The 57671-nt window shown below is 72.0% G+C and carries 48 protein-coding genes and 1 pseudogene (1 of these 49 cut by a window edge); 36 read left to right on the top strand and 13 right to left on the bottom strand.

Features of this window, described 5'->3' with window-relative positions:
• Positions 1-1270, top strand: partial view of a pyroglutamyl peptidase gene (locus ACFC1R_RS09395; protein ID WP_375935243.1) — the 3' portion only. 29 nt of this gene lie to the left of the window's left edge; only the last 1270 of its 1299 coding nucleotides appear in the window; its start codon lies off the left edge, out of view; it ends in the stop codon at positions 1268-1270.
• Here the strand turns inward: ACFC1R_RS09395 and ACFC1R_RS09390 are convergent.
• The gene (locus ACFC1R_RS09390) at positions 1233-2330 is read right to left on the bottom strand and encodes a bile acid:sodium symporter family protein (RefSeq protein ID WP_375935240.1); all 1098 of its coding nucleotides are present in this window, start codon (positions 2328-2330) and stop codon (positions 1233-1235) included. The two genes, ACFC1R_RS09395 and ACFC1R_RS09390, sit on opposite strands and share 38 nt — an antisense overlap.
• 154 nt (positions 2331-2484) lie before the next feature.
• Entirely contained in the window at positions 2485-2688 is a 204-nt protein-coding gene (locus ACFC1R_RS09385) for a cold-shock protein (protein ID WP_045306639.1), read from the bottom strand.
• A 458-nt stretch (positions 2689-3146) separates the two neighbouring features.
• Here ACFC1R_RS09385 and ACFC1R_RS09380 point away from each other — a divergent pair, with 458 nt between their 5' ends.
• From ACFC1R_RS09380 to ACFC1R_RS09350, 7 genes and pseudogenes are all read left to right on the top strand, one after another.
• Positions 3147-4031: a menaquinone biosynthetic enzyme MqnA/MqnD family protein gene (locus tag ACFC1R_RS09380; RefSeq protein ID WP_375935236.1), complete on the top strand. Its 885-nt coding sequence runs from the start codon at positions 3147-3149 to the stop codon at positions 4029-4031.
• A 384-nt stretch (positions 4032-4415) separates the two neighbouring features.
• On the top strand, positions 4416-5606 hold the full coding sequence (gene mqnC / locus ACFC1R_RS09375) for a cyclic dehypoxanthinyl futalosine synthase (protein ID WP_375935233.1): 1191 nt from the start codon (positions 4416-4418) through the stop codon (positions 5604-5606).
• Positions 5607-5662: 56 nt separating this feature from the next.
• The gene (locus ACFC1R_RS09370) at positions 5663-6292 is read left to right on the top strand and encodes a hypothetical protein (protein WP_375935230.1); all 630 of its coding nucleotides are present in this window, start codon (positions 5663-5665) and stop codon (positions 6290-6292) included.
• A gap of 236 nt (positions 6293-6528) precedes the next feature.
• Entirely contained in the window at positions 6529-7134 is a 606-nt protein-coding gene (locus ACFC1R_RS09365; RefSeq protein ID WP_375935227.1) for a hypothetical protein, read from the top strand.
• Positions 7135-7326: 192 nt separating this feature from the next.
• On the top strand, positions 7327-8019 hold the full coding sequence (locus tag ACFC1R_RS09360) for a demethylmenaquinone methyltransferase (protein ID WP_375935224.1): 693 nt from the start codon (positions 7327-7329) through the stop codon (positions 8017-8019).
• A gap of 198 nt (positions 8020-8217) precedes the next feature.
• Positions 8218-9615: pseudogene (locus ACFC1R_RS09355) on the top strand (geranylgeranyl reductase family protein); the annotation flags it as partial.
• Between the two features lie 165 nt (positions 9616-9780).
• Positions 9781-10707 carry a restriction endonuclease gene (locus tag ACFC1R_RS09350; RefSeq protein ID WP_375935221.1) on the top strand — a complete coding sequence of 309 codons (927 nt, stop codon included), beginning with the start codon at positions 9781-9783 and terminating at the stop codon, positions 10705-10707.
• A gap of 46 nt (positions 10708-10753) precedes the next feature.
• Here the strand turns inward: ACFC1R_RS09350 and ACFC1R_RS09345 are convergent, their stop codons facing one another.
• Positions 10754-12295, bottom strand: a complete 1542-nt coding sequence (locus ACFC1R_RS09345) for an MFS transporter (RefSeq protein ID WP_375935218.1) — start codon at positions 12293-12295, stop codon at positions 10754-10756.
• Positions 12296-12450: 155 nt separating this feature from the next.
• Between ACFC1R_RS09345 and ACFC1R_RS09340 the strand changes: the two genes are divergently transcribed.
• A complete protein-coding gene (locus ACFC1R_RS09340; protein ID WP_375935215.1) occupies positions 12451-13485 on the top strand; it encodes an Lrp/AsnC family transcriptional regulator in 1035 nt (344 codons plus the stop codon).
• Positions 13486-13494: 9 nt separating this feature from the next.
• On the opposite strand, the gene ACFC1R_RS09335 is transcribed toward ACFC1R_RS09340, so the two are convergent.
• Complete coding sequence (locus ACFC1R_RS09335) at positions 13495-14163, bottom strand: peptidylprolyl isomerase (RefSeq protein ID WP_375935212.1); 669 nt, start codon at positions 14161-14163, stop codon at positions 13495-13497.
• A gap of 162 nt (positions 14164-14325) precedes the next feature.
• Positions 14326-14922 carry a TetR-like C-terminal domain-containing protein gene (locus tag ACFC1R_RS09330; RefSeq protein WP_375935209.1) on the bottom strand — a complete coding sequence of 199 codons (597 nt, stop codon included), beginning with the start codon at positions 14920-14922 and terminating at the stop codon, positions 14326-14328.
• Positions 14923-15063: 141 nt separating this feature from the next.
• Between ACFC1R_RS09330 and ACFC1R_RS09325 the strand changes: the two genes are divergently transcribed.
• From ACFC1R_RS09325 to ACFC1R_RS09225, 21 genes are all read left to right on the top strand, one after another.
• Positions 15064-15744, top strand: a complete 681-nt coding sequence (locus ACFC1R_RS09325; protein ID WP_375935206.1) for a CatB-related O-acetyltransferase — start codon at positions 15064-15066, stop codon at positions 15742-15744.
• Positions 15741-16649, top strand: a complete 909-nt coding sequence (locus ACFC1R_RS09320; protein WP_375935203.1) for an alpha/beta fold hydrolase — start codon at positions 15741-15743, stop codon at positions 16647-16649. Before ACFC1R_RS09325 ends, ACFC1R_RS09320 begins: the two co-directional genes overlap by 4 nt.
• Before the next feature lie 221 nt (positions 16650-16870).
• The gene (locus ACFC1R_RS09315; RefSeq protein ID WP_375935200.1) at positions 16871-17896 is read left to right on the top strand and encodes a DMT family transporter; all 1026 of its coding nucleotides are present in this window, start codon (positions 16871-16873) and stop codon (positions 17894-17896) included.
• A 636-nt stretch (positions 17897-18532) separates the two neighbouring features.
• Complete coding sequence (locus tag ACFC1R_RS09310; protein WP_014137597.1) at positions 18533-18892, top strand: NADH-quinone oxidoreductase subunit A; 360 nt, start codon at positions 18533-18535, stop codon at positions 18890-18892.
• 62 nt (positions 18893-18954) lie between these two features.
• Complete coding sequence (locus tag ACFC1R_RS09305; protein ID WP_375935197.1) at positions 18955-19509, top strand: NuoB/complex I 20 kDa subunit family protein; 555 nt, start codon at positions 18955-18957, stop codon at positions 19507-19509.
• Positions 19506-20216 (top strand): NADH-quinone oxidoreductase subunit C, encoded by a 711-nt coding sequence (locus ACFC1R_RS09300; RefSeq protein WP_375935194.1) that lies wholly within the window; start codon positions 19506-19508, stop codon positions 20214-20216. The genes ACFC1R_RS09305 and ACFC1R_RS09300 overlap by 4 nt, the downstream gene beginning before the upstream one ends.
• Complete coding sequence (locus ACFC1R_RS09295; RefSeq protein ID WP_375935191.1) at positions 20216-21559, top strand: NADH-quinone oxidoreductase subunit D; 1344 nt, start codon at positions 20216-20218, stop codon at positions 21557-21559. Before ACFC1R_RS09300 ends, ACFC1R_RS09295 begins: the two co-directional genes overlap by 1 nt.
• Complete coding sequence (gene nuoE / locus ACFC1R_RS09290) at positions 21556-22308, top strand: NADH-quinone oxidoreductase subunit NuoE (protein ID WP_375935188.1); 753 nt, start codon at positions 21556-21558, stop codon at positions 22306-22308. The genes ACFC1R_RS09295 and nuoE overlap by 4 nt, the downstream gene beginning before the upstream one ends.
• Entirely contained in the window at positions 22308-23666 is a 1359-nt protein-coding gene (nuoF, locus tag ACFC1R_RS09285; RefSeq protein WP_375935185.1) for an NADH-quinone oxidoreductase subunit NuoF, read from the top strand. Before nuoE ends, nuoF begins: the two co-directional genes overlap by 1 nt.
• Positions 23663-26161 (top strand): NADH-quinone oxidoreductase subunit G, encoded by a 2499-nt coding sequence (locus ACFC1R_RS09280; protein WP_375935182.1) that lies wholly within the window; start codon positions 23663-23665, stop codon positions 26159-26161. The genes nuoF and ACFC1R_RS09280 overlap by 4 nt, the downstream gene beginning before the upstream one ends.
• Positions 26158-27486, top strand: coding sequence for an NADH-quinone oxidoreductase subunit NuoH (gene nuoH / locus ACFC1R_RS09275; RefSeq protein WP_375935179.1), 1329 nt, complete (start codon positions 26158-26160; stop codon positions 27484-27486). The genes ACFC1R_RS09280 and nuoH overlap by 4 nt, the downstream gene beginning before the upstream one ends.
• 6 nt (positions 27487-27492) lie before the next feature.
• Entirely contained in the window at positions 27493-28095 is a 603-nt protein-coding gene (gene nuoI, locus ACFC1R_RS09270; protein ID WP_375935176.1) for an NADH-quinone oxidoreductase subunit NuoI, read from the top strand.
• On the top strand, positions 28092-28952 hold the full coding sequence (locus tag ACFC1R_RS09265) for an NADH-quinone oxidoreductase subunit J (protein ID WP_375935173.1): 861 nt from the start codon (positions 28092-28094) through the stop codon (positions 28950-28952). The genes nuoI and ACFC1R_RS09265 overlap by 4 nt, the downstream gene beginning before the upstream one ends.
• Positions 28949-29248 carry an NADH-quinone oxidoreductase subunit NuoK gene (nuoK, locus tag ACFC1R_RS09260; RefSeq protein ID WP_045304069.1) on the top strand — a complete coding sequence of 100 codons (300 nt, stop codon included), beginning with the start codon at positions 28949-28951 and terminating at the stop codon, positions 29246-29248. The genes ACFC1R_RS09265 and nuoK overlap by 4 nt, the downstream gene beginning before the upstream one ends.
• Positions 29249-29264: 16 nt before the next feature.
• Positions 29265-31163 (top strand): NADH-quinone oxidoreductase subunit L, encoded by a 1899-nt coding sequence (gene nuoL, locus ACFC1R_RS09255; RefSeq protein WP_375935171.1) that lies wholly within the window; start codon positions 29265-29267, stop codon positions 31161-31163.
• Positions 31164-31218: 55 nt separating this feature from the next.
• The gene (locus ACFC1R_RS09250) at positions 31219-32835 is read left to right on the top strand and encodes an NADH-quinone oxidoreductase subunit M (RefSeq protein WP_375935168.1); all 1617 of its coding nucleotides are present in this window, start codon (positions 31219-31221) and stop codon (positions 32833-32835) included.
• Positions 32832-34463: an NADH-quinone oxidoreductase subunit NuoN gene (gene nuoN, locus ACFC1R_RS09245; RefSeq protein WP_375935166.1), complete on the top strand. Its 1632-nt coding sequence runs from the start codon at positions 32832-32834 to the stop codon at positions 34461-34463. Before ACFC1R_RS09250 ends, nuoN begins: the two co-directional genes overlap by 4 nt.
• Positions 34464-34680: 217 nt before the next feature.
• Positions 34681-35694, top strand: a complete 1014-nt coding sequence (locus tag ACFC1R_RS09240; protein WP_375935163.1) for a polyprenyl synthetase family protein — start codon at positions 34681-34683, stop codon at positions 35692-35694.
• A gap of 217 nt (positions 35695-35911) precedes the next feature.
• Positions 35912-36571: a LuxR C-terminal-related transcriptional regulator gene (locus ACFC1R_RS09235; RefSeq protein ID WP_375935346.1), complete on the top strand. Its 660-nt coding sequence runs from the start codon at positions 35912-35914 to the stop codon at positions 36569-36571.
• 234 nt (positions 36572-36805) lie between these two features.
• Positions 36806-38770: a 2-oxoacid:acceptor oxidoreductase subunit alpha gene (locus tag ACFC1R_RS09230; RefSeq protein ID WP_375935161.1), complete on the top strand. Its 1965-nt coding sequence runs from the start codon at positions 36806-36808 to the stop codon at positions 38768-38770.
• Entirely contained in the window at positions 38763-39854 is a 1092-nt protein-coding gene (locus ACFC1R_RS09225; protein ID WP_375935158.1) for a 2-oxoacid:ferredoxin oxidoreductase subunit beta, read from the top strand. The genes ACFC1R_RS09230 and ACFC1R_RS09225 overlap by 8 nt, the downstream gene beginning before the upstream one ends.
• A gap of 156 nt (positions 39855-40010) precedes the next feature.
• Here ACFC1R_RS09225 and ACFC1R_RS09220 read toward each other — a convergent pair whose 3' ends face one another.
• Positions 40011-41531 carry a CehA/McbA family metallohydrolase gene (locus tag ACFC1R_RS09220; RefSeq protein WP_375935343.1) on the bottom strand — a complete coding sequence of 507 codons (1521 nt, stop codon included), beginning with the start codon at positions 41529-41531 and terminating at the stop codon, positions 40011-40013.
• A 252-nt stretch (positions 41532-41783) separates the two neighbouring features.
• On the bottom strand, positions 41784-42173 hold the full coding sequence (locus ACFC1R_RS09215; protein WP_375935155.1) for a winged helix-turn-helix transcriptional regulator: 390 nt from the start codon (positions 42171-42173) through the stop codon (positions 41784-41786).
• Positions 42174-42272: 99 nt separating this feature from the next.
• Between ACFC1R_RS09215 and ACFC1R_RS09210 the strand changes: the two genes are divergently transcribed.
• The 3 genes from ACFC1R_RS09210 (at position 42273) to ACFC1R_RS09200 (ending at position 44962) form a co-directional block, all read left to right on the top strand.
• A complete protein-coding gene (locus ACFC1R_RS09210; RefSeq protein ID WP_375935152.1) occupies positions 42273-43121 on the top strand; it encodes an SDR family oxidoreductase in 849 nt (282 codons plus the stop codon).
• Positions 43122-43274: 153 nt separating this feature from the next.
• Positions 43275-44315 carry an EamA family transporter RarD gene (gene rarD, locus ACFC1R_RS09205; RefSeq protein ID WP_375935149.1) on the top strand — a complete coding sequence of 347 codons (1041 nt, stop codon included), beginning with the start codon at positions 43275-43277 and terminating at the stop codon, positions 44313-44315.
• Positions 44316-44566: 251 nt separating this feature from the next.
• Complete coding sequence (locus ACFC1R_RS09200) at positions 44567-44962, top strand: hypothetical protein (protein ID WP_375935147.1); 396 nt, start codon at positions 44567-44569, stop codon at positions 44960-44962.
• Here the strand turns inward: ACFC1R_RS09200 and ACFC1R_RS09195 are convergent.
• From ACFC1R_RS09195 to ACFC1R_RS09185, 3 genes are read right to left on the bottom strand one after another with little or no spacing between them, the layout of a single operon-like run.
• Positions 44952-45965: an ABC transporter permease gene (locus tag ACFC1R_RS09195; protein ID WP_375935144.1), complete on the bottom strand. Its 1014-nt coding sequence runs from the start codon at positions 45963-45965 to the stop codon at positions 44952-44954. The two genes, ACFC1R_RS09200 and ACFC1R_RS09195, sit on opposite strands and share 11 nt — an antisense overlap.
• Positions 45952-46965, bottom strand: coding sequence for an ABC transporter ATP-binding protein (locus tag ACFC1R_RS09190; RefSeq protein WP_375935141.1), 1014 nt, complete (start codon positions 46963-46965; stop codon positions 45952-45954). Before ACFC1R_RS09190 ends, ACFC1R_RS09195 begins: the two co-directional genes overlap by 14 nt.
• Positions 46965-48242, bottom strand: a complete 1278-nt coding sequence (locus ACFC1R_RS09185; protein ID WP_375935138.1) for an outer membrane lipoprotein carrier protein LolA — start codon at positions 48240-48242, stop codon at positions 46965-46967. Before ACFC1R_RS09185 ends, ACFC1R_RS09190 begins: the two co-directional genes overlap by 1 nt.
• A 149-nt stretch (positions 48243-48391) precedes the next feature.
• Here ACFC1R_RS09185 and ACFC1R_RS09180 point away from each other — a divergent pair, with 149 nt between their 5' ends.
• Together ACFC1R_RS09180 and ACFC1R_RS09175 are read left to right on the top strand one after the other, a co-directional pair.
• A complete protein-coding gene (locus tag ACFC1R_RS09180) occupies positions 48392-50992 on the top strand; it encodes a bifunctional FO biosynthesis protein CofGH (RefSeq protein ID WP_375935135.1) in 2601 nt (866 codons plus the stop codon).
• A gap of 309 nt (positions 50993-51301) precedes the next feature.
• The gene (locus ACFC1R_RS09175) at positions 51302-52423 is read left to right on the top strand and encodes an ADP-ribosylglycohydrolase family protein (RefSeq protein ID WP_375935132.1); all 1122 of its coding nucleotides are present in this window, start codon (positions 51302-51304) and stop codon (positions 52421-52423) included.
• A gap of 67 nt (positions 52424-52490) precedes the next feature.
• On the opposite strand, the gene ACFC1R_RS09170 is transcribed toward ACFC1R_RS09175, so the two are convergent.
• The 3 genes from ACFC1R_RS09170 to ACFC1R_RS09160 form a co-directional block, all read right to left on the bottom strand.
• A complete protein-coding gene (locus ACFC1R_RS09170) occupies positions 52491-52697 on the bottom strand; it encodes a DUF397 domain-containing protein (RefSeq protein WP_375935130.1) in 207 nt (68 codons plus the stop codon).
• Entirely contained in the window at positions 52694-53551 is an 858-nt protein-coding gene (locus ACFC1R_RS09165) for a helix-turn-helix domain-containing protein (RefSeq protein ID WP_375935128.1), read from the bottom strand. The genes ACFC1R_RS09170 and ACFC1R_RS09165 overlap by 4 nt, the downstream gene beginning before the upstream one ends.
• Before the next feature lie 388 nt (positions 53552-53939).
• Entirely contained in the window at positions 53940-54677 is a 738-nt protein-coding gene (locus ACFC1R_RS09160) for a GPP34 family phosphoprotein (RefSeq protein ID WP_375935125.1), read from the bottom strand.
• A gap of 324 nt (positions 54678-55001) precedes the next feature.
• Between ACFC1R_RS09160 and ACFC1R_RS09155 the strand changes: the two genes are divergently transcribed.
• Entirely contained in the window at positions 55002-57533 is a 2532-nt protein-coding gene (locus ACFC1R_RS09155; RefSeq protein WP_375935122.1) for a hypothetical protein, read from the top strand.
• Positions 57534-57671: the final 138 nt, after the last annotated feature.

The raw sequence follows: 57671 nt of genomic DNA, 5'->3' as shown, positions 1-57671 counted from the left end.
CGTGCCGAGGCCGGCCGCGAACGCGGCGCCGCCGGTGGCGCAGGCCCGGTCCACGTCCCCGGCCACGACCACGGCAGGGGCCGTGGCCGTGGCCGGGGTACCGGCCCGGGGCGCGCCGGCGGGGGCGGAGCGGGCACGGCTCGCCGACCCGCGGACCGGGGAGCTGATCCGGCGGGGCGGGTTCGCCCGGTTCGCCGAGCGCTTCCCGGCGACCCTTCACGAGGCTCGCGGCGTACGGGCGGCCGAGCGGCTGGTGGACGCCTGGGGGACGGCGCTGTGGCAGGCGGCCGTGGACCGGGCGCAGGGCCGGTGGCCCGGCGGGGACGGGCCCGGGGACGGCCCGGCCCCCGGGGACGACCGGCCGCTCTACTGGACCCGGCTCGCCATGGCGGACCGGCTGGAGCGTTGGCAGCCGCGGTTCCCGGTGGACCGGGCCGCGCTGCGGACCCGTTTCGAGGACGCCTCGCGCGGGCTGCGGGACAACGGGTTCAGGCCGCGGCCCGGGGTCCGCCGGATCTTCGTCAGCGGCTTCGACCCCTTCAACCTGGACCGGGACGTCCGCACCGCCAACCCGTCCGGCGCGGCCGCCCTCGCCCTCAACGGCCGCCGGATCACGCTGGACGACGGCACCCGGGCCGAGGTCAGGGCCGTCGTCCTGCCGGTCCGCTACGCCGACTTCGACCGGGGGCTGGTGGAACGGGCCTTCGCCCCGAGGATGGCCGCCGGGCCGCGCGCCGCCGACCTGATCACCACCATCAGCCAGGGCTACCCCGACAGGTTCACCCTGGAGGAGTGGGCCGGGCGCGCCCGCTCGGCCGATCCGCACACCGACAACGACGGACTGCTCTCCGGCGGCACCCGGGACCGTCCGGTGACGGCTCCCGGCATGGGGCTCGGGCCGGAGTTCATCCGCAGCACGCTGCCGGCCGGGGCGATGACCGCCGCGGCCGACACCCCGTACCCCGTCCTGCTGAACAGCGCCGTCACCGAGATCCCGGCGGGCGGGACGTCCCCGGCCGACCGGACGGACGGGCCGACGCCGGGCGCCCGCGCGGTGGCCGGGGGAGGCGGCGGCTACCTCTCCAACGAGGTGGCGTACCGCAGCAACCGGCTGCGGCTCGAACTGCGCCCCGGCCTGCCCGGCGGGCACCTGCACACGCCCGTGCTGACCGGTCTGCCGGCGGACGGGACGCTGCTGACCGGGCCGGAGTTCGAGGCCAACCAGGCGGCGATCACCGCCGAGATCCTCGCCGTCCTGAAGGCCTGCTGACCCGGGGGCGGCCGGGGTGGATCCCGCCGCCGCCACTGCTCGCTTCCTCGGTTCCGCGGCGTCCCCAGCGCTGGGCGAGGACGGTGCAGACCATCAGCTGGATCTGGTGGAAGAGCATCAGCGGCAGCACCATCAGTCCGACCGAGGCGGCCGGGAACAGGATGGTGGCCAGCGGGAGGCCGTTGGCCAGGCTCTTCTTGGAGCCGCAGAACTGGATGGTGATCCGGTCGGCGCGGTCGAAGCCCAGGCGGCGGGAGGCCACTGCGGTGAAGGCCAGGACCAGCCCGAGCACGGCCGCGCAGACGGCGACCAGCCAGAGGATCTGGCCGACCGTGACCCGGCTCCAGATGCCCTCCCGGACGCCCTCGCTGAAGGCGCTGTACACGATCAGCAGAATCGAACCCCGGTCCACCACCAGGGTCACCAACCGGTTCCGCTGTATCCACGGGCCGACCCAGCGGCGCAGCAGCTGACCGAGTGCGAACGGCACCAGCAGCTGCAGCACAATGTCCAGAATCTGCCCCCCGCTCACCTGGATCCCGGCCCCGCCGGACAGCAGCCAGGCCGCCAGCAGCGGGGTGAGCACGATGCCCAGCAGGCTGGAGAAGGTGGCGGCGCAGATGGCCGCCGCGACGTTGCCGCGCGCGATCGAGGTGAAGGCGATGGACGACTGGACGGTGGACGACAGCAGCGTGAGGAAGAGCACGCCGGTGGCGAGCCGGGGCGGCAGCACGCTGTCCGGAAGCAGCCGGGCGGCCTCGCCGAGCAGGGGGAAGAGGACGTAGGTGCAGCCGGCGATCAGCAGGTGCAGGCGCCAGTTCCGGGCGCCGGCCAGCGCCTCCTGAGGGGAGAGCCGGGCGCCGTACAGGAAGAAGAGCAGTCCGACCACGACGTTCACCGAGCCGCCGACCACGGTGGCGGCCGGTCCGGTGGCGGGCAGCAGGGTGGCCAGGCCGACCGTGCCGAGCAGCAGCAGGATGAAGGCGTCGATGCCGATCCGGTGCAGGGCGCGGTTCACCGCGGCTAACGCCGCACGAGGCTGGAGCACGGGTGTGGTCATGCTCCTCCCGGTGGCGGACAGAGGCAGGGGGCCCGCCGCGTACGAAACGTGGCGGGCCCCCTTGGTACTGCTCGTCATGCTCTTGGGGGCGACCCTGGCGGCCGCCTTTCGGACCGGTGAAGGTCCCGAGCGATCAGATCATCAGAGGAGATGCTCAGATGACGGAGACGTTCTCCGCCTGCGGGCCCTTCGGGCCCTGGGTGACGTCGAACGTCACCTGCTGGTTCTCCTCCAGCGAGCGGAAACCGTTCGCGTTGATGGCGGAGTAGTGGACGAAGACGTCGGGGCCGCCGCCCTCCTGGGCGATGAAGCCGAAGCCCTTCTCAGCGTTGAACCACTTGACGGTTCCCTGAGCCATGCCGTTCTCCTTGCGAGGGACGTATTGGCTGCCACACCGTGTGGCATCCGGTCCGCTGCGCTGATCGCCCTGCCTCCGGATTGTTCCGGAGTTTTTCGATAATGCTGAAAAACTACAAAAAGCCCGCGGTTACATGCTCCGCAGGCTTCAAGTACTGCAAGGGGAATCAAACTGCAACTGAGTGGAACGGTAGCACGCGAGGGCGGCCTCGACCAGGGGTGACCGAACGCACAACGTCAGGTGTGTCGCACGGATTCAGCCATGTGTCGGCAGCCTGTCGGGGGGCTGTCGGCGCGTCGCCGCCGAGCGTTCGGCAGCCCGCCGCGTCGGCGGTCGGCCGCCGGTCGGAGCCGGCGGCAGCGGGGCGGCGGCATGTCGGAAGGCTGGTGTCCAAGTCGTACGGCGACAGGCATACCCTGCGGAGAGAGTACGAACAGAGCAGCCAGAGGGAGCGTGCGGTGACCGGTCGGGATGCGAGTGGCTCGGTGGCGGTAAGGCCCCGGGTGGGACATATTCAGTTCCTCAACTGTCTCCCCCTCTACTGGGGGCTGGCCCGAACGGGCAATCTGCTCGACCTGGACCTGACCAAGGACACCCCCGAGAAGCTCAGCGACCGGCTGATCGACGGCACGCTCGACATCGGCCCGATCACCTGCGTCGAGTACCTGCGGCACGCGGACGAGCTGGTGGTCCTGCCCGACATCGCGGTCGGCAGCGACGGTCCGGTGATGTCCTGCGTGATCGTCAGCCGACTGCCGCTCGCCGAGCTGGACGGGCGCAGGGTCGCACTCGGCTCCACCAGCCGCACCTCCGTGCGCCTGGCGCGCCTGCTGCTGGAGGAGCGCGAGGGCGTACGCCCCGAGTACTTCAGCTGCCCGCCCGACCTGGACGCGATGCTCGCCGAGGCCGACGCCGCCGTCCTGATCGGCGACCCCGCGCTGCGCGCCTCGCTGGAGCAGGCGCCCCGGCAGGGGCTGGCCGTCCACGACCTGGGCGAGATGTGGAAGGAGTGGACCGGGCTGCCGTTCGTCTTCGCGGTCTGGGCCGCCCGCCGGGAGTACGCGGAGAACCACCCCGACCTGGTCGACGCCGTGCACCGGGCCTTCCTGGAGTCCCGGGACCTCTCGCTGGCCGAGGCCGGCAAGGTCGCCGAGCAGGCGGCTCGCTGGGAGGCGTTCGACGCGCCCGTGCTGGAGCGGTACTTCAGCGAGGCGCTCGACTTCTCGCTCGCCGGGCGGCAACTGGCCGGCATCGCCGAGTTCGCCCGGCGGGTCGGCCACGACAGCGGCTTCGCCCCCGATGTGACGGTCCGCCTGCTGGAGACCGTCCAGTCGGTGGTCTGAGCGCGGGGACGGCTCCGCGAGGACGGCTCCGCGAGGACGGCTCCGCAGGGGGTCGGCCCCGGCCACTGGGGGCTCCGGAGGGCAGGCTGCGGCTGCCGCGGCGGGCTCGTGGCGGGCTCGTGGCGGGCTCGCGGCGGGGGTGCAAAGGGGGCGGAAAGGCGCTGGCGTAGGCTGGTTCGGTCATGTCGGCCGAGCGATCCGTCCCCTGTCCTGCCCGGCCGAGGCGACCCGACGTTGGAGAGAAAGAAGGCCCGCCAGGTGTCCGAGCAGACCCTCCCCCAGCCTTCGGCCGGGGGGACCCCCACCCCGTCTGCGGCGTCCCAGCCTTCGGCCGGGGGGACCCCCACCCCGTCTGCGGCGTCCCAGCCTTCGGCCGGGGCCCCCATGGCCACTGACCTGCAGGCCGTCCTGGACCGTGCGGCCGCCGGGGGCCGGATCACTCCGGAGGAGGCGCTGGAGCTCTACCGCTCCGCGCCGTTGCACGCGCTGGGCTCCGCCGCCGATGCCGTCCGCCGCCGCCGGTACGCCGGGGTCGAGCACATCGCGACGTACATCATCGAGCGGAACATCAACTACACCAACGTCTGCGTGACGGCGTGCAAGTTCTGCGCCTTCTACGTGCCGCCGAAGAGCGGCAAGGGCTGGTCCCGCGACCTCGACGAGATCCTGCGCCGCTGCGCCGAGACCGTCGAGCTGGGCGGCACCCAGATCATGTTCCAGGGCGGGCACCACCCGGACTACGGCGTCGAGTACTACGAGCGCGCCTTCTCCGCGATCAAGGCCGAGTTCCCCCAGCTGGTGATCCACTCGTTGGGAGCCTCCGAGGTCGAGCACATGGCCAGGATCTCCGGCGTCTCGATCGAGGAGGCCATCACCCGGATCCACCGGGCCGGCCTGGACTCCTTCGCGGGCGCCGGTGCCGAGCTGCTGCCGGAGCGTCCGCGCAAGGCCATCGCCCCGCTCAAGGAGTCGGGCGAGCGCTGGCTGGAGATCATGGAGGCCGCGCACGGGCTGGGCGTCGAGTCCACCTCCACCATGCTGATGGGCACCGGCGAGACCAACGCCGAGCGGATCGAGCACCTGCGCATGATCCGTGACGTGCAGGACCGTACGGGCGGCTTCCGGGCCTTCATCCCGTACACCTACCAGCCGCAGAATAACCACCTCAAGGGCTCGACCCAGGCCACCGTCTTCGAGTACCTGCGCATGATCGCCATCGCGCGGCTCTTCCTCGACAACGTCGCCCACATCCAGGGCTCCTGGCTGACCACCGGCAAGGAGGCGGGCCAGCTCTCGCTGCACTACGGTGCCGACGACCTCGGTTCGGTGATGCTGGAGGAGAACGTGGTCTCCGCCGCCGGGGCCAAGCACCGCTCCAACCTGACCGAGCTGATCCACCTGATCCGGGCCGCCGACCGGGTCCCCGCGCAGCGCTCCACCACGTACCAGCACCTGCGGGTGCTGGACGACCCGGCCAACGACCCGGTCGACCCCCGGGTGGCCTCGCACATCGCCTCGACCGCGATCGAGGGCGGCACCGCGCACCCCGAGCTGAAGATCCTCAGCACCAACTGACGGCGCCCACCTGACGACAGGACCTGACGACACCGATCCGACGACGCCGACAGTCCATGCTGACGCTGCACCGGGCCGCCGTTCTGCTGGCCGACCCCGCCGCCCCGCCGATCGACGACGGGGCGGTGCTGGTCGACGGCGGCCTGGTGGCGTCGGTCGGTCCGTACCGGCCGGTGGCCGGGGCCAGGGAGCGGGAGTGGGACGGGCTGCTGGTGCCGGGCCTGTGCAACCCGTACGGGCAGTGGCTGCTGGAGCGGGCGTACCACCCGGACCCGCGCGAGGAGCTGGGCAGCGAGCCGCTGTCCGGCGAGGCGCTGGCCGAGGCGCTCGCCCGGGTGCCCGGCGTCGCGGACCGGGAGTGGCGGAGCGGCAGCGCCAGGCGCGGGCTGCAGCGGATGCTGGCGTACGGGACCACGGCGGTCGCCGGGCCCTTCGAGCTGCCCGTGGTGCGGACCGCGGTGGCCAGGTCCGGGCTGGTCGCGCTGCCCGGGGAGGGTGCCGTGGGCGGCCTCGACCCGCTGGTGGCCGGTGGCCTGAAAGAGACCGTGCACCGGCCGCTGACCGTCGGCGGGCGGGCCGACTTCGCGGTCTTCGGTGTGAGTTCGGTCGCCGAGCTGGAGGCGGCAGGGGCGGGCTGCTGCCTGGCCACGGTGCTCGGCGGAAGACTGCTCTACCGGCGGCGCTGAGACCGGGCCCGTTGTTCCCGGCCGATGGCTGGTACACGGACGAAATGTGGCCGGAAACAAGCGCGGATGCTGGTTAGTCCGATGAACTGATTGATCGTTGCCGTGACCTGAGGCCCCGCCAGCGGCTACGATCCCGGACAGCCCCTCAGGTCACCTCCCCAGTGACCGGAACGGGCCACCTCACCACCGGGCCCCTCCCCCCAGGAGTGCCCCGTCCGGCAGCCAGGACAGGAACCATGCGATCCGCGACCGTCCCCCGCTTTCGCAGCGCGCGCCTCGGCCGAGGCTGGTACCTCGCCGCAGTGCTCAGCGCCGTGCTGGCGGTCGGGATGTGCCTGCTCGGCTGGCGCCAGGCCGACCAGGCGGACCGGATCGCCGCGCACCCCGTCCGCACCGAGGGCACCATCACCCAGCTGCCCGCCGGAAGCGCCACCTACAGCGCGGTCAGCTACCAGGTCGACGGCCAGCAGCGGACCGCGGCCGACCTCTGGCTCCCCGAGGACGCCAAGGTCGGCGACCGGATCTGCCTGGAGCACGCCGCCGACGACTCCGGCGCCGTCCGGGTCTGCGGCAAGCGCTACCCGCAGCCGGCCGGGGTCGGTCTGGCCCGGGTCAGCGTCCCGGCCGCGCTGCTGCTCTTCGTCGGCTGCGTCGTCCGGATCCGGCGGCACCGCCGGGCCACCCAGGCCGTCCGGCTGCGGACCCGCGGGCGCGGCCGCGGCGCCCGGATCAGCACCACGGTCGCCTTCGCCACCGAGGCGCTCGGCGACGGAATGCCCTCCATCACCCACGGCAAGCGCTCCAGGCGGCGGCGCAGGGGCGGTCGGCGCGCCCTGCGCTGAGACGGTGCGCTCCCTGCGCGGAGACGGTGCGCTCCCTGCGCTGAGGGGCGGTGAGCTTCCCGGGCTGAGGTGGTGCGGGGGCTCGCGCGGAGTCGGTGAGCGCCCCGGGCTGAGGCGGTGCGGGGCTCGCGCCGAGAGGTGTACGCGCACCCGTTGCCGAGGGCGGACCCGCAAGGGTGAACAATGGGGTACGTGACCCGAGCCTCCCTGGACAAGCAGCCGCACGAAGTCGCCGCGATGTTCGACGATGTCGCGGCCAAGTACGACCGCACCAACGACGTGCTCTCGCTCGGCCAGGCCCGTGCCTGGCGACGGGCGGTGGCCGAAGCGGTGGACGCCAAGCCGGGCGAGCTGGTGCTCGACCTCGGGGCCGGTACCGGCACCTCCTCGCTGCCCTTCGAGGAGGCCGGTGCGACGGTCGTACCGTGCGACTTCTCGGTCGGCATGCTGGCCGAGGGCAAGCAGCGCCACCCCGAGCTGGCGCTGACCGCCGGGGACGCCACCAAGCTGCCGTTCGCCGACGACACCTTCGACGCCGTCACCATCTCCTTCGCCCTGCGCAACGTCCAGGACACCGACGCCGCCCTGCGCGAGATGCGCCGGGTCGCCAAGCCCGGCGGCAAGCTGGTGATCTGCGAGTTCTCCACCCCGACCTGGACGCCGTTCCGGACCGTCTACACCGAGTACCTGATGCGCGCCCTGCCGCCGGTCGCGACCGCGGTGAGCAGCAACCCGGACGCGTACGTCTACCTCGCGGAGTCGATCCGGGCCTGGCCCGACCAGCCCGGACTGGCCGCCAGGCTGCAGGAGGCGGGCTGGTCCAAGGTGGCCTGGCGCAACCTCACCGGTGGCATCGTCGCCCTGCACCGGGGCTTCAACGTCTGAGCGAGCCAGGCCGGGATGTCGGCAGCGGCGTCGCGTCGGCGTTGCGCGGGTGCCGGGTGCTGTGTGCCGGGCGCTGTGTGCGGGATGCCAGGGCGCCGGGCGGTTCGGCCGCCGGGCTGCGGCCGGGGTTGCCGCTCGGCCGTCGCCGGGGTTCCCGCCGGGTGTCAGTGCTTCGGCCGCCGGGTCGGTAAGCCCTCGTTAGACTCGTCCGAGCCCGTCCCGGCCCCGCGCGGGCCCGGGCGCGCCCACCGTTGCCCAGACCGACCCGCCGCGTGCAGGAGTGTGCCCACCGTGTCCGAGACCGCAGTCGACCTGAGCGCCGACACCGTCGAGAGCAGCGCCGACGTCATCGTGGTCGGTGCCGGCCCGGCGGGCTCGACCACCGCGTACTACCTGGCCCAGGCCGGGCTCGACGTCCTGCTGCTGGAGAAGACCGAGTTCCCGCGCGAGAAGGTCTGCGGCGACGGCCTGACCCCGCGCGCCACCAAGCAGTTGGTCGACATGGGCATCGACGTCTCCACCGAGAACGGCTGGCTGCACAACAAGGGCCTGCGGATCATCGGTGGTGGCGTCCGGCTGGAGCTGGACTGGCCCGAGCTGTCCGCGTACCCCGACTACGGACTGGTCCGCAAGCGCGCCGACTTCGACGAACTGCTCGTCCGTCAGGCCGAGAAGGCCGGCGCGCGGCTGTACGAGCGTTGCAACGTCAGCGGTCCCGTGCTGGACGACCGCACCGGCCGGATCGTCGGCGTCACCGCCAGGCTCGGCCAGGACAAGCGCCCGGTCACCTTCCGCGCCCCGCTGGTGGTCGCCGCCGACGGCAACTCCACCCGGCTCTCGCTCGCCATGGGCCTGCACCGCCGCGAGGACCGCCCGATGGGCGTCGCGTACCGGACGTACTTCAACTCCCCGCGCCACCAGGACGACTACCTGGAGTCCTGGCTGGAGCTCTGGGACAACCGCGACGGCCAGAAGAAGCTGCTGCCCGGCTACGGCTGGATCTTCGGCATGGGTGACGGCACCTCCAACGTCGGTCTCGGCATCCTCAACTCCTCGCCCGCCTTCGGCGAACTGGACTGGCGCGAGGTGCTGAAGACCTGGTGCGCCGGCATGCCCGAGGAGTGGGGCTACACCCCCGAGAACATGACCGACCCGATCCGCGGCGCCGCGCTGCCGATGGCCTTCAACCGGCAGCCGCACTACACCCGTGGCCTGCTGCTGGTCGGCGACGCGGGCGGCATGGTCAACCCGTTCAACGGCGAGGGCATCGCCTACGCGATGGAATCCGGCCAGATCGCCGCCGGCGTCATCGTCCAGGCCCACGCCCGGGTCACCCCCGGCGGCCGCGAGCGCGCCCTCCAGGCCTACCCCCGCATCCTCAAGGACGTCTACGGCGGCTACTACACCCTCGGCCGCGGCTTCGTGAAGCTGATCGGCAACCCGAAGGTGATGCAGCTCGCGACCCAGCGCGGCCTCACCCACCCCATCCTGATGAAGTTCGTCCTCAAGATGCTCGCCAACCTGACCGACCCCCAGGGCGGCGACGCGATGGACCGCATCATCAACGGCCTCGCCAAGGTCGCGCCCAACGCCTGACCAGTACGAGCGACTGATCGTTCGACATACCGCTGCCCCTGTACCGGATGAGTCCGGTGCAGGGGCAGCGGCGTTCCTCGACAAGTGCCAGTGTGCAAAGCGCTGGTGGGATCGAAGGGCCTTGCTATAGGGTTATTTTCATACCAAAATCTGGGGGGTAATCACATGCCTGAGTGGAACATTGCCATCGGTCAGAAGATCAAGCGGGTGGACATCCATGCTGATCACGGCGGCCGACGCCAAGGTGGGATCGGGCCGTCGAGGGTGTCTCCCGTGGTCTTGCTGTTCACGGACCCCACCAAGGGGCATAGGCATGGCTACTTCGACGGTTGGGGATCGGACGGGTGCTACCACTACGCCGGCGAAGGTCAGGTTGGTGACCAGAAGATGACGCAGGGCAACCTGGCGATCCTTAAGCATCGCGAGGATCGTCGAGACCTGCACCTCTTCCGTGGAGTGTCGTCGGGCGTAGCCCAGTACATGGGGAGGTTCGAGCTCGCCGAAGAGAACCCCTGGTACTTGATGGATGCTCCAGAGACCAACCAGGGGCCGGTGCGCAGCGTCATCATGTTCCGCCTGCGCCCGCTGGAGGCGGCCGACCCGTCTGGCGCACGGCTGCCGCATACTCCTGAGCCGCAGCGGAGCGTGGAGAAAATCGACATCGAGCAGCGCCTCACTGAGCGGACTTACGTGGAGCCGAGTCGCGAGCCCTACGAGGCGGAGCGTCGTGAGTCCAAGTTGGTCGAGGACTACGCCGCCTTTCTCATGGGAGCCGGACACGATGTCAGCCGGCACCGGATCACTCCCTCAGGGGAGTTGAAGCCGATCATCACGGATCTGTTCGACGCGACCACGAACCGTCTCATCGAGGCTAAGGGGACCGTCACTCGTGAGGCGGTTCGCATGGCAATCGGCCAGCTCTTCGACTACGGACGCCACTTCATGGAGCTGGAGCCCAGTCGGGCGCTCCTCGTGCCCTCGAAGCCTCGTGCGGACCTGATCGGGCTGTGCAAGTACGCGCAGGTGGACGTCATCTGGCCGGACAACGGCGGGTACTTCACAACAGCCGAGCACGTGCCTGCGCATTGGTGAACCGAGGGGCGCCCCGATGCGGGGCGCCCCTGCGGCGTCTCTGGAGTCAGGCGCTGACCGGGGTCGGTTCGGCGGAACGGTTGCCGGGCTGTGGGGTTGGGGTGGTGGGGGTGAGGGGTGTGCGGCGGAGCAGGAGGAGGACGGTGAGGGCGCCGGTGAGGCCGAGGGCGGCGGAGACCAGGAAGGTGTCGCGGAGGCCGGCGGCGAAGGCGGTGTGGACCAGGTGGGTCATGGCGGGGCGCTCGGCCGGGGAGGTGCGGGCGAGGAGGCCGGCCGCCTGGCCCCCGGTGAGGGCCTCGGTGGTGCGGTGGGCGTCCTGAGCGCCGGCGGTGGTGCGGACGGAGTCCAGGAGGCCCGCCTTGAAGACCGCGCCGAGGACCGCGATGCCGAGCGCGTTGCCCAGCTGGCGCGAGGTGTTGAGGGCGCCGCCCGCCATGCCGGCCCGGGTCGGCGGGACGGCCGCCATCGCGGTGGCGGCGAGGGCCGGGGTGGCCAGGCCGACGCCGGCGCCGGTGAGGGCGAGGCCGGGGGCGAGGGCGGTCCAGTCGGAGCCGGCGCCCACGGTGGCTTCGAGGAGCGCGCCCAGGCCGATCAGCAGCAGGCCGCCGCCGACGGTGAGACGGGGTGGGGCGCCGTGCAGGAGGCGCCCGGCGAGGGCCGCGGCCACGAAGGCGACGGCGCTCATCGGCACCAGGGCGAGACCTGCGGTCACCGGGGACATGCCGCGTACGGACTGGAGCCAGAGCGAGGCGTACACCAGGTAGGAGAAGGCCGCGCCGGAGAGCAGCAGCCCGCCGATCATGATGCCCAGGAAGGTCCGGTTGCGGAACAGCCCGAGGTCGAGCATCGGGTGGCGGCTGCGGGACTCGACCAGCACGAAGGCGAGCAACGACAGCGCGCTGAGCGCGAGCAGTCCGAGGGTGGTGGTCGAGGTCCAGCCGTAGTCGCCGCCGCGGATCAGGGCGAAGGTCAGCGTGCCGGTGGCGAGGGTGAAGGTGGCCAGGCCCGGCAGGTCCACCCCGGTCGCGTGCGGGTTGCGGGACTCCTTGACCGCGCGCAGGGTGACGAACACCGCGAGCGCGCTGACCGGCAGGTTGACGTAGAAGATCCAGCGCCAGTCGAGGTGTTCGGTGAGCAGGCCGCCGAGGATCGGTCCGGCGGCGGCCGCCGCGCCGTTGACCGCGCCCCAGACACCGAAGGCTATGCCCCGGTCCCGGCCCTGGTAGGCGCTGCTGAGCAGGGCCATCGTGGTGGCGAACATCGCCGCGCCGCCGACGCCCTGCAGACCGCGGAAGGCGATCAGCTCGCCGCTGCTGCCGGACAGTCCGCAGGCGAGCGACGCCAGCGCGAACAGCACGAGTCCGCCGAGGTAGACCGCCCGGCGTCCGACCAGGTCGGCGAGCGAGCCCGCGCCGAGCAGCAGTGCGGCCAGGGCCAGCGCGTAGATGTCCATCACCCACTGCAGGTCGGCGAAGCCGGTGTGCAGGCCGGTGGCCATGTCGGGCAGGGCGACGGTCACGATGGTGACGTCCACCAGCAGCATGAACGCCCCCAGGCACACCGCCGTGAGCGGCAGCCATTTACGCATCGGTACTTCTCCCTCGGTGTTCCGCCGGACGCTTCCGGCTCGGGCGGCGGTGGGACCCGCGCCTCTCGAAGGTCGCAGCGGAGCGCGGCACAGCCCATCCAGTACCGGTCCTGTGGCGGATTCCGATGCCCGGTGGCCCTGCGATGATGGAAACCATGAGTGGTGCGGAGGAGTTGCCGGAACTGGACGGACTGGACCGGGCCCTGGTCCAGGCGCTGATGATCGACGGTCGGGCCGCGTTCAGCCACCTGGCCGAGGTGCTGGAGGTCTCCGACCAGACGGTGATCCGGCGCTACCGCCGACTGCGTTCGGAGGGGCTGCTGCGGGTGGTCGGCCTGCCGGTCGGGCACCGGGTGGGCCTGTTCGAGTCCTGGCTGCGGGTGCAGTGCAGACCGGAGGCGGCGTCGGCGGTGGCCGACGCGCTGGCCCGGCGTCCGGACATCTCCTGGGTGACGCTGAACTCGGCGGGCACCGAGATCCACTGCATCACCAAGGCGCGGACCAGGCAGGACCGCGACGCCCTGCTGCTCCAGAAGCTGCCCGGCACCCGGAGGGTGACGGCGGTCGCCGCGCACAGCGTGCTGCGGATGTTCATGGGCGGGCCCGGCCGGTGGCAGGGGATCGACGCGCTGTCCGGCGCGCAGATCGCCGCGCTGGAGCGGACGGGGGTCGCCCACGGACCGGGCGGTGACCGGGTGCGGCTGGACGAGGCGGAGCTGGCGGTCCTGGCCGTGCTCGGCCGGGACGGCCGGGCCGGTTACCCCGAACTCGCCCGCGCGACCGGCCTGTCGGAGTCCACCGTGCGCCGCCGGCTGGAGCGGCTGCGGGCGGACGGCGTGGTGTACTTCGACGTCGAGATCGATCCGCTGCTGCTCGGGCTCGGCAACCAGGCGGCGCTGCTGCTGACCGTCGCCCCGGGCGAGTTGGCGCAGGTCGGCGCGGCGCTGAGCCGCCATCCCGAGGTGCCCTTCGCGGCGGCGATCACGGGTGCGGCGAACCTGGTGGCGGTCGTGGTCTGTGCGGACAACAACGCGCTGTACGAGTACCTGACCGAGCGGATCGGCGCGTTGGACGCGGTGCGGCAGGTCGAGGTGGTGCCGGTGCTCCGCACGGTCAAGCGGGCCGGGATGCTGATGGACGGGTTCCGGCTGATGGACCCGCCGGGCCCGGCGGCGGCCCGGCGGGTCTAGCCGGTCCGGTCAGTGGTTGGTGATGCGGACCTGGCGGATGTCGACCGGCAGGGTGGGGTAGCCGTCGCCGGGGTTGTTCTGGTCGTCCTCGCCGCCGGCGGCGATCTTCTGGAGGACGTCGAGACCGGCGGTGACACGGCCGAACGGCGTGTAGGCGGGGGAGAGCTTGGTGTCCTTCCAGACGAAGAAGAACTGGCTGCCGTTGGTGTTGGGGCCCGCGTTGGCCATGGCGACCGTGCCGGCCGGGTAGGTGGCGCCGGTGAGGTTCTCGTCGGGGAAGGAGTAGCCCGGGCCGCCGCTGCCGGTCCCGGTGGGGTCGCCGCACTGGAGGACGTAGAGCCGCTGGGTGGTGAGGCGGTGGCAGTGGGTGCGGTTGAAGTAGTCGTGTTCCGCGAGGAAGCGGAACGAGAAGGTGGTGCAGGGGGCCTTGTCGGTCAGGGCCTGGAAGGTGATGGCGCCCTGGCTGGTCCGCAGTGTCGCGTGGTAGGGCTTGGCGGTCTTCGCCGCGTCGAAGACCGGTATGCCCTTGAAGTTGTCGGCCGGGACCGCCGGTGAGTAGGTGCAGGTGGTGGGCGTGGGGGTGGGGTCCGGTGTCGCCGCGGTGGCTGCGGTGCCGGTGAGGGCGAGCGGCAGGGCGACGGCGGCGGCCAGTGGCAGTGCCCGGTTCTTGAGCTTCATGCGGGGTTCCCTCCCGGGGTGTGTGCCATGGCAGTTGGCATGGCGTACTCACTGATGCCCCCGGGCCGCACCCGGTATGCGTTGGGCGGTTGGGGCGGGGGTGCCGCCCGGGTGCCCCGGGACGTGCGCGTCGGCGGCCGCGGAAGGTGTCCGCGCTCCCGGTCAGGGAGCGGGGAAGAGGCCCGCGCGGGCGGCGAGCAGGGCGGCCGCCGCGGCGCGGGCGGCGGCGGACTCGTCGAGGGGTTCGCCGGTGAGGAAGACGCGGTGGTAGAGGGGGGCGGTCGCCGCCCGGACGAGCTCCACCGGATCGGTGCCGGGCGGGAGTTCACCGCGTTCGATGCCGCGGGTGGTGGCCGTGGCGGCCTGCCGGTGCCGGGCGGCGAAGAAGGCGTGCAGCGCCTGGGAGCCCTGGGGAGAGCGGAGGGCGGCGGCGATCAGGGCGGTCGGTGTGGTGCGCAGCTCGGGGTCGGTGAAGGTGGCGTACACCTCGTGGGCGAGCAGGCGCACGTCCTCGTCGACCGAGCCGGTGTCCGGGATGGGCCAGGGCTGCTCGGCCGAGCTGGTGAGGGCCTGGGCGATCAGGCCGTCGATGCCGCCCCAGCGGCGGTAGAGGGTGGCCTTGTGGACACCCGAGCGTGTGGCGACGGCGTCCACGGTGAGCTGGTCGTACGGCTTCTCGGTGACCTCGGCGAGGGTGGCGGCGACGACGTCGGCCAGGACGCGGGCGCTTCGGCCGCCCGGCCGGGGGGTGGGGTTCACGGCAGGCAAAGTCGACTCCAGTCGCATTAAGAGTTGCCAGACCGGTGGTGTGCTGGCATGCTCCATCTTAACGCGACAGGCGTCGCATTAAATGGTGGCGGTGCTCCGCCGCCGCCCGCTCTGCGTACCGGAGGTACCGCTGTGCCCGACGTCATTCCCGACCCGGCCGTCCTGCACCCGCTGGCCGGCCACGACCGCGTCGTACTGCTGCGGAACCTGGTCACCGACCCCCGGATCGAGGTGGGCGAGTACACCTACTACGACGACCCGGACGGCGCGGTCGAGTTCGAGCGGCGCAACGTGCTCTACGCGTACGGGCCCGAGCGGCTGGTGATCGGCCGGTACTGCGCCCTCGCGAGCGGCATCCGCTTCCTGATGGCCGGTGCCGAACATCCCACGATGGGCGTCTCGACCTTCCCGTTCACCATGTTCGGCGGCAGCTGGACGGAGCGGACGCTCGACCTGGTCACCGGGATGCCGAGCCGGGGCGACACCGTGGTGGGCCACGACGTCTGGTTCGGCCACGGTGTGACGGTGATGCCGGGGGTCCGGATCGGCTCCGGCGCGATCGTGGCGACCGGTGCGGTCGTCACCGCCGACGTGCCGCCGTACACCGTCGTGGGCGGCAACCCCGCCCGTCCGATCCGGCAGCGGTTCGGCGACGAGGACGTCGAACGCCTGCTCCGGGCGGCCTGGTGGCACTGGCCGGTCGAGCTGGTCACCGAGCACCTGCGGACGATCATGTCCGGCACCCCGGCCGAGATCGAGGAGATCGCCCGCGAGCACGGTCCGTTCGCGACGCGGAGCGGGGCGGCCCGATGACGGATCCGTACCGGAGCACCCACCTGGTCGACGGCCCGGCCGGGCGGATCGCCGTGGTGGACCACGGCGGCGACGGGCCCGACGTCCTGCTGCTGCACGGCGCAGGCCGGACGCTGCTGGACTGGGAGGCCCTGCGGCCGCACCTGACCGGACTGCGGCTGGTCGCCATGGACCTGCGCGGGCACGGCCGTTCCGACCCGCCGCCGGACGGCGGGTACGGCTGGACCGGTCACCTCGCCGACGTGGACGCGGTGGTCTCCGCGCTCGGTCTGCGGCGGCCCTGGCTGGTCGGCCACTCGCTGGGCGGGATGGTCGCGGTCCGGCGGGCCGCGACCCGGGCCGGCTGCCGAGGCGTGGTGGACCTGGACGGTTTCGGCGGGGGCGTCCCCTCGCTCTACCCCGGCCTCGGCGCCGAGGAGGTCACGGCGCGCCGGGCCGAGCAACTGGCGCTGTACTCCGGCGGTGCGGCGGCCCCGATCGGCGTGGCGGAGTGCGCGGCGCAGGCCCGGACGCGGGCGCGGCTGCTCGGCTGGGACGGCGGGATCGAGGCGGCCGGGGCACTGCGGGCCCTCTCCGAGGACGGGTACGCCCGCCCGGCGGCGGCCGAACTGGGCGCCCTGATGGCTCCGTTGGAAGGCTGGGACATGTTCGCCGAGGTGCGGGGCCTCAACTGCCCGGTGCTGCTGGTGCGGGGTGCTCGTCCGCCGGAGCTCGGCCACCTGCCGCTGCGGATCAGGGAGTTGACCGAGTCGCTGATCCGCGGGATCACCCGGGAGCTGGCTTCGGTCGGTGGTGACGGGCGCGGTCCGGTGCGGGTGGCGGAGCTGGCCGACGCCGGGCACATGCTGCACCTGGAACGGCCGGCGGCGGTGGGCGGGCTCCTCCGCGCCTTCCTGGGGGCGTGACCGGCCGGGCGGCGCCCCGGGGCCGCGGGCGTCGGGCGGTGGATGCCGCCGTCGCACCGTCCGTCGCGGGTGCGCCGGGCGGAACCCGGCCCGCTGGATCCCGCCGGCCGGAAAGCTGTTGATCGTATGCGGGGTTCTGCGCAACGATGTCCCCCCGCTGCCGCAGAGCCGTCCGACGACGCACGGGACTTCGGCCCCGCCCGCCCCGGAGGGAACCCCGCATGCGCTCCGCCCCGCCGATCGTCCGTGATCTGCCCCTGCTCGCGGTGGCCGTGGTCTGGGGCTCCAGCTTCCTGGTGGTCAAGCAGCTGGCGACGCCTCAGACGGTGCTCCCGGTCCTGGTGCTGCGCTTCGCCCTGGTGCTGCCGCTGCTCGGCCTGTTCGCGTTCCGCGCGCTGCGCGGGCTCACCGTGCGGGAGTGGCTGGGCGGGGCCGCGCTCGGCGGCATCCTCGGTGCGATCTTCCTCCTGGAGACGTACGGCGCGGTGCACACCTCGGCGACCAACGCCGGACTGATCGTCAGCCTCACCATGGTGCTCACGCCGCTCGCCGAGAGCGCGGTCCGGCGGAGCGCGCCGTCGTGGTCCTTCCTCGGGGCGGCCGGACTCTCGGTGCTCGGCGTCGCCCTGCTGACCGGCGGCGGATTCCAGACGCCGGGCACGGGGGACCTGTTGGTGCTCGGCGCGGCCCTGGTGCGGACCGTCCACGTCCTCACCATGTCCCGCACCAGGGCCATCGCGGCCACCGACTCGCTCGCCCTCACCTGGGTCCAACTCGCCGCCGCAGGTGTGGTCTTCACGGGTGCCTCGCTCTTCGCCGGGCCGTCCGCACTCGCGGTGGCGGCCGGGTTCGGGCCGGTGCAGTGGGCCTACCTGCTGCACCTGTCGCTGCTCTGCACGCTGTTCGCGTTCTTCGTCCAGATGTGGGCGGTGCGTGCCACCTCGCCCTCGCGGGTCAGCCTGCTGCTCGGCACCGAGCCGCTCTGGGCCGCCGCCTTCGGCACCACCCTGGGCGGCGACCGGCTCGCCCCGCTCGCGCTGCTCGGCGGGGCCCTCGTGCTCGTGGGCACCGAGTGGGGACGCCGGGCGGGCACGGGCGGCGGGCCGCGTCCGGCGTCCGGCGGCGAGGCCGTTGCCGACCGGACCCCCGCCGGCGGGCGGGACGACGAGGCCCTCACCGGTGCGCAGAGCCCGGCGGCCGTGGCGCACGCCGGCGGCGTGGACCGGCAACCCGACGGCGCCCGCTGAACGAACCCGCCCCGCGGCGGCCGGCCCGCCGCGCGAAGCGCCTGCGTGCCCTGCTGCGTGAAGCGGCCTGCGCGGCCCGGGTCGAGCGCCCCCGCATCGGCCGGCCCGCCGGGTGAGCCGCCCCCGCGCCGGCGGTCCGGCCGTGGCGGCGCGGCGCGGGGGCGTGACGCCCGGGAGGCCCGCTGCCGGTGGGCCCGGGGCCGCTCCTCGTGAGCTTGTGAACGAAAGGTCAAGCGGGTGTTCGGGGCCGTCCACCCTGGAGGGTGAGCCCCACTATCACGTCAACATGAAGCCGCGGAATTTGCGGTGGAAGCAGCATCATTGATATAGGCGGATGCCTCTGACCAGTCGCTTCACAGAAGAATGCGACGGAATGTGTCCATTTGCCTTCGTTGCGTTGATGAATCGTGCCTTGATCGCCTTGGCGGTCGTTTGTCTGGTGGCGTAGATCACAAAGATCGTCGGGAACTGCGTGTCGCAGATCACAAGCCGACGGGCATAGGATGCGCTGGATCCGGGCTTTGTGAACTGCCTCACATGAGGTGGATCCCGGGAACCGGATCGCGGGTTCACCAGAGCGTGACCCGTCGTTTCCGATCTGCAGTCAAGGACGACTGGACGGAGGGAGCGGGGGCTATGAATGCCTACGCGCCGATCCTCGTACTCGGTGCCATCGCCGCGGCGTTCGCGGTCGGTTCCGTCGTGATGGCCTCGCTGACCGGCCCCAAGCGCTACAACCGGGCCAAGTTGGAGGCGTACGAGTGCGGCATCGAACCGACCCCGCAGCCGGTGGGCGGCGGCCGGTTCCCGATCAAGTACTACCTGACGGCGATGCTCTTCATCGTCTTCGACATCGAGATCGTCTTCCTCTACCCGTGGGCGGTCAGCTTCGACGCCCTGGGGATCTTCGGGCTGGTCGAGATGCTCCTGTTCATCGCCACCGTCTTCGTCGCGTACGCCTACGTCTGGCGGCGCGGCGGTCTGGAGTGGGACTGACCCGACCCCGTTTGTGAACGGGGGGACAAGCCACCGGACTTGAGAAGACTGAGAGGGATCTGATGGGTATCGAGGAGAAGCTGCCGGGCGGCTTTCTGCTCACCAGTGTGGAGACCGCGGCGGGGTGGGTGCGCAAAGCCTCGCTCTTCCCGGCCACCTTCGGACTGGCCTGCTGCGCGATCGAGATGATGACCACCGGAGCCGGCCGCTACGACCTGGCCCGGTTCGGCATGGAGGTCTTCCGGGGTTCGCCCCGGCAGGCCGATCTGATGATCGTGGCCGGGCGGGTGAGTCAGAAGATGGCCCCGGTGCTGCGCCAGGTGTACGACCAGATGGCCAATCCGAAGTGGGTCATCTCGATGGGCGTCTGCGCCTCCTCGGGCGGGATGTTCAACAACTACGCGATCGTCCAGGGCGTCGACCACATCGTCCCCGTGGACATCTACCTGCCGGGCTGTCCGCCCCGCCCGGAGATGCTGATGGACGCGATCCTCAAACTGCACGACAAGATCCGGCACGAGAAGCTCGGGGTGCACCGGCTCCGCGCCGAGGAGCAGGCCGAGGAGATCGCCCTGCACGCCACCCCGACGAGCGAGATGCGGGGGCTGCTGCGATGAGCGGGACCCCCGAGGAGCACGTCCCCGCCACCCGCACGGAACTCCCGGTCGAGGTGATCGGCCGGCGGCAGGGCATGTTCGGCACCAGCGGCACCGGTGACACCTCCGGCTTCGGCGGGCTGACCGCCCCGATCGCGCTGCCGCCCGCGAGCAGCCGCCCGTACGGGCACGGCTTCGACGAGGTGGCCGACGAGTTCGAGGGCGCGCTGGAGGAGCAGGGGCTCGATCCGGCGGCGGTGATCGAGAAGACCGTCGTGGACCGGGCCGAACTCACCTTCCACATCGCCCGGGAGCACCTGCTGAAGGCCGTCCGCACCCTGCGCGACGACCCGGCGCTGCGCTACGAGCTCTGCCTCGGCGTGAGCGGGGTGCACTACCCGCACGACAGCGGGCGCGAGCTGCACGCGGTGTACCAGCTGCGGTCGATCACCCACGGCCGCCTGCTGCGGCTGGAGGTCAGTGCCCCGGACGCCGACCCGCGGATCCCGTCCGTGGTCAGCGTCTACCCGACCAACGACTGGCACGAGCGCGAGACGTACGACTTCTTCGGCCTGGTCTTCGAGGGGCATCCGGCACTGACCCGGATCATGATGCCGGACGACTGGCAGGGCCACCCGCAGCGCAAGGACTACCCGCTCGGCGGCATCCCCGTCGAGTACAAGGGCGCCCAGATCCCGGCGCCCGACCAGCGGAGGTCGTACAGCTGATGCCAATCCAATCTGAGCACGGGGCCGAGTACGAGGCAGCGGCCCGGGAGACCACCGAGGGCCGGGTCTTCACCGTCACCGGTGGCGACTGGGGCGAGGTGGTCGAGGCCGCGGCGCGCGCCGACGACGAGCGCATCATCGTCAACATGGGTCCCCAGCACCCGTCCACCCACGGGGTGTTGCGGCTGATCCTGGAGATCGACGGCGAGACGGTGAAGGAGGCCCGCTGCGGCATCGGCTACCTGCACACCGGCATCGAGAAGAACCTGGAGTTCCGCAACTGGGTCCAGGGCACCACCTTCGTGACCCGGATGGACTACCTGACCCCGCTGTTCAACGAGACCGCGTACTGCCTGGCCGTCGAGAAGCTGCTCGGCATCACCGGTGACATCCCCGAACGGGCCGATGTCATCCGGGTGTTGATGATGGAGCTGAACCGGATCTCCTCGCACCTGGTCTGCCTGGCCACCGGTGGCATGGAGATGGGTGCCACCACCCTGATGGTCTACGGCTTCCGGGACCGCGAGGTCGTGCTGGACGTCTTCGAGCTGGTCACCGGCCTGCGGATGAACCACGCGTACGTCCGTCCCGGCGGCGTCGCCCAGGACCTGCCGCCCGGAGCCGTCGACCAGATCCGCGAGGCGGTCAAGCTGCTGCGCACGCGGCTGCACGAGTACGACAAACTCGCCACCGGTAACCCGGTGTTCAGGGCCCGCCTGATGAACGTCGGTTTCCTGGACCTGCCCGGCTGCCTCGCACTCGGTGCCACCGGACCGGTCCTGCGGGCCACCGGCCTGCCGCACGACCTGCGCAAGGCCGACCCCTACTGCGGCTACGAGAACTACGACTTCGAGGTCGCGGTCGCGGACTCCTGCGACTCCTTCGGGCGGTTCCTGATCCGCCTGGAGGAGATGAGGCAGTCGCTGCGGATCGTCGAGCAGTGCCTGGACCGGCTGCGGCCCGGCCCGGTGATGGTCGCCGACAAGAAGATCGCCTGGCCCGCCCAACTGGCCGTCGGGCCGGACGGGATGGGCAACTCGCTGGACCACATCCGCAAGATCATGGGGACTTCGATGGAGGCCCTGATCCACCACTTCAAGCTGGTGACGGAGGGCTTCAGGGTCCCGGTCGGACAGGCGTACGCGGCGGTCGAGTCGTCCAAGGGCGAGCTCGGGGTGCAGATGGTGAGCGACGGCGGCACACGGCCGTACCGCGTCCACTTCCGCGACCCCTCGTTCACCAACCTGCAGTCGATGGCGGCGATGTGCGAGGGCGGCCAGGTGGCCGACGTGATCATCGCGGTGGCCGGGATCGACCCGGTGATGGGAGGCGTGGACCGGTGAGCAACTCTCAAGGCAGTGTCGAACTCGGACTGCCGGCGCTGCCGGCCAGGCCGTACCCGCCGCAGGTGCACGACCGGCTGGCGGCGGACGCGCGCGAGCTGATCGCCCGCTACCCCGTCGCCCGCTCCGCCCTGCTGCCGCTGCTGCACCTGGTGCAGGCCGAGGAGGGCTACGTCAGCGCGACCGGGATCCGGTTCTGCGCCGAGCAGCTGGAGCTCACCACCGCCGAGGTCGCCGCGGTCGCCACCTTCTACACGATGTACCGGCGCCGCCCGGCGGGGACGTACCACGTCGGCGTGTGCACCAACACGCTCTGCGCGGTGCTCGGCGGCGACCAGATCTTCGCCGAACTCAAGCAGCACCTCGGGATCGAGAACAACGAGACCACCGAGGACGGCGCGGTCTCGATCGAGCACATCGAGTGCAACGCGGCCTGCGACTACGCCCCCGTGGTGATGGTCAACTGGGAGTTCTTCGACAACCAGACCCCCGAGAGCGCACGGCAGCTGGTGGACCGGCTGCGCGAGGGCGGCGAGGTGCGGCCGACCCGGGGCGCCCGGCTGTGCAGCTTCAAGGAGACCGCGCGCATGCTGGCCGGCTTCCCCGACGAGCGGGACGGCGCGGTGGACGAGTCCGGCGCGGGCGGTGCGCCCTCGCTGGCGGGGCTGAGGCTCGCCAGGGGCGAGGCGCTGCCCGGTACTTCGGGGACCAAGGTGGTCTCCCCCCGGCACGAAGGGACGGACGCGTGATGACCTCCGTGGAGCCGGCCGAGAAGCTTCTCTCACCGGTACTCTCGGCCTGCTGGGACGACGCGCGTCCCTACAGCCTGGCCACCTACCGCCGCCACGACGGCTACCGGGGCCTGCGGGCCGCCCTGGCCATGCCACCGGACGACGTGATCGCCCTGGTCAAGGACTCGGGGCTGCGCGGCCGCGGCGGCGCCGGCTTCCCGACCGGCATGAAGTGGCAGTTCATCCCGCAGAATGACGGCAAGCCGCACTACCTGGTGGTCAACGCCGACGAGTCCGAGCCGGGCACCTGCAAGGACATCCCGCTGCTCTTCGCCAACCCGCACTCGCTGATCGAGGGCATGATCATCGCCTCGTACGCGATCCGCTGCGACCACGCCTTCATCTACCTGCGCGGCGAGGTCGTCCCCGTCCTGCGCCGGCTGCACGCGGCCGTGGCCGAGGCGTACGACGCCGGGTACCTGGGCCGGAACATCCTCGGCTCCGGGACCGACCTGGACATCACCGTGCACGCGGGCGCCGGAGCGTACATCTGCGGCGAGGAGACGGCTCTGCTGGACTCGCTGGAGGGCCGCCGGGGCCAGCCGCGCCTGCGGCCGCCGTTCCCGGCCGTCGCCGGCCTCTACGCCTGCCCGACGGTGGTCAACAACGTCGAGTCGATCGCCTCGGTGCCGCCGATCCTGGTGCGCGGCAAGGACTGGTTCAAGGCGCTCGGCACCGAGAAGTCGCCCGGCTTCACGCTCTACTCGCTCTCCGGGCACGTCACCAACCCCGGTCAGTACGAGGCGCCGCTCGGCATCACGCTGCGCCAGCTGCTGGAGGTCAGCGGCGGGGTACGGGCCGGGCACCGGCTCAAGTTCTGGACCCCGGGCGGCTCCTCGACGCCGATGTTCACCGACGAGCACCTGGACGTCCCGCTCGACTACGAGGGCGTCGGCGCGGCGGGCTCGATGCTCGGCACCAAGGCGCTGCAGGTCTTCGACGAGACCACCTGCGTGGTCCGGGCGGTCACCCGCTGGACCGAGTTCTACGCCCACGAGTCCTGCGGCAAGTGCACCCCGTGCCGCGAAGGGACGTACTGGCTGGTCCAGTTGCTCAAGCGGATCGAGGCGGGCCAGGGCGTCGACGGCGACCTGGAGAAGCTCCTCGACATCGCCGACAACATCAACGGCAAGTCCTTCTGCGCCCTGGGCGACGGCGCCGCCAGCCCGATCGCCTCCTCGCTCCAGTACTTCCGCGCCGAGTACGAGCAGCACCTCGCCGAGCGGCGCTGCCCCTTCGACCCGGCCGCCGCCACCGTCTGGGCCGACCGGCCCCACACCCACCCGTCCGCCACCGAGAGGGAGGTGCACGCGTGACCGCTACCACCGCTGCGACGACCGGCGGCCCCGCCGCGGGGTCCACCGACCTCGTCACGCTCACCGTCGACGGCGTCGAGGTCAGGGTTCCCAAGGGGACCCTGGTGATCCGCGCCGCCGAACAGATCGGCACCCAGATCCCGCGCTTCTGCGACCACCCGCTGCTGGACCCGGCCGGTGCCTGCCGCCAGTGCATCGTCGAGATCGAGGGCCAGCGCAAGCCGGTCGCCTCCTGCACCATTCCGGTGGCGGAGGGCATGGTGGTCCGCACCCAGGTCAGCTCGCCGGTCGCTGAGAAGGCGCAGCGCGGCGTGATGGAGCTGCTGCTGATCAACCACCCGCTGGACTGCCCGGTCTGCGACAAGGGTGGCGAGTGTCCGCTGCAGAACCAGGCGATGTCCAACGGCCAGGCGGACTCCCGCTTCGAGGGGATGAAGCGCACCTACCCGAAGCCGGTCCCGCTGAGCAGCCAGGTGCTGCTGGACCGGGAGCGCTGCGTGCTCTGCGCCCGCTGCACCCGCTTCTCCCAGCAGATCGCCGGTGACCCGTTCATCGAGCTGCTGGAGCGCGGCGCGCTGGAGCAGGTCGGCGTGGGAGAGGGGGACGAGTTCGCGTCGTACTTCTCCGGCAACACCATCCAGATCTGCCCGGTCGGTGCGCTGACCTCGGCGGCCTACCGGTTCCGCTCCCGGCCGTTCGACCTGGTCTCCTCGCCGAGCGTCTGCGAGCACTGCTCGTCCGGCTGCGCGCAGCGCACCGACCACCGCAGGGGCAAGGTGCTGCGCCGACTGGCGGGCGACGAGCCCGAGGTGAACGAGGAATGGAACTGCGACAAGGGCCGGTTCGCCTTCCGCTACGCGCAGTCGCGGGACCGGATCACCACCCCCCTGGTGCGCGCGGCCGACGGCGCGCTCGTGCCGGCCGGCTGGCCGGAGGCGCTCGCCCGCGCCGCCGAGGGCCTGCGCGGCGCACGGGCCGCGGTGCTCACCGGCGGCCGGGTGACGGTCGAGGACGCGTACGGCTACGCCAAGTTCGCCCGGGTGGCGCTGGGCACCAACGACGTGGACTTCCGCTCCCGCCCGCACAGCGGTGAGGAGGCGGACTTCCTGGCGGCGGCGGTGGCCGGCCACGGGGTCGACCTCGACGGAACCGGGCTGTCGTACGCGGCACTCGAGGCCGCCCCCGCGGTCCTGCTGGTCGGCCTGGAGGCCGAGGAGGAGTCGCCGATCGTCTTCCTGCGGCTGCGGAAGGCCAACCGCGCCGGCGGACTCCAGGTCTTCTCGATCGCCTCGCACGCCTCCCGGGGCCTGGCCAAGCTGCGCGGCGCGCTGCTGCCCGCCGCCCCGGGGACCGAGGCCGAGTGGCTGGCCGCGCTGGCCGGGGACTCGGTGCTCACCGACGACGCGGGCCGCGCCGCCGACGCGCTGCGCGGCCCGGGCGCGGTGATCCTGGTCGGTGAGCGGCTGGCGGCCGTGCCCGGCGGGCTGACCGCCGTGCTGCGGCTCGCGCAGGTCACCGGCGCCCGGCCGGCCTGGGTGCCGCGCCGGGCGGGGGAGCGGGGTGCCCTGGAGGCCGGTGCGCTGCCCGGGCTGCTGCCCGGCGGGCGTCCGGTGGCCGTCCCGGCCGCCCGTCTCGACGCCGCTGCCGTCTGGGGCCTCGCCGAACTCCCGGCCCGCCCGGGGCGGGACACCGACCAGATCCTGGCCGCCGCCGCTCGCGGGGACCTGGACGCGCTGCTGGTCGGCGGCGTCGGCCTGGACGACCTGGCCGATCCGGTGCTCGCCGAGGAGGCGCTGGCCCGGGTGCCGTTCGTGGTGTCGCTGGAGCTGCGGCCGTCCGCGGTCACCGAGCGGGCCGACGTGGTGCTGCCGGTGGCCGCGGTGGCCGAGAAGGCCGGGACCTTCCTGGACTGGGAGGGCCGGGTGCGGATGTTCGAGGCCGCGCTCAAGCCCGACCAGCTGATGAGCGGTCAGGCCTTCTCCGACGTCAGGGTGCTGAACATGCTGGCGGACGCGATCGGCCGGCCGCTGGGCCTGCCGGACGTCCGGGCGGCCCGGCTGGAGCTGGACCGCTTCGCGCCCTGGACGGGCGACCGCCCGGCCGCACCCGCCGCGCACCCGGCCCCGCTGCCGCGCCCGGCCACCGGGCAGGCGGTGCTCGCCGGGCACCGGCTGCTGCTCGACAACGGCACGCTCCAGCAGGGCGACGAGAACCTGGCGGGCACCCGGCACCCGGCCGTGGTCCGGCTCTCGGCGGCCACCGCCGAGGAGATCGGCGCGCGCCGGGCCGTCCGGGTCACCGGTCCCGCGGGTTCGCTGATCCTGCCGCTGGAGATCACCGCGGCGATGCCCGACCGCACGGTCTGGCTGCCGCTCAACTCCACCCCGGGCGGTGCCCACCGGACGCTGGGCACCACGGTCGGCCACCTGGTCACGATCGCCGCGGCCGACTCGGCCCAGCCGGCCGACGCGGCAGTCGCTGCGGAGGAATCATGATGCTTTCCGCGTACGAGACGCTCGGCTTCTTCGGTCGCGACCCGTGGTGGCTGGTGCTGCTGAAGGCGGTGTTCTGCTTCGCCTTCCTGCTGGTCACGGTGCTGGTCGCGATCGTCGGGGAGCGCAAGGTCGTCGCCTGGATGCAGCTGCGGATCGGCCCCAACCGGCACGGTCCCTGGGGCACGCTCCAGTCGCTGGCCGACGGCGTCAAACTGGCGCTGAAGGAGGACCTGGTCGTCAAGAACGCCGACAAGGTCGTCTACGTGCTGGCGCCGATCGTCAGCGCGATCCCGGCGTTCATGGCCTTCGCGGTGATCCCGTTCGGCCCGGCCGACGACCAGGTGTCCATCTTCGGCACCCGGACGCCGATGCAGCTCACCGACCTGCCGATCGCCCTGCTCTACATCCTGGCAGTGGCCTCGGTCGGCATCTACGGGATCGTGCTGGCGGGTTGGTCCTCGGGCTCGACGTACCCGCTGCTCGGCGGTCTGCGCTCGGCGGCCCAGATGGTGAGTTACGAGATCGCGATGGGTCTGTCCTTCGCGGCGGTGTTCATCTACTCGGGCTCGATGTCGACCTCGGAGATCGTCGCCTCCCAGCAGCCGACCTGGTTCGCGGTGCTGCTGCCGGTCTCGTTCATCGTCTACGTCATCGCGATGGTCGGTGAGACCAACCGCGCCCCCTTCGACCTCCCGGAGGCCGAGGGCGAGCTGGTCGGCGGCTTCAACACCGAGTACTCCTCACTGAAGTTCGCGATGTTCATGCTGGCGGAGTACGTCAACATGGTCACCGTCTCGGCCGTCGCCGCCACGCTCTTCCTGGGCGGCTGGCGGGCGCCGTGGCCGGTCTCCACCTTCTGGGCCGGGGCGAACCACGGCTGGTGGCCGATGCTGTGGATCATCGTCAAGATCCAGCTGCTGCTGTTCTTTTTCATCTGGCTGCGCGCCACCCTGCCGAGGCTCCGGTACGACCAGTTCATGAAGCTGGGCTGGAAGGTGCTGATCCCGGTCTCGCTGGCCTGGCTGGTGATGGTGGCCAGCGTCCGGGCGCTGCGCAATGTGGGCTACGACTTCGGCCAGGTGGTGCTGTACGTCGGCGCGCCGATCGGGGCGGTCCTGCTGCTCGCGCTGGCGCGTGACTTCTTCCGGCGCCCGCCGGAGCCCGAGGAGGGCGCACAGGCCCGGGGAGAGTTCGACCCGACGGCCGGCGGCTACCCCGTGCCGCCGATGCCCGGCCAGCAGCTCCCGCCCGTACCGCGTCGGCGCAGCCGGGCCCCGCAACTCCAGGACGCCCTCAACGGGCCCGACCATTCCGAGGGGAGCTGAACCGAGATGTCGGACGAGAAGACCACCGGGCCTGAAGAGACGACCGGGCCCTCGATCCTTGGACCGGCCGCAGGCTTCGGCGTGACCTTCAAGGCCATGTTCAAGAAGCGGCTGACCGAGCAGTACCCGGAGCAGAAGAAGCCCACCGCTCCGCGCTTCCACGGCCGCCACCAGCTGAACCGGCACCCGGACGGCCTGGAGAAGTGCGTCGGCTGCGAACTCTGCGCCTGGGCCTGCCCGGCCGACGCGATCTACGTCGAGGGCGCGGACAACCGGGAGGAGGAGCGCTACTCGCCCGGTGAGCGCTACGGCGCGGTGTACCAGATCAACTACGCCCGCTGCATCCTGTGCGGGCTGTGCATCGAGGCCTGCCCGACCCGGGCGCTCACCATGACCAACGAGTACGAGCTGGCGGACTCCTCGCGGGCCGACCTGATCTTCACCAAGGAACAGCTGCTGGCCGGCCTCACCGAGGGCATGGTCGACACCCCGCACGCGATCTACCCAGGCACCGACGAGGGTGCGTACTACCGGGGCGAGATCACCGCCGCCGCGCCGGGCACGGTGCAGCAGGAGCGCACGGCCCGGGACAAGGAGGTGCAGTCATGACCTCCACCGGAGAGGCCGTCCAGTTCTGGGTGCTGGCCGTGGTCGCGGTCGGCGGTGCGCTGGGCATGCTGCTGATGAGGAAGGCCGTGCACAGCGCGCTCTGCCTGGCGGCCACCATGCTGGCGCTGGCCGTCTGCTACCTGGCCCAGGGTGCGGTGTTCCTCGGCGTGGTGCAGATCGTCGTCTACACCGGCGCGATCATGATGCTCTTCCTGTTCGTGGTGATGCTGGTCGGTGTCACCTCCGCGGATTCCCTGAAGGAACAGCTGAAGGGCCAGCGGATCGCCGCCGCGCTCTGCGGACTCGGCTTCGGCGTGCTGCTGGTCGCCGGCATCGCCAACGCGAAGCTGGGGCACTTCACTGGGCTGGCCGAGGCCAACGCCGAGGGCAACGTGCAGGGGTTGGCACGGCTGCTGTTCACCAAGTACGTCTGGGCGTTCGAGGTCACCGGCGCTCTGCTGATCACCGCCGCGGTCGGCGCCATGGTGCTGACCCACCGCGAGCACGTGAAGGCCCCGAGCACCCAGCGCGAGCTGGCGGCCCAGCGGGTCAGGGACAACATCCAGCTGCCGCCGCTGCCCGCCCCCGGCGTGTACGCCCGGCACAACGCGGTGGACGTCCCGGCCCTGCTGCCGGACGGCACCGTCGCCGAGGACTCCGTGATGGGGACCCTGCGCGAGCGCGGGCAGATCCGCGACGTCAGCCGGGAGATGCTCCGGCGGATGGCCGAGCTGGAGTCCACCACCGCCGACTGGCTGGGCCGGCCCCCGTCCGCCCGGCCGCCGGTCACCGGGCCGCGCAAGGCGCTGGAGACCGTACCGACGAAGGAACCGAAGAAGGCGGAGGACGAGACGTGAATCCCGTCAACTACCTCTATCTCGCCGCCCTGTTGTTCACCATCGGTGCGTCCGGCGTGCTGATCCGGCGGAACGCCATCGTGCTGTTCATGTGCGTCGAGCTGATGCTGAACGCGTCCAACCTGGCCCTGGTCACCTTCTCCCGGATGCACGGCAACCTGGACGGCCAGGTGATCGCCTTCTTCACCATGGTGGTCGCGGCGGCCGAGGTCGTGGTCGGCCTCGCCATCATCGTCAGCATCTTCCGGACCAGGCACTCCGCTTCGGTCGACGACAGCAACCTGATGAAGCTGTAGGCGGAGGGCCTCACCCGTGAACTCTCTCATTCCGCTGCTGGTCGCGGCTCCGCTGGCCGGTGCCGCCCTGCTGCTGCTCGGCGGGCGGTACCTCGACCGCCTCGGGCACTGGCTCGGCACGCTGGCCGCCGCGCTCTCCTTCGTCCTCGGCGTCCTGCTGTTCTCGGACATGCTGGGCCGCCCGACCGGACAACGGGCGGTGCACCAGCACCTGTTCAGCTGGATCCCGGTGAACGGCTTCCAGGCCGACGTCTCCTTCCAGCTCGACCAACTGTCCGTCACCTTCGTCCTGTTGATCACGGGTGTCGGCACCCTGATCCACCTCTACTCGGTGGGCTACATGGCCCACGACGAGCGCCGCCGCCGCTTCTTCGGCTACCTCAACCTCTTCCTGGCGGCGATGCTGCTGCTCGTGCTGGCCGACAACTACCTGCTGCTGTACGTCGGCTGGGAGGGCGTCGGGCTCGCCTCGTACCTGCTGATCGGCTTCTGGCAGCACAAGCCGAGTGCCGCGACGGCCGCCAAGAAGGCGTTCATCGTCAACCGGGTCGGCGACATGGGCCTGTCGATCGCGATCATGCTGATGTTCACCGAGTTCGGCAGCTTCGCCTTCGGTCCCGTCCTCGGCGGGGCGCAGCAGGCGAGCGAGGGCAAGCTGACCGCCATCGCGCTGATGCTGCTGCTCGCGGCCTGCGGCAAGTCGGCCCAGGTGCCGCTGCAGTCCTGGCTCGGTGACGCGATGGAGGGCCCGACCCCGGTCTCGGCCCTGATCCACGCGGCCACCATGGTCACCGCCGGGGTCTACCTGATCACCAGGTCGGGTGCCGTCTTCAACCTGGCCCCCGACGCCCAGACCGCCGTGGTGGTGGTGGGCACGGTGACGCTGCTCTTCGGTGCGGTCGTCGGTTGCGCGAAGGACGACATCAAGAAGGCGCTGGCCGGATCGACCATGTCGCAGATCGGCTACATGGTGCTGGCGGCCGGGCTCGGCCCGATCGGTTACGCCTTCGCCATCATGCACCTGGTCACCCACGGCTTCTTCAAGGCCGGACTGTTCCTCGGCGCCGGGTCGGTCATGCACGGCATGGACGACGAGGTGAACATGCGTCACTACGGCGGCCTGCGGAAGTACATGCCGATCACCTTCGTCACCTTCGGCCTCGGCTACCTGGCGATCATCGGCTTCCCCGGCCTGTCCGGGTTCTTCTCCAAGGACAAGATCATCGAGGCGGCCTTCGCCAAGGGCGGCACCGAGGGCTGGATCCTCGGCCTCTGCGCGCTCGTCGGCGCCGCCGTCACCGCGTTCTACATGACCCGGGTGATGCTGCTGACCTTCTTCGGGGAGAAGCGCTGGCAGCCCTCGGCGCAGACCGGCGAGGAGCCGCACCCGCACGAGTCCCCGGCCACCATGACCCTGCCGATGATCCTGCTGGCCTTCGGCTCGGTCTTCGCCGGCGGACTGTTCACCCTCAACAGCTCCTTCCTGCACTGGCTGGAGCCGGTCACCGGCCACTCCGAGGGCGACTCGCCGCTCCAGCCGCTCACCGTCACCCTGCTCACCACCGTGTGCATGCTGGCGGGCGTCGGCCTCGCCTACCTGATGTACGGGCGCTCGCCGGTCCCGGTCACGGCGCCGGTCGGCTCGCCGCTCACCCGGGCGGCCCGCCGCGACCTGCTCCAGGACGACTTCAACCACGCCGTCCTGGTCCGCCCCGGCGCCGGACTCACCGCCTCGCTGGTCTACCTGGACAGCAAGGCCGTGGACGGCCTCGTGAACGGCCTGGCCGCCACCATCGGCGGCATCTCCGGCCGCCTGCGCCGGATCCAGACCGGGTTCGCCCGCTCGTACGCGCTCTCGATGTTCGGCGGCGCACTGCTGCTGGCCGCCACCACTCTCCTGATGAGGTCCGTCTGATGACGACTGTGACTCGCCCGCCCGCCGGGCCCTACACATTTCGGGAGGGACGGCCATGAGCTACCTGCTGACCGCGACCTGCGCCGTCCCGGCCGCCGGCGCGGTGCTCACCGCCGCACTGCCGGCCGGGTCCTCCGAGGCCCGCCGCCGCGCCAGCAAGGGGGTCGCGCTGGCCGTCTCGGCGGCGACCCTGGCGCTGACCGTCGTCGTCGCCGCGAGCCTCGACACCGGCGGGGCGCGCTACCAGCTCACCGAGTCCCACACCTGGATCCGCTCGTTCGGGATCGACTTCTCGCTCGGGGCGGACGGCATCGGCGCGGTCCTCGCGCTGCTCACCGCGGTGCTGGTGCCGATCGTGATGCTGGCCTCCTGGCACGACGCGGACCCGGTCCAGGGCCCCGACGGAACCTTCGAGAACGTCCGCCGCACCCAGGGTTTCTTCGCCCTGGTGCTGGCCGTCGAGGCGATGGTGCTGGTCTCCTTCCTGGCGACCGACATCTTCGTCTTCTACGTCTTCTTCGAAGCCATGCTGATCCCGATGTACTTCCTGATCGGCGGCTTCGGCGACCGTGCGGGCGGCCCGGACTCCGCCGCCCAACGCTCCTACGCGGCAGTGAAGTTCCTGCTCTACAACCTGCTCGGCGGGCTGGTCATGCTGGCCGCCGTGATCGGCCTGTACGTGATCGCGCAGGACCAGGGCCTGGCCACCTTCGACCTGCCGACCCTCACCGGCGCGATCGCCGACGGCAGGCTGGTGATCGACCCGACCGCCGAGAAGATGCTCTTCCTGGGCTTCTTCTTCGCCTTCGCCGTGAAGGCCCCGCTCTGGCCGCTGCACACCTGGCTGCCGAACGCGATGGGCGAGTCCACCGCCGGAACGGCCGTACTGATCACGGCGGTCGTCGACAAGGTCGGCACCTTCGCGATGCTGCGCTTCTGCCTCGGCCTGTTCCCGGACGCCTCCCGCACCTTCGGCCCGTACATCCTGGTGCTCTCGCTGATCGGGATCGTCTACGGCGCACTGCTGGCGGTCGGCCAGAAGGACATCAAGCGGCTGGTGGCGTACGCCTCGATCTCGCACTTCGGCTTCATCATCATGGGCATCTTCGCCTTCACCAGCCAGGGCCAGTCCGGCGCCACCCTCTACATGGTCAACCACGGCATCTCCACCGCCGCGTGGATGCTGGTCGCCGGCTTCCTGATCTCCCGTCGGGGCTCGCGGCTGATCGCCGACTTCGGCGGAGTGCAGAAGGTCGCCCCGGTGCTGGCCGGAACCTTCCTGATCGGCGGCCTGGCGACGCTGTCGCTGCCGGGGCTCGCCCCCTTCGTCAGCGAGTTCCTCGTCCTGGTCGGCACGTTCGCCAGGTACCCGGCGGTCGGCGTCATCGCCACCTTCGGCATCGTGCTCGCCGCCCTGTACGCGCTGCTGCTCTACCAGCGCACCATGACGGGCCCGGTCAAGGCCGGGGTCGAGGGCATGGCCGACCTCAGGGTGCGCGAAGTCCTGGTGGTGGCACCGCTGGTGGCGCTGACCCTGTTCCTCGGCGTCTACCCCAAGCCGCTCACCGATCTCGTCAACCCGGCGGTGAACGCCACGCTCTCCCAGGTCCACCAGACCGACCCGGCGCCCGCCCACCCGGTCGCCGCCACCACCGGAGGTGAGCACGAATGAGCCACCTGCTTGCCGCCGCCGGCGGCAACAGCCCGAGCATCCCCGCCCCGCACGTCGAGTACGGCCAGCTCTCCCCGATGCTGGTGGTCTTCGGCGCCGCGATCGTGGGCGTCCTGGTCGAGGCCTTCCTGCCCCGCCGCTACCGGTACGGCACCCAGGTCGCCGTCGCCCTGCTCGCGCTCGGCGGCTCCTTCGCCGCCGTGGTGGTGCTCGCCGCCCAGGGACACGCCACCACCAAGTCGGGCCTGCTGGCGATGGGCGCGGTCGCCATCGACGGTCCGGCGCTCTTCCTGCAGGGCGTGATCCTGCTGTCCGCGGTGGTCGCCGTGCTGATGTACGCCGAGCGCCGCCTGGAGCCGCGACTGAACGGGCACGGCGTGGACGCCTTCGCCGCCCAGGGCGCCGCGGTACCCGGCGGTGAGCAGGAGCGGCAGGCGACCACGGCCGGGTTCACCACCACCGAGGTCTTCCCGCTCACCCTGTTCGCGGTCGGCGGCATGCTGCTCTTCCCGGCCGCCAACGACCTGTTGACCATGTTCGTGGCGCTGGAGGTCTTCTCCCTCCCGCTCTACCTGCTCTGCGCCCTGGCCCGCCGCCGCCGGCTGCTCTCCCAGGAGGCGGCGGTCAAGTACTTCCTGCTCGGCGCGTTCGCCTCGGCGTTCTTCCTGTTCGGCGTCGCGCTGCTGTACGGCTACGCGGGCAGTGTCCAGCTCGGCGACATCGCCGACGTGGTGTCAGGGGTCGCCCCCGTCACCCCGGCGCTGGCGGTCACCACCCAGAACGACGTGCTGCTGCTGACCGGCCTGGCGATGATCTCGGTCGGCCTGCTCTTCAAGGTCGGCGCGGTGCCGTTCCACTCCTGGACCCCGGACGTCTACCAGGGCGCGCCGACCCCGGTCACCGGCTTCATGGCGGCGGCCACCAAGACGGCGGCCTTCGGCGCTTTCCTGCGCCTGTTCTACGTGGCCTTCCCCGGCCTGAAGTGGGACTGGCGGCCCGTCATGTGGGGTGTGGCGATCCTCACCATGGTGGTCGGCGCGATCCTGGCCGTCACCCAGCAGGACGTGAAGCGGCTGCTGGCGTACTCCTCGATCGCGCACGCCGGGTTCATCCTCACCGGCGTGATCGCCACCAACCGGCAGGGCCTGGGCGCGGTGCTCTTCTACCTGCTCGCGTACTCCTTCGTCACCCTCGGCGCCTTCGCCGTGGTGACCCTGGTCCGCGACTCCAAGGGCGAGGCCACCCACCTGTCCAGCTGGGCCGGGCTCGGGCGGCGCTCGCCGCTGGTGGCGGCGGTCTTCGCACTCTTCCTGCTGGCCTTCGCCGGCATCCCGCTGACCAGCGGTTTCACCGGGAAGTTCGCGGTCTTCCAGGCCGCGGCGGCGGGCGGGGCGACCCCGCTGGTGATTGTCGGTGTGCTGAGCTCGGCGGTCGCGGCCTTCTTCTACATCCGCGTCATCGTGCTGATGTTCTTCTCCGACCCGCAGGCCGGTGGCCCCGCCGTGGCCGTGCCCAGCCCGATGACCGCCACCGCGATCGGCCTCGGCGTCCTGGTGACGCTGGTCCTCGGCCTCGCCCCGCAGTACTTCCTGGACCTCGCGGGCAAGGCGTCGTTGTTCGTCCGTTAACGCTCCGTCCGTCAGCTCCACACCTTCTGACGCACCACCCGTCCGGGGTCCACGGCGCAGCGCCGCGGGCCCCGGACCCGCTCTCCTCGGCCGCCACCAGGCAGGAGAGGCCCATGCCCGTGCAGTGATCCACTCGCGACCGGATACCCTCCTTGTAGGCCAGCGGCGGCACTCAGGGACCAGGCCGCTAGATCGACCAGGGACAGGAGTGGTCTTCGTGACCGTCGTGGGGCCCTTCGGGCTGACCGTGCAGGACCGCGATCTGACCCGCGACGTCCAGGCCGGCATGGACGCCGTGGAACACGCACTGACCGAGACGGTCAAGAGCGACGTACCACTCATCACGATCACCGCCAGTCACCTGATCCAGGCCGGCGGCAAGCGCTTCAGGCCCCTGCTGGTCATGCTCGCCGCGCAGTTCGGCGACCCGGCCGCGACCGGCGTGGTCACCTCCGCCGTGGTCGTCGAGCTGACCCACCTGGCCACGCTCTACCACGACGACGTCATGGACGAGGCCCCCGTCCGCCGGGGCGTCCCCAGCGCCAACACCCGCTGGGACAACTCGGTGGCCATCCTCACCGGCGACTTCCTCTTCTCCCGGGCCTCGCAGGTGCTCGCGGAGCTCGGCCCCGAGGCCGTCCGGATCCAGGCCGACGCCTTCGAACGGCTCGTCACCGGCCAGATCCTGGAGACTGCGGGCCCCCGTCCCGAGGACGACCCGCTCCAGCACTACCTGGACGTCCTCGCGGGCAAGACCGGCTCGCTGGTCGCCGTCTCCTGCCGGTTCGGCGCGCTGATGGCCGGTGCCGAGTCCTGGATCGTCGACATCCTCACCCAGTACGGCGAGAAGATGGGCATCGCCTTCCAGCTCGCCGACGACGTCCTCGACATCGCCAGCGACGCGGACGAGTCCGGCAAGACCCCCGGCACCGACCTGCGCGAGGGCGTGCCCACCCTGCCGGTCCTGCTGCTCCAGCAGACCCCCGTGGACCCGGCCGACCCCTCGGACGTGCGCCTGCGCGAGCTCCTCACCCTCGACCTCGCCGGGGACGACGAGCTGCACGCCGAGGCCCTGGGCCTGCTCCGCCGCCACCCCGCGCTGGAGCGCGCCCACCGCGAGACCCTGCGCTACGCCGAGGAGGCCCGCGCGCTGCTGGCCCCCCTCCCGGCCTGCCCGGCCAAGGACGCCCTGGAGGGCCTCTGCGACATGGTCGCCGTCCGCACCGTGTAGCCGTGTCGGCCGTTCGGGGGCGAAGCCCCCGGCGGGCGGCAGCCGCGCGGACCGGACAGGCCCTCCCGTACGGTTTTGGTCACCGCGGGCCGGGGCGGCCCGCCCCCGGGGACGGGGCGCGACCTGCCCGCCGACCCCGTCCGAACCCCGAAGCCCTCCGCGGCGCGCGGCTTCCCGCGCTCCTGGAGAACCCGAGCTCGAAGGGCTTAACCGCATGCTGCGCGTCGTCATCGCCGAGGACTCGGTACTCCTGCGGGAGGGCCTGACCCGCCTGCTCACCGACCGCGGTCTGGAGGTCGTGGCGGGCGTCGGGGACGGCGAGTCGCTGCTGCGCACGGTCCAGGGGCTGGCCGCCGGGAACGCCCTGCCCGACGTGGTGGTCGCGGACGTCCGGATGCCCCCGACCCACACCGACGAGGGCGTCCGCGCCTGTGTGACCCTCCGCGGCCTGTACCCGGACCTGGGCGTCCTGGTGCTCTCGCAGTACGTCGAGGAGCGCTACGCCGGCGAGCTCCTGGCCGGTTCGACCCGGGGCGTCGGCTACCTGCTGAAGGACCGGGTGGCCGAGGTCCGCGAGTTCGTGGACGCCGTGGTCCGGGTGGCGGGCGGCGGGACGGCGCTGGACCCGGAGGTGGTGCAGCAGCTGCTGAGCCGCAGCCGCAGGAGCGACGTCCTGGAGGGCCTGACCCCGCGCGAGCGCGAGGTGCTCGGCCTGATGGCCGAGGGCCGCACCAACGCGGCGGTGGCCAAGCAGCTGGTGGTCTCCGACGGTGCCGTCGAGAAGCACGTCAGCAACATCTTCCAGAAGCTGGGCCTGGCGCAGAGCCCCGAGGACCACCGCCGGGTCCTGGCCGTGCTGACCTACCTCAACAGCTGAGGAACCCGCTCCGGAAGAGTAGTCTCGATCTTGAAGGCAGGTCGTCCCGGCGGGAACCGACCATGCGAATTCCGGGCGGGAGCGGCCGAGCGGCGGGCTTCGCCAAGTCGGCGCCGTACATTCACGAGTTACGGCCCGGTCAACGCAGGCGAGCTTAGGATGCCTTTGGTGCACCAGGCGGACGGGGCACACGGCTCACGCCCGCGGCTGGTGCTCACGAGGAGGTCCGCGGTAGTGACCAGCCAGGTTGATCAGTCACAGGCAGTCGGCGGCTCGGACGGAGAAGGCCAGGGGGCGGCGCCCCCGCCCTCGACCGGGCGGTCGCGTCCCGCCAAGCCGATCCGGCGGCTGGACCGGGTGATCATCCGGTTCGCCGGTGACTCGGGTGACGGCATGCAGCTCACCGGTGACCGTTTCACCTCCGAGACCGCCTCGTTCGGCAACGACCTCTCCACACTGCCGAACTTCCCGGCCGAGATCCGGGCACCCGCCGGGACCCTGCCGGGCGTCTCCAGTTTCCAGCTGCACTTCGCCGACCACGACATCCTGACCCCGGGCGACGCCCCGAACGTCCTGGTGGCCATGAACCCGGCCGCCCTCAAGGCCAACCTGCCCGACCTGCCGCGCGGCGCGGAGATCATCGTCAACACCGACGAGTTCACCAAGCGCGCACTGGCGAAGGTCGGTTACCCGGCGGACCCGCTCGCCGACGGCTCGCTCTCGGCCTACCACCTGCACAAGGTGCCGCTGACCACGCTGACGCTGGAGGCCCTGAAGGAGAGCGGCCTCGCCCGCAAGGACGCCGAACGGGCGAAGAACATGTTCGCCCTCGGCCTGCTCTCCTGGATGTACCACCGGCCCACCCACGGCACGGAGCGCTTCCTGCGCCAGAAGTTCGCCAAGAAGCCCGACATCGCCGAGGCCAACATCAGGGCCTTCCGGGCCGGCTGGAACTTCGGCGAGACCACCGAGAGCTTCGCCGTCTCGTACGAGATCCCGCCCGCCAGGCTGCCCGCCGGCACGTACCGCAACATCTCCGGCAACCTCGCCCTCTCCTACGGCCTGATCGCCGCCGCGAAGCGCTCCGGACTGCCGCTGTTCCTCGGCTCGTACCCGATCACCCCGGCCTCGGACATCCTGCACGAGCTGAGCCGCCACAAGAACTTCGGCGTGCGCACCTTCCAGGCCGAGGACGAGATCGCCGGGATCGGCGCCGCGCTCGGTGCCGCCTTCGGCGGCGCCCTCGGGGTGACCACCACCTCGGGCCCCGGTGTGGCGCTCAAGTCGGAGACCGTCGGGCTCGCGGTGTCGCTCGAACTGCCGCTGCTGGTGGTGGACATCCAGCGCGGCGGCCCGTCCACCGGACTGCCGACCAAGACCGAGCAGGCCGACCTGCTGCAGGCGATGTTCGGCCGCAACGGCGAGGCGCCGGTACCGATCGTGGCCCCCGCGACCCCGGCCGACTGCTTCGACGCCGCCCTGGAGGCGGCCAGGATCGCGGTCGCCTACCGAACCCCGGTGATGCTGCTCTCCGACGGCTACCTGGCCAACGGCTCCGAGCCGTGGCGGATCCCGGAGGTCGACGAACTCCCCGACCTCCGGGTCGAGTTCGCCTCCGGTCCGAACCACACCCTGGAGGACGGCAGCGAGGTCTTCTGGCCGTACAAGCGCGACCCGCAGACCCTGGCCCGCCCCTGGGCCGTCCCCGGCACCCCCGGTCTCGAACACCGGATCGGCGGCATCGAGAAGCAGGACGGCAGCGGGAACATCTCCTACGACCCGGCCAACCACGACCTCATGGTGCGCACCCGCCAGGCCAAGATCGACGGAATCACCGTGCCGGAGCTCGCGGTTGACGACCCGAGCGGGGCGGCCCGGGTGCTGGTGCTCGGCTGGGGATCGACCTACGGCCCGATCACGGCGGCCGTCCGGCGGGTACGGGCCGACGGCGGCAGGGTCGCCCAGGCGCACCTGCGGCACCTGAACCCCTTCCCCGCCAACCTCGGTGCGGTGCTGAAGGCGTACGACCGGGTGGTGGTGCCCGAGATGAACCTGGGTCAGCTGGCCCTGCTGTTGCGCGCCAGGTACCTGGTGGACGCCCAGTCCTACAACCAGGTGCGCGGACTGCCCTTCAAGGCGGCCCAGTTGGCGGATGTGCTGTTCGCGGCGATCGGAACGCTGGAGGAGAACCATGGCTGAGGCCCGCGGCGCGGCCGCCGACCGTCCCCGCGGCGCGGCCGCCGGCCCGCGCTTCCGTTCGCTGGAGCTGGTGCCGAAGGCCGAATCGCCGCAGAGCGCCAAGGACTTCAAGACGGACCAGGAGGTCCGCTGGTGCCCGGGCTGTGGCGACTACGCCATTCTGGCCGCCGTCCAGTCCTTCATGCCCGAGCTCGGAATCCGCAGAGAGAACACCGTCTTCGTCTCCGGCATCGGCTGCTCCTCCCGTTTCCCGTACTACATGAACACCTACGGCGTGCACTCCATCCACGGCCGCGCTCCGGCGATCGCCACCGGTCTCGCCGCCTCCCGGCCCGATCTGAGCGTCTGGGTGGTCACCGGGGACGGCGACGCGCTCTCGATCGGCGGCAACCACCTGATCCACGCGCTGCGCCGCAACGTCAACCTGAAGATCCTGCTGTTCAACAACCGGATCTACGGGCTCACCAAGGGCCAGTACTCGCCCACCAGCGAGGTCGGCAAGATCACCAAGTCCACGCCGATGGGCTCGCTGGACGCCCCGTTCAACCCGCTCTCGCTGGCCGTCGGGGCCGAGGCCACCTTCGTCGCCCGCACCATCGACTCCGACCGGCAGCACCTGCAGTCCGTGCTGCGGGCCGCCGCCGAGCACGAGGGCACGGCGCTGGTGGAGATCTACCAGAACTGCAACATCTTCAACGACGGCGCCTTCGAGGTGCTCAAGGACCCGGGCACCCGGGACGAGGCGCTGATCCGTCTTGAGGACGGGCAGCCGATGCTCTTCGCCGGCCAGGGCGTCTTCCGGGGGCCGGACGGCGAGTTGCGGGTCGCCGAGGTCACCGAGGCCAACCGGTCCGAGGTACTGGTGCACGACTCCCACCACCCCAGCGCCGCACGGGCGTTCGCGCTCACCCGGATCGCCGACGCGGACACCCTGCACCACACGCCGATCGGCGTCCTGCGGGACGTCCGGCGGCCGGTGTACGACACCCTGATGGCCGACCAGCTCGACCAGGCCGTCGCGGCCAAGGGCGAGGGCGACCTGGCCGGCCTGCTGGCCGGCCAGGACACCTGGACGGTCGGATGACCCTCCGGTGGGCCGCCGGGTGAACCGGCGGGAGCGGGGAACCGCGGGCCGGCCCGCTGCGGAGGTGCGGACCGGTCGCGCCGTTCCCCGGGCGCCCGGGCCCGTCCTCGGACTCCCCCTGCCGGGCGGTGTCGGGGACGGGCCCTCGGGCAGGTCCTAGTGGACGCCCAGCAGGATCGGGTTGGTCAGGGCCGCCATCGGACCCCACGGGAGGTCCGGGCCCATGCTGTTGCCCTGCCCCGGAGTGCCGTCCGCCCTGGGGTGGCGGACCTCCGCCCGGACGTAGGCAGCCAGTGCGGCGGTGGTCCGCCAGACGACGGTTCCACGGTCGGAGGCGGGCAGTGACTCCTGGTGCAACTGCCCCTCGTCGGTGAGGAGTCGGACCGTCCCGCCGGGAACGCCGACGACGGCGAGCCTGACGTCCACCGGTGCGTCGGCCGGGACGGACAGCCGCTCCCCGATGCCCGCCCGCCGGCCTTGCCCGGTGGCGGTGAAGTCCAGCTCGACGGCGGACGACTCGGCGATCCAGCTGCGCCCGGCCCGCAGTCCGTCGAGGACGTCCGCCCGGGTCAGGTCCGCCGCCAGCACCACGTTCTGCGGCAGGCCGATGACCTGCGGCTCGCTGTGCGCGTCGCTGTTGCCCATGGCGGGCAGCCACCGGCCGCCGTGCCGGAGGGCCTCGGCGAGGCGGGAGTCCCAGCTGTCGACGGCGGACTCGTCGTCGTACGTCCACGGGCCGTTCCAGACCTCGACCGCGTCCGCACCCTCGTAGCCGAACTTCCACTGGCAGGCGATGTACGGGCAGTACGGGTGGGCGGGCACCACCAGGCCGCCGGAGCGGTGCACCTGCCGGACGAAGCGCGGGTGCGCGTCCTCCCGGGCGCGGTAGCGCCAGTCGACCCACTCCCCGGGGCCGGTGCCCAGCGCGAGCCAGTGGCCGTTGCGGGTGGTGACCTCCTCGCCGGTGACGACCAGCAGGTCCGGACCGGCCAGCGGGCCCCACGCGCCGTGCGAGGACGGGGTGTTGTGGTCGGTGGAGACGATGAAGTCGAGCCCGGCCGCCCGCGCGCCCGCGGCCACCTCCGCCAGGAGGCGGCGCCCGTCGGAGTGGACGGTGTGCAGGTGGCAGTCGCCCCGGTACCAGGCCCGCCCGCGCCCGCGTGCCCGCTCGGGCGGGTACGAAGGGGTGAACTCCGGTCCCGGATCGCCGAACCGGAGCGTCACCTCGACCCGGTAGTCCAGTCCCTGCGGTGCGACCTGGTACGGGCCCAGCACCACGTGCCAGGTCCCGGGCCGGACCGGCCCCGGCAGATAGCCCGGGGTCGCCGCGCCCCGGCTGATCGCGAACGAGGTCCGGAACCCGCCGGACCAGCCCCGGAATCCGGGCCCGCCGAGACCGGTGCCGCGCTCGTCGAAGATCCCGATGTCACAGGAGTTGCCGGGAGTCCCCGGCGGCACGACGGGCCGGTCGTAGCCGTACGACACGGCGATCTCCCGCACGCCCGGGGGGACTTCGACCGGCAGGTGGACGAAGTCCGCTGCTCCGGTGGGGAGATGCCCGGTGATCACCCGGGTGCGCTCGCCCTCGGCGGCGGCCGCGAAGGCGGTCGGCGCGAGTGTGATCGCCGCACCCGCCCCGACGGCCAGCCCGGCCCGGAGCAACCGCCGGCGCCCCAACTGATCGGTTGCGGTGCTGTGGTGCCGACAGGTCTCGTCCGCGCACACGGTGCCCTCCCGGGGCTCACGCGGGCCGGTCGCAGCCGTTGGGCGCCGACCCGTCACCACCTCTCGTTCCCCGGGTCGGTGAACTGCCGATGAGCCGCAACCGGCAGAGCCGGGTCGGCCGGACGTCGGCCGGTGGTCGGCCGGATGGCCGGCCTGGCCGGCGGGGCGAACGGGGCCAACCGGGCCGGCCACGCCGCACCCGGGTCAGCGCCGGGAGTCGTACGCCGCGCGGGCGTTCTGCACCTCGGGCAGCTGCCGTTCGACCCAGTGCGCCAGCTCGGACACCAGCGCGGCGGCCTGGCGTCCGAGCGGGGTCAGGCTGTAGTCGACCCGGGGCGGGATCACCGGGTGCGCCTCGCGCAGCACGAAGCCGTCCCGCTCCAGGGTCTGCAGGGTCTGCGCGAGCATCTTCTCGCTCACGCCGGAGACCCGGCGGCGCAGCTCGCTGAACCGGTAGTCGCGCTCGGTGAGTGCGATCAGCGCCAGCACGCCCCAGCGACTGGTGACGTGCTCCAGGACGCCGCGTGACGGGCACATCCGGTCGGTCACGTCCGCCGCACGGTCCAGCAGGGTGGGTTCGGTACTTACCTCCATATCAGTACCATACTTCAAAGTGGGTACTTTCGAAAGGTTAGTGCTGTTCCTAGGGTGAGTGGGCAAGCAGGAACGCCCGATGTCCCAGGGAGCAGAAAAATGATCGTCGTCACCGGTGCCACCGGACAGCTCGGCCGCCTCGTCGTCGCCGGCCTGTTGGACAGGATCCCGGCGGGCGAGCTGGCGGTGGCCGTCCGCTCCGCCGAGAAGGCCGCCGAGTGGGCCGCGCAGGGCGTGGACGTCCGCGTGGTCGACTACGGCAGGCCCGAGACCCTGGCCGGGGCCTTCGCCGCCGGGGACCGGGTGCTGCTGATCTCCGGCAGTGAGGTCGGCTCCCGGATCCCGCAGCACCGCGCCGTGGTGGAAGCGGCCGCGACGGCCGGCGTCTCCCTGCTCGCCTACACCGGTGTCCTGGGCGGCGACGAGGCCGGGTTCGCGCTGGCCGACGAGCACAAGGCCACCGAGGCGGTGATCCGCGAGTCCGGTCTGCCCTTCGTCTTCCTGCGCAACGGCTGGTACACCGAGAACTACACCGCCGACGCGGTCGGCACCGCCGAGCGCGGTGTCGTCCTCGGCAGCAGCCACGACGGCCGGATCGCCACCGCCGCCCGCCGGGACTACGCGGACGCGGCGGTCGCCGTGCTCACCGGCGAGGGTCACGAGGGGCGGGTGTACGAGCTGAGCGGCGACGTCGCCTGGAGCTTCTCCGAGTATGCGGCCGAGCTCGCGGCCCGCTCGGGCAAGCCGGTGGTCTACCGGAACGTCACGCCCGAGGAGCACCGGGCCGCGCTGGTCGGCGCCGGGCTCCCCGAGGGCTTCGCCCGGATCCTGGTCGACGTCGACGCGGGCATCGCCCGCGGTGAGCTCGCTCGCAACCAGGGCGACCTGTCCAAGCTGATCGGCCGTCCCACCACCCCGTTCACCGAGACCCTCGCCGCTGCGCTCTGACCGCTGCGCCCGCCCGCCGGGGCGCCCCGGCGAGCGGGCGTCGACCTGTCCAGGGCAATGTCATGACCAAAATGTGGAAACGGAGATGACAGGCCGCTCCTCCACCCGCTACCGTCGGCGCGGGTACAAGCGCGCGTGGAGGGCAGGCCGGTCATGGCAGAGGGAACCCAGCAGGAGGCCGGCCGGGGATTCTGGCTCGGCTTCGCCGCGTACGGGATATGGGGGACGTTCCCGCTCTTCTGGCCGCTGCTGGAGCCCAGCGGAGCCGCGGAGATCCTCGCCAACCGGATGACCTGGTCACTGGTGGCGGTCCTGCTGATCCTGCTGGTGCAGCGCCGCTGGTCCTGGATCCGGCCGCTGCTGGCCCAGCCGCGGAGGCTGGCGCTCTCGGTGACGGCTGCCGCGTTCATCTCGGTCAACTGGGGTGTCTACATCTGGGGAGTGAACTCCGGGCACGTCGTGGAGACCAGCCTCGGCTACTTCATCAACCCCCTGGTCACCATCGCCTTCGGCGTCCTGGCCCTGCGCGAGCGGCTGCGCTCCGTGCAGTGGGCGGCGGTCGGCATCGGGGCGGCGGCGGTCGTCGTGCTCACCGTGGCCTACGGGCGTCCGCCGTGGATCGCGCTCGTCCTGGCACTGAGCTTCGCCACGTACGGACTGCTCAAGAAGCTGGTCGGGCTCGGCGGCCTGGAGAGCTTCGCGGTGGAGAGCGCCGTGATGTTCCCGCTCGCGGCGGCCTACCTGGTCTACCTCACCGTGCAGGGGAAGAGCACCCTCGGACACACCGGGGCCGGCTACGGCTGGGGGCACACGGGGCTGCTGATGCTCAGCGGCATGGTGACCGCGATCCCGCTGCTCTGCTTCGGCGCGGCCGCCCAGCGGGTGCCGCTCACCACGCTCGGACTGCTCCAGTACCTGGCGCCGGTGTTCCAGTTCCTGCTCGGGGTGACGGTCTTCCACGAGTCGATGCCCCCGGCCCGCTGGGCGGGCTTCGCGCTGGTCTGGGTGGCGCTCGCGGTGCTCACCTTCGACGCGTTGCGCCAGCTGCGGAGGGCCCGGCAGGCCGTGGTGCCGCCGGTCTCCGTGCCCGTCGCGGTCGACACCGCCCAGCCTCAGGCCGCCGCCCCGGCCCCGGCCGTCGAACCGGCCGTCGAACCGGCCGTCGAACCGCGGACCGCGGTCAGTAGCAGCTGACCGGTCGTCCGCAGGCCCCGGAACCGGCGCCGGGCGGACCGGTCCGGGCCGCCGTCCAGGGCGTCGCCCCGGCCGCCGTCCGGGCCGCCGTCCGATGCCGCCGGAGCGTCACACGCCGTGGTGACATGGACTCCTCCGTGTGAACACGTCCTTTGGGGTCTCTTCAAGCACGCCTGTCTCCTGCTAACGTCCGGCTACCAACGTCCGGAAGCCGTACCCGTCCCCGCGAAGGGGTAGCAGGAGGGGTTGCGATGGTCCAGCTCACGGGGCAGTTCGCCAGGCAGTTCCAGCGTGCCGCACTCGCCGCAGGCAGGACCGTACGGGTGCCAGCCGTACGGCGCGAACTGGATGCGGCCGAGAGCGGCGAGCTGCTGCTCAGCTCCGGTGCGGGCGGCAGCCCGCTGGCCATCCAGTGGCGGCGGCAGGGGCGTCCGGCGCTGATCCTGAAGCCGCCCTACCGGCTGGACCGGGTGGAGCTCAGGGGCTCGCACCGGGCCAGGCTCTACGGTCTGACGGCCGGTGTCCGGCTGGTCTGCCCGGACTGGTCGCCGCTCTTCCTGATCTCCCCGGCCCAGCTGCCGCTGCTGGCCTGCGCGGTGGCCGCCTCCCGGGTGGCCGGGGCCACCCGGGTCGCCGTCAGGCCGTGACGTCCCGGCTGGTGAACCGGGCCCAGGCGGCCGAGCCGAAGACCGCGACGTAGAGCGCCTGCAGGCCGAGGTTCTGCAGCACGTTGTCCCAGTGCATCGGTTGGCGCAGCAGGTCGCCGAAGCTCAGCCACTGGTGGGTGAAGAGGTACGGCTGGATCGTGTGCAGCTGCGGGAAGGTGTCCAGGATCTGCACCGTGATCACCAGGCCGACGGTGGTCGCCATCGCGGCGATCCCGCTGCCGGTCAGCGTCGAGATGAACAGCCCGATGGCCACCAGGCCGGACAGCGACAGCGCCACCACGCCCGCCACCAGCACGGCGCGCACCACCGCCTCGCCGAGCCCGATGGTGTCGCCGGACAGCAGGGTGACGTCGCCGAGCGGGAAGAGCGCGGCACCCGTCGCCACCGCCGCCAGCACCACGGCCATGGTCGCGGCCAGGCAGAACACCAGCCCGGCGGTGAACTTGGCCGCCAGCAGCCTGGTCCGCCCGGCCGGGGCGACCAGCAGGTAGCGCAGCGTGCCGGTCGCGGCCTCGCCGGCGATCGAGTCGCCGGCCACCACGCCCACCGTCATCGGCAGGAAGATCGGCAGCGCCAGGGCCAGCGCCGTGAACACCAGGAAGAGGCCGTTCTGCGACACCTGGGCGATGAAGGCCGGACCCCCGCCGTGCGAGGCGTCGTCGGTCTGGAGCTTCACCACCACACCGATCAGCACCGGCAGCATCGCGAGGATGCCGAGCAGCGCGATCGTCCTGGTCCGGCGGAAGGTGAGCCAGAGCTCGTTGCGGAACAGCGCCGCGAAGCCCGCCGCGGTCTGCCTCCTGGGACCCGCGCCGACGGCCGCCGACGCCGGGGCCGCAGCCGTCGTCGACGGCGGCTGCGCGGCCGCCCGCAGCGCCCCGGCCTCCGGGACCTCGGCCTCCGGGACCTCGGCCTCCGGGACCCCGGCCTTCGAGACCTTGCTCCCCGAGACCTCGGCCGGTGACACCTCAGCCTGCGACATCGAAACCCTCCCCGGTCAGCGCCACGAAGGCGTCCTCCAGCGTGCCGCGCTCCACACCGAAGCCGTGCACCCGCACCCCGGCCGAGACCAGCGCCGCGCAGAGTCTCGGCAGTGACTCCTCGTCGACCGCCGTGGCGAGGCCGTCCAGCCGCGCCTCGTCCGTCCGCAGGTCGGTCACCCGGTGCTGCACCAGCACGTCCCTCGCCGCCGCGACGTCCGGTGTGCGGACCACGAGCCGGCCCTGCGCGCGGCTGGCCAGCTCGGCCACGGTGCCCTGCACCACCAGCCGGCCCTTGGACATCACCGCGGCGTGCGTGCAGACCTGCTCGATCTCGTCCAGCAGGTGCGAGGAGAGGAAGACCGTGGTGCCCTCGGCCGCGACCTCGCGGACCAGTGCGCGGATCTCCCGCATGCCCTGCGGGTCCAGGCCGTTGGTCGGCTCGTCCAGCACCAGCAGCTCGCGCGGCTGCAGCAGGGCCGAGGCCAGACCGAGGCGCTGCTTCATGCCGAGCGAGTACGCCCGCGCCTTCTTGCCCGCCGCCGCCGTCAGGCCGACCCGGTCCAGGGCCTCGGTGACCCGGCGCGCCCGGGTGCGCGAATCGGAGGTCGGGTCGGCCGCGTCGAACCGGGCCAGGTTGTCCCGCCCGGACAGGAAGCCGTACAGGGCCGGGCCCTCGATCAGTGCGCCGACCCGGGGGAGCACCGCGCCCACCGACTGCGGCATCGGTGCGCCGAGCACCGTGGCGACACCGGAGGAGGGTGCGATCAGGCCCATCAGCATCCGGATGGTCGTCGTCTTGCCGGAGCCGTTCGGCCCGAGGAAGCCGAAGACGCTGCCCCGGGGCACCGTCAGATCCAGCCCGTCCACCGCCAGCTGGCCGCCCCGGAAGCGCTTGGTCAGCCCGCTGGTGCGGATCACGTCGTCCGGAGCGGCGGCGGGGGTCGGGCCGACAGCGGCGACCCGACCCCGTGCCTGCTCCGTGTCGGGAGCAGTCGTCACTACTTCACCCCGGCAGCGCTCTGCAGCACCGGCAGGGTCACGGCGCCGGCGAAGACCCGGCCGTCGTCGGTGACCAGCACGTTCAGCACCTTGGTGCTGATCAGCGAGCCGCCCTTGACCGGCTTGCCGAACGACTTGGCGAGGGCCACCGGGTCCTGCGGGAACGCGGTCCGGCCGTGCTTGCCACCGTGCGCGGAGGCGCTGTCGGAGGCCGGGGCCGGTGCGCTGGGCAGCTTGGCGCTCAGCACCGACGTCCAGCCCGCACCGACGACGTTGACGCCGTCCGCCCCGCCCTTCGCGCCGGCCTTCGCGCCGTTCTGCGGCGCGGCGCCGGACGGGTGGTGCTGCCCGGCCGCGTCGGCCGCCGGGTGCTCCGTCACCTTCGCGCCCTTCGGGGCCTTGAAGTCGAAGGTCTTGGCGTCGGGCTTGGCGAAGGACACCGAGCTGAAGTGCACGTCCAGCACCTTGGCGCCGTCCACCGACTTCACCAGCACCGCGAGCGGCACGCCGTTGTCGGCGTCGACCGAGATCCGCACCTCACCGATGGTGGAGCCGGACTGCTTGGGCTTCACGCTCAGCTGGTACGCCTTCTGCCCGGCCACCGTCGCCGTGCCGTCCACCGTGACCGAGGTGGTCGCGGCGCTCTGGCCCAGGAACAGCTTCGCCGCCTCCTGCGGGGTGGTCGGGGCACCGGTGAGCGGAGCCTCGGCGTGCCGGGCCGGATCGTGCTGCGCCGTGCCGGGCCGGCCCGCGTCCTTCGGGGCCGTCAGGTGCATCGCCTGGTTGCTGGAGCTGTCCCAGGCCCAGACCTGGTCGCCGTTGCGCACCAGCTCGTAGCCGGCCAGGTTCTCGATCAGGCCGACCCGCTGGCGGTCCGGACCGTCCACCGCGACCTGCAGGGTGTGCTCGCCGCCGAGCAGCTCGGTCAGCTTGGCCGTCGGGTCGGCCTCGCCCCGCCCGCCGCCGCCGTGCGCGGCACCGCCCAGGGCCCCGTCGGCCATGCCCAGCAGCTGCGCGGGCACGCCGAGATCCGCCGACACCTGCACCGTGCCCGACAGCGACTGGGTGTCGGACCCGAGAGCCTTCGCCACCAGCTGCTCCGCCGTCAGCGACGGCAGGCTCGGCCCGGAGTCGCTCGCCAGCGCGGGCACCAGACCGATCCCGGTCGCCGCGACCGCTATGACGCCGACCGGAACCAGCGCACGCACCGCGGTCCGGCGACGCGGCCGGTACGCGAAGTCCTGCTCCACCATGTCCAACCCCTCCGTAGCCCTCATCTGTCTCTGCCCTCCATTAGAGACCTCGACGGGCGCCCGGGGCATCGCTCTACAGGGCCAGATCCGTGTACATCCCTCGGTGCAAGCGACCCTGAGTCCTTATCAGGGTCGTGTCCGCCGAACGGAGGAAAGCTGGGTATCGTCGCCCCATGGCCGCAACCGACGCCCCGCACTCCTCACCGACCGTCACCTCGATGCGCCGCGCACTGCGCCGCGCCCGGGACGGTGTCACCCTGGACGTCGCCGAAGCGGCGGTGCTGCTCCAGGCCCGCGGCGAGGATCTGCGAGCGCTCTGTTCCACCGCGGCCCGGGTCCGGGACGCGGGCCTGGCCGAGGCCGGCCGGCCCGGGACCATCACGTACTCCAAGAGCGTCTTCATCCCGCTCACCCGGCTCTGCCGGGACCGGTGCCACTACTGCACCTTCGTCACCGTGCCCGGCAAGCTGCGCAAGTCTGGGCACGGGATGTACCTGTCGCCCGACGAGGTGCTGGACATCGCCCGCAAGGGCGCGGCACTGGGCTGCAAGGAGGCCCTGTTCACGCTCGGCGACCGCCCGGAGGACCGCTGGCCCGAGGCCCGCGAGTGGCTGGACGCGCACGGCTACGACGACACCCAGTCCTACCTGCGGGCGATGTCGATCCGGGTGCTGGAGGAGACCGGGCTGCTGCCGCACCTCAACCCCGGGGTGGTGAGCTGGACCGAGTTCCAGCGGCTCAAGCCGGTCGCGGCGTCGATGGGCATGATGCTGGAGACCACCGCCACCCGGCTCTGGTCGGAGCCCGGCGGCCCGCACCACGGCTCGCCGGACAAGGAGCCGGCCGTCCGGCTGCGGGTGCTGGAGGACGCCGGCCGCAGCTCGGTCCCGTTCACCACCGGTGTGCTGATCGGCATCGGCGAGACGTACGAGGAGCGGGCGGACGCACTGTTCGCGATCCGCCGGATCGCCCGGCAGTACCACGGCATCCAGGAAGTGATCATCCAGAACTTCCGGGCCAAGCCGGACACCGCGATGCGGGCGATGCCCGACGCCGAGCTGGAGGAGCTGGCCGCGGCGATCGCGGTCACCCGCCTGGTCCTCGGCCCGTCCGCGCGCGTCCAGGCGCCGCCGAACCTGGTGGACAGCGAGTACGAGCTGATCATCGGCGCGGGCATCGACGACTGGGGCGGGGTGTCGCCGCTGACGCCGGACCACGTCAACCCCGAGCGGCCCTGGCCGCACATCGACGAACTGGCCCGCCGCACCGCCGCGCAGGGCTTCGAGCTGCGCGAGCGGCTCGCCGTCCACCCCGAGTACGTGGTGCACGGCGAACCCTGGCTGGACCCGCGCATCCTGCCGCACATCACGGCGCTCGCCGACCCGGACACCGGCCTGGCCCGCCCGGACGTCGACCCGGTCGGCCTGCCCTGGCAGGAGCCCGAGGACCTGCCCGCCTCCTCCGGCCGCACCGACCTGCACCGCACCATCGACACCGAGGGCCGCACCGGGGACCGCCGTGCGGACTTCGAGGACGTGTACGGCGACTGGCAGGCACTGCGCGAGCAGGTCGCCGCAACGCCCGTGGAGCGGCTGAGCGGTGACGTGCGGGAGGCGCTGGCGGTCGCCGCCGACGACCCGACCCGGCTCACCGACGACCAGGCGCTGGCGCTCTTCCAGGCCGAGGGGCCCGCCCTGGACGCGCTCTGCCGGATCGCCGACGACCTGCGCCGCTCGGTGGTCGGCGAGGAGGTCACCTACTGCGTCACCAGGAACATCAACTTCACCAACGTCTGCTACACCGGCTGCCGGTTCTGCGCCTTCGCGCAGCGCCGCACCGACGCCGACGCGTACACCCTCTCGCTGGAGCAGGTCGCCGACCGGGCCGAGCAGGCGTGGCAGGTCGGGGCGACCGAGGTCTGCATGCAGGGCGGTATCCACCCCGACCTGCCGGGCACCGCGTACTTCGACATCGCGCGGGCGGTGAAGGAGCGGGTGCCGGGCATCCACGTGCACGCCTTCTCGCCGATGGAGGTCGTCAACGGCGCCAGCAGGACCGGCCTCTCGATCCGCGACTGGCTCCAGCAGGCCAAGGAGGCCGGCCTGGACACCATCCCGGGCACGGCCGCCGAGATCCTCGACGACGAGGTCCGCTGGGTGCTCACCAAGGGCAAACTGCCCGCCGCCACCTGGGTCGAGGTGGTCGGCACCGCCCACGAACTGGGCATCCGGTCGTCCTCCACGATGATGTACGGGCACGTGGACACCCCCAAGCACTGGCTGGGCCACCTGCGGCTGCTCGCCGGGATGCAGCAGCGCTCCCTCCGGGCAGGCGGCACGGGCGGGTTCACCGAGTTCGTCACCCTGCCGTTCATCCACACCAACGCGCCGGTCTACCTGGCGGGCGTCTCCCGGCCCGGCCCGACGATGCGGGACAACCGTGCGGTGACGGCGATGGCCCGGCTGCTGCTGCACCCGTACATCCCCAACATCCAGACCAGCTGGGTGAAGCTGGGGGCGGAGGGCGCAGCGGAGATGCTCCGCTCCGGGGCCAACGACCTCGGCGGCACGCTGATGGAGGAGACCATCTCCCGGATGGCCGGTTCCGCGTACGGCAGTTACAAGTCGATCCGCGACCTGGAGGCCATCGCCGAGGCGGTCGGCCGTCCCTCCCGCCAGCGCACCACCACCTACGGCGAGGTCCCCGCCGGACGCCGCGCCGCCGCGCTGGCCTCCGACGGCCACCTGCCGGAGCTGCTCCCGGTCCTGGAGTGAGCCCTCGGGGGGCGCGGGACCGCGCCCCCTCGGGCAGCCCCGGCCGCGGCCGTCCGGCTCGGCCGGGGTCAGCAGGTCAGCAGGTCGCGTCGCAGGTCGCGGAGCGTGCTCCGGTCCAGGCCGAGGCCGTCCTCCAGGGGCCTTCCGGTGGCGCGGCGGCAACAATTCGTCGACGGACCGGTGTTCGCACCGACAGGCCGGATCGATGCTGTATTCGACTACAGTGCGGGGGCGCTTGAGGCTGTCTCAGGTGTACGGATCCTCCATCCCGGGCCCGCGGCCCGGACGGCCGACGAAAGGTGCCGACCCGTGTTGCCACTGTGGTCACGCGCGCAGCAACAGGACTTCCGCAGCCGCGTCCGGGGCTGCCTGCTCGGCGGGGCGATCGGTGACGCACTCGGCGCGGGTGTCGAGTTCGACTCGCTGGAGAAGATCCGCGCCGCCCACGGGCCGGAGGGCGTGACCGGGTACGTGCCCGCGTACGGGCGGCGCGGAGCGGTCACCGACGACACCCAGATGGTGCTCTTCACCCTGGACGGCCTGATCCGGGCGCACGTCAGCCGCGACGGCGGCTCCTGGCACCCGCCCACCGACGTCCACCGCGCCTACCTGCGCTGGGCGGCCACCCAGAGCGCCTGGGGCCCGGACGAGCGCAACCCCGGCCTCGGCTGGCTGGGCCGCCAGGAGTGGCTGTACGCCCAGCGGGCCCCGGGGCAGGCCTGCCTGAGCGGTCTGACCGGTCCCGACGCCGAGCGGCTCGGCACCGTGGAGGCCCCGCGCAACCCGCACTCCAAGGGCTGCGGCACGGTGATGCGCGCCGCGCCGTTCGGCCTGCTGGTGGCCTGGGAGCCCGCACTCGTCTTCCAGCTGGCGGTGGAGTGCTCGGTGCTCACGCACGGCCACCCCACCGGCTACCTCTCCGCCGGAGCGCTCGCAGTGATCGTCCACACCGCGGCCTGCGGCGGCACCCTGGAGGAGGGCGTGCACCTGGCGCTGGCCCTGCTCTCCGAGCGCCCGGCGCACGAGGAGACCACCGCCGCCCTGCGCGGCGCGCTGGACGCCGTGCGCGCCGGGGAGCCGTCCGCGCAGCGGGTGGAGTCGCTGGGCGAGGGCTGGGTGGCCGAGGAGGCGCTGGCGATAGGGGTCTACTGCGCCCTGGTGGCACACGATCTGAGGTCCGGACTGCTGCTGGCGGTCAACCACTCCGGGGACAGCGACTCCACCGGGGCGATCTGCGGCAACCTGCTCGGTGTCCTGCACGGGGAGAGCGCCCTGCCGCCCGGGCTGCTGGCGGAACTGGAGGGCCGGGGGACGATCCTGGAGCTGGCCGACGACTTCGTACTGGAGCTGCTGCACGGTGCCGAGCTGCACGGTCCCGAACTGCCGCCCGCAGAAAGGGCGGTGTGGACCGAGCGGTACCCGGCGGTCTGACCGCGGGGCTACGCCGCAGTGCCCGCCGCGAGCGGACGCGACGGGCACCGGATGACCGGGGGAGGGATCAGACCTCGCCGAACACACCGGAACCCACGGCGGTGGCGAAGGCGGCCCAGGCCTCCTTGGAGAAGTGCAGCTGCGGGCCTTCGGGATCCTTGGAGTCACGAACGGCGATGCTCGCCTCGGAAGGCACGGCGATCTCGATGCAGGCGCCGTTGCCACCGCTGTGGCTGCTCTTGCGCCAGGTCAGGCTGCTCATCGTCTTCGTCATTTCTTGAACCTCTCGGCATAGTGCTGTATCAGGGACCGGCTGTCCGCCACGCTGAGCGCTGCTGCCCGCAGGTGGTCGTAGAGATTGGTATAGCGGCGTACGTCGGCGTCCTTCTCCAGATAGAGATCGCTCGTCACTCCTTCGAAGTAGACGACTGTGGAATCGGCTGACTCAGGGAACTCCAGCAGGGAGAATGTCCCGGTCATGCCGGGGTGCGCGCCGTGTTGGAACGGGATCACCTGGAGGTTGATGTTCGGCCGCTCGCTCAGCAGGAGCAGCTGGAAGAGCTGGTCCGACATCACCTCGCGGCTGCCCACCTCCCGGCAGAGCACGGCTTCGTCTATCACCACCCAGAGGCTGGCCAGCTGGTTCTCCCCGTATATCCGGCTCTGCCGCTTCAGGCGGACGTCCACCCTGCGCTTGACCGCGGCGGTGTCGGTGTCGGGCTGGGTGCCCTCGACCACCGCCTCGGCGTACTCGCGGGTCTGCAGCAGGCCCGGCACGAAGGACGACTCGTACGCCCGGATCGAGGAGGCCTCGGCCTCCAGCCCGATGTACACGCTGTAGGGGATGTCCCCGAACTCGTGCCACCAGCCGCGCTGCCGGGACTCCCTGGCCATCTCCATCAGTCCGGCCCGGATCCGTTCGTCGGACACCTCGTACACGTCGCAGAGGTCGCGGACGTCGCGCTGGCTGATGCTCCGCCGGCCGTTCTCCAGTCGGCTGATCTTGGACTGGGAGACCATCAGGCGCCCGGCCACCTCCTCGGCCGTCATGCCCTTCAGCTCGCGCAGGCGCCGGAGTTCGGCGCCGAGCCGTCGTCGCCGAACTGTGGGATTGATGCTGGCGGACACATCGACCTCCGGCCGGGCCTCTGGCACGCCCGAGAACGGCGCACCTCGGAACACTGTGGAAATTGGTACCAACCCCCCTGACTTGGAGCAGCATGTCATCTCGGCTCAGGCCGGCGCCGGGGATTCACGGGAGCGCACTAGAACAGATCATCGGAAAAGCGCTCAATCGGGATCGTCCCTCTTGCGCCCGGCGCGCCGAACCGGTAATGGCGGATCGGCCGTCGGGAGCGCCGCCGTGCCGGGGCCACGCCACAGTGCCGGAAGCACGGCGGGGCCCGGGCGGCCCGCCACTGCCTGGAGAAAGGCGAGAGGGCGGCCCGCCCGGCAGTCGAGTGCCGGGCGGACCGCCCCTCACGTGCGTGATCATCCCGCTAACGGCGTGCGCCGTTCATCGCGCGCCTACCTGCGCCGCGACGCTCCGGCCGCCTGCCGCGGTTCGCGTCACCGCCGGTCGCCCGGGGGCCGTGCCCCGTCCGTTCGCCGTGGTGCGGTTCGCCTGGGCCGGCAGGCCGTTCTGCACGTCCATCACGGCGTGCGCGACCATCCCGCCGAGCGGGTCGTAGCGGATCAGGTCGCGCAGGCGTGACCTCGAGGACCTTCCCTCGTTGCCCGGGTAGAGGTGCTTCCCCAGGCCGACGGCGTGCGCCAGCGCGGCCAGCGCGGCCGTCCTGGGGTCCGGTGGCACGCCGGTGCGGATGGCGGTGTCCAGACGCTGCTTGATGGCGGCGTTCGTACAGTCGTCCGACGCCTGGTAGCGCGTCGTCGGCAGCACGCCGCACACCTGGCCCGGCACGGCCGTCACCATGCCGCACCGTTCCAGGTGCGCCAGGTACGTCTGACGGAGCCCCAGCCGTGGCCCGCCTATCCAGTGCGCGGCCCGCACCGGACTGCCGCGACGGCGCAGCAGCTCCAGCGCGTGGTCCAGGGTGGGGTCGCCGGTCGGCCGTGGCAGCACCACGGCGATCCGGTCCCCGTCCGGGACTATCCTTCCGGCCAGGGACAGCTCGACGAGCTGTGCCCCGGCGAGTCCGAGGTCGAGGGTCTGCGGCTGCGCCGTGGTACCCGTGGTCGGGTCCAAGGCGAGCAGCAAAAGTTCCTCGGGAATTGTTCTGCGGCTCTTGCCCATCCAAGCCTCCCCGCGTGGATGAATGACAGAGTGACGCCTCTCACAGTGGCTTGTCGAGTACGCCTCCGAATCGTGACCTTGGGCGCGCAGGCGGGAACCGGCCACCGCAGGCCCCGCGTCTGACACTCGGACTGGTCGCGGACGGGCCTGGCGGGGAGAATAACGGCCGGTCGGGCGGGGTGCGGCGGTCAAAGCGGCCACCGGTGGCGGAGACTGTACAGCTACAGAGGCGCGGCGAGAAGCCGTAGCAAATAAGGTCGGCCCGCTGACGGGTCGGCACGGGCTCGGGCGGCGGCGGCCGTGCGGACGAGGAGGATGGGTTACGTGGGCGAGTTCCCCGACAAGGTGCGCAGCGACGGGGAAGCGGAGGCGTCCGCAGCCGAGCGGCCGGTCGAGCAGACCGGTGCCGAGGCCGACGCCGGGTCCGGGAGCGCGGCCGATGCCAAGGCGGCCGGTGCCGGCAGTGGTGCCGGTGCCGGTGCCGGTGCTGGTGACGGAGCCAAGAGCGACGCCAAGGCGGCCGGTGACGGCGTCAGGAGCGACGACAAGGCCGCTGCCGGGTCCGGTACCAAGACCGCCGCCGAGGCCGACGTCGAGGTCGACAGCGGCGCCGGGTCCGCCGGGTCCGCCGGGTCCGCCGGGAAGGCCGGGAAGACCGCGAAGGCCGTTGCCGAGCGCGGTGCGGCGGCTGACGGTGGGTCCGGCGGACCCGGCGCCGCAACCGAGGTCGAGTCCGAGACCGATGCCGACTCCGAGGCTGAGGCCGACGCCGACGCCGACGCCGACGCCGCGCCCAAGACCGGCCGGGGCGGTGCGACGGTTCAGCTGAGCGTCCGCGATGTGGACAGCAAGACCACCATGCTCCGCATGCCGGTGGACAACCGCACCACGGCGCTCCGGCTCCCGGACGACTTCCAGGAGAGCGTGTCGAAGGCCGCGAAGGCCGCGAAGTCCTCGGCGGCGGCGGTGAAGAGCGAGGACGGTGCTGCCGGCGACAAGCCCCCGGTCGCCGTGGCCGCCGACTCGGTGGACGGTGCCGAGTCCGCCGACGCCCCCGCGAAGTCGACCGCGAAGGAGTCTGCGAAGGAGTCCGGGGACGATTCGCGTCTCGCCATGCGGGACAGCCGGGTGGCGGGCGGAGCGGCGCTGAAGGAGCTCCCGGTCGCGCAGGACCCGAAGACCTCCCGGGGCCCGAAGGGCGCCGAGAAGACCGAGGGTACCGAGGGCACCGACGAGGAGTCCGCCGAGAGCGGGATGCCGGCGGACTCCACCAGGATCCTGAGGGCCCCCGCCAAGCCCGAGGCCAAGCTTGGTGCCAAGCCCGAGGCCAAGCCCGACACCAAGCCCGGTGCCGGGACCGTACCCGAGCCCGCGCCCGAGCCGGCCCCGCGCCCCGAGCCCTCGCCGATCCCGGAGCCCACTCCGGAGCCCGAGCCCACCCCCGAGCCGGAGCCGGAGCCGGAGCCCAGGCCGACCCCGGCCCCCCGTCCGGTGCCGGTACCGCCGGCCCCCGCCCCGGCCCCCAGGCCGCTGCCGGTGCCCGACCCGGCCCCGCTGCCGGGCCCGCCGCCGCTGCCCACGCCGGAGACCACCTCCGAGGCGATGGAGGTGCTGGCCGCGCTCAGCCGCCGTCCGGTGACGCCGTTCCGCAGGGCGGTCAAGCGGATCACCATCTGGTCGGTGTTCCTGGCCGTGGTGCTCGGTGTGCTCGTGGCCGGCCAGCTGCTCCGTCCGCTGCCGGACCCCAAGACCAAGCTGTCCCTCGCCGACTCGTTCACCTTCAACGGCGACAAGCTCGACATCCCCTGGCCGACCAAGGGCCAGGCCACCGCCGAGGTGGTCGGTGTGGGCAGCCTCGGCAGCGTGGGTGACGAGACCCCGCAGCCGATCGCCAGCGTCACCAAGGTGATGAACGCGTTCATCATCCTGCGCGACCACCCCCTGAAGAAGGGTGAGACCGGCCCCACGCTCACCGTGGACAAGCAGGCCGCCTCGGAGTCCAGCGACGCCGACCAGTCCCGGGTCACCCTGACCGAGGGTCAGAAGCTGACCCAGTACGAGGCGCTGGAGATGCTGATGCTCCCGTCGGCCAACAACGTGGCCCGGCTGCTGGCCCGTTGGGACGCCGGCACCGAGGAGGCGTTCGTCAAGAAGATGAACGACCAGGCCGCCAAGCTCGGTATGACCAACACCAGCTACAACGACCCGGCCGGCTACGACAACAACACCAAGAGCACCGCCAAGGACCAGCTGAAGCTGGCCGAGCAGGTCATGCAGAACGAGGTCTTCCAGCGGGTAGTCGCCACCCCGGACACCGTCTTCAACAACCAGCGGATCTACAACACCAACTACCTGCTCTCCCCGAAGAACGGGGTGATCGGCGTCAAGACCGGCTCCAGCACCGCGGCCAAGTCCTGCCTGATGTGGGCGGCCGTCAAGGAGATCGGCGGCGCCAAGCGGATGATCCTCGGCGTCACGCTCAACCAGCCGGTGACGGCCACCGACGACGTCCTGAGGGCCGCCCAGACGGTCAGCCAGAAGATCATCACCTCCGCCCAGAACGGCCTCACCGGCCAGACCATCGCCAAGCAGGGCGACGTGGTCGGTCACGTGGACGACGGTCTCGGCGGCAAGGTCGCGGTCGTGGCGTCCAAGGACCTCACGGTGGCCGGCTGGTCCGGCGTCACCGCCAAGGTCAACCTGGACTCGGTCAAGCTCGGCCACAGTGCCAAGGCCGGCACCCAGGTCGGCACCGTCTCGGCCGGTGAGGGCGACGGCAAGGCGGAGGTCCCGGTGACCCTGCAGTCCGACCTCAACCCGCCGTCGATCATGTCGCGGCTGCTGCGCCTGCTCTGACCCGAGGTGATGGCGGAGGGCCGGCGGAGTTCCTGAGCGGTCCCGAGGAGCCCCGAGTGGGGGGGGGGGGCCCGCCGCCGCCCCCCCAACGTTTTGGGGGCGCGGGGGGTGGGGCGAGAAAACCCCAACGGGGAAAAC

Origin of the sequence: Kitasatospora sp. NPDC056138, assembly GCF_042264695.1 — a bacterium.
GTDB lineage: Bacteria > Actinomycetota > Actinomycetes > Streptomycetales > Streptomycetaceae > Kitasatospora.
The sequence above is the reverse complement of the archived record's forward strand: the minus strand, read 5'-3'. Positions and strand labels throughout refer to the sequence as shown.

What these genes read in the sequence shown, in the direction of transcription:
- ACFC1R_RS09390 (WP_375935240.1), bottom strand. Translation starts at nt 2,330, where the DNA reads ATGACCACACCCGTGCTCCAGCCTCGTGCGGCGTTAGCCGCGGTGAAC.
- ACFC1R_RS09385 (WP_045306639.1), bottom strand. Translation starts at nt 2,688, where the DNA reads ATGGCTCAGGGAACCGTCAAGTGGTTCAACGCTGAGAAGGGCTTCGGC.
- mqnC (WP_375935233.1), top strand. Translation starts at nt 4,416, where the DNA reads ATGGCCACTGACCTGCAGGCCGTCCTGGACCGTGCGGCCGCCGGGGGC.
- ACFC1R_RS09370 (WP_375935230.1), top strand. Translation starts at nt 5,663, where the DNA reads ATGCTGACGCTGCACCGGGCCGCCGTTCTGCTGGCCGACCCCGCCGCC.
- ACFC1R_RS09365 (WP_375935227.1), top strand. Translation starts at nt 6,529, where the DNA reads ATGCGATCCGCGACCGTCCCCCGCTTTCGCAGCGCGCGCCTCGGCCGA.
- ACFC1R_RS09350 (WP_375935221.1), top strand. Translation starts at nt 9,781, where the DNA reads ATGCCTGAGTGGAACATTGCCATCGGTCAGAAGATCAAGCGGGTGGAC.
- ACFC1R_RS09345 (WP_375935218.1), bottom strand. Translation starts at nt 12,295, where the DNA reads ATGCGTAAATGGCTGCCGCTCACGGCGGTGTGCCTGGGGGCGTTCATG.
- ACFC1R_RS09340 (WP_375935215.1), top strand. Translation starts at nt 12,451, where the DNA reads ATGAGTGGTGCGGAGGAGTTGCCGGAACTGGACGGACTGGACCGGGCC.
- ACFC1R_RS09335 (WP_375935212.1), bottom strand. Translation starts at nt 14,163, where the DNA reads ATGAAGCTCAAGAACCGGGCACTGCCACTGGCCGCCGCCGTCGCCCTG.
- ACFC1R_RS09320 (WP_375935203.1), top strand. Translation starts at nt 15,741, where the DNA reads ATGACGGATCCGTACCGGAGCACCCACCTGGTCGACGGCCCGGCCGGG.
- ACFC1R_RS09315 (WP_375935200.1), top strand. Translation starts at nt 16,871, where the DNA reads ATGCGCTCCGCCCCGCCGATCGTCCGTGATCTGCCCCTGCTCGCGGTG.
- ACFC1R_RS09310 (WP_014137597.1), top strand. Translation starts at nt 18,533, where the DNA reads ATGAATGCCTACGCGCCGATCCTCGTACTCGGTGCCATCGCCGCGGCG.
- ACFC1R_RS09305 (WP_375935197.1), top strand. Translation starts at nt 18,955, where the DNA reads ATGGGTATCGAGGAGAAGCTGCCGGGCGGCTTTCTGCTCACCAGTGTG.
- ACFC1R_RS09300 (WP_375935194.1), top strand. Translation starts at nt 19,506, where the DNA reads ATGAGCGGGACCCCCGAGGAGCACGTCCCCGCCACCCGCACGGAACTC.
- ACFC1R_RS09295 (WP_375935191.1), top strand. Translation starts at nt 20,216, where the DNA reads ATGCCAATCCAATCTGAGCACGGGGCCGAGTACGAGGCAGCGGCCCGG.
- nuoF (WP_375935185.1), top strand. Translation starts at nt 22,308, where the DNA reads ATGACCTCCGTGGAGCCGGCCGAGAAGCTTCTCTCACCGGTACTCTCG.
- nuoH (WP_375935179.1), top strand. Translation starts at nt 26,158, where the DNA reads ATGATGCTTTCCGCGTACGAGACGCTCGGCTTCTTCGGTCGCGACCCG.
- nuoI (WP_375935176.1), top strand. Translation starts at nt 27,493, where the DNA reads ATGTCGGACGAGAAGACCACCGGGCCTGAAGAGACGACCGGGCCCTCG.
- ACFC1R_RS09265 (WP_375935173.1), top strand. Translation starts at nt 28,092, where the DNA reads ATGACCTCCACCGGAGAGGCCGTCCAGTTCTGGGTGCTGGCCGTGGTC.
- ACFC1R_RS09250 (WP_375935168.1), top strand. Translation starts at nt 31,219, where the DNA reads ATGAGCTACCTGCTGACCGCGACCTGCGCCGTCCCGGCCGCCGGCGCG.
- nuoN (WP_375935166.1), top strand. Translation starts at nt 32,832, where the DNA reads ATGAGCCACCTGCTTGCCGCCGCCGGCGGCAACAGCCCGAGCATCCCC.
- ACFC1R_RS09225 (WP_375935158.1), top strand. Translation starts at nt 38,763, where the DNA reads ATGGCTGAGGCCCGCGGCGCGGCCGCCGACCGTCCCCGCGGCGCGGCC.
- ACFC1R_RS09215 (WP_375935155.1), bottom strand. Translation starts at nt 42,173, where the DNA reads ATGGAGGTAAGTACCGAACCCACCCTGCTGGACCGTGCGGCGGACGTG.
- ACFC1R_RS09210 (WP_375935152.1), top strand. Translation starts at nt 42,273, where the DNA reads ATGATCGTCGTCACCGGTGCCACCGGACAGCTCGGCCGCCTCGTCGTC.
- rarD (WP_375935149.1), top strand. Translation starts at nt 43,275, where the DNA reads ATGGCAGAGGGAACCCAGCAGGAGGCCGGCCGGGGATTCTGGCTCGGC.
- ACFC1R_RS09200 (WP_375935147.1), top strand. Translation starts at nt 44,567, where the DNA reads ATGGTCCAGCTCACGGGGCAGTTCGCCAGGCAGTTCCAGCGTGCCGCA.
- ACFC1R_RS09195 (WP_375935144.1), bottom strand. Translation starts at nt 45,965, where the DNA reads ATGTCGCAGGCTGAGGTGTCACCGGCCGAGGTCTCGGGGAGCAAGGTC.
- ACFC1R_RS09185 (WP_375935138.1), bottom strand. Translation starts at nt 48,242, where the DNA reads ATGAGGGCTACGGAGGGGTTGGACATGGTGGAGCAGGACTTCGCGTAC.
- ACFC1R_RS09180 (WP_375935135.1), top strand. Translation starts at nt 48,392, where the DNA reads ATGGCCGCAACCGACGCCCCGCACTCCTCACCGACCGTCACCTCGATG.
- ACFC1R_RS09170 (WP_375935130.1), bottom strand. Translation starts at nt 52,697, where the DNA reads ATGACGAAGACGATGAGCAGCCTGACCTGGCGCAAGAGCAGCCACAGC.
- ACFC1R_RS09160 (WP_375935125.1), bottom strand. Translation starts at nt 54,677, where the DNA reads ATGGGCAAGAGCCGCAGAACAATTCCCGAGGAACTTTTGCTGCTCGCC.